The organism is Mesorhizobium sp. B2-8-5 (assembly GCF_006440675.2).
Lineage (GTDB): Bacteria > Pseudomonadota > Alphaproteobacteria > Rhizobiales > Rhizobiaceae > Mesorhizobium.
The window spans coordinates 1-56104 of record NZ_CP083951.1 but is presented as its reverse complement, the minus strand read 5'-3'; the positions used below and the strand labels follow the sequence as shown (position 1 = coordinate 56104).

General features: G+C 64.1%; 56 protein-coding genes and 1 pseudogene (1 of these 57 cut by a window edge). 42 read left to right on the top strand and 15 right to left on the bottom strand.

The features are described from left to right. The 7 genes from FJ430_RS00285 to FJ430_RS00255 all read left to right on the top strand — a co-directional run. Nucleotides 1–685: the 3' portion of a lytic murein transglycosylase gene (locus FJ430_RS00285; RefSeq protein ID WP_140702716.1), read on the top strand. Its footprint begins 593 nt before the window's first position; the window shows 685 of its 1278 coding nt (coding positions 594–1278); its start codon lies beyond the left edge, outside the window; the stop codon is at nt 683–685. Between the two features lie 268 nt (nt 686–953). Next, entirely contained in the window at nt 954–2591 is a 1638-nt protein-coding gene (locus tag FJ430_RS00280) for an ABC transporter substrate-binding protein (RefSeq protein ID WP_140702718.1), read from the top strand. A gap of 18 nt (nt 2592–2609) precedes the next feature. Beyond that, nucleotides 2610–3677 carry an ABC transporter permease gene (locus FJ430_RS00275; protein WP_140645369.1) on the top strand — a complete coding sequence of 356 codons (1068 nt, stop codon included), beginning with the start codon at nt 2610–2612 and terminating at the stop codon, nt 3675–3677. Continuing rightward, nucleotides 3674–4594 (top strand): nickel transporter permease, encoded by a 921-nt coding sequence (gene nikC / locus FJ430_RS00270; protein WP_140645368.1) that lies wholly within the window; start codon nt 3674–3676, stop codon nt 4592–4594. Before FJ430_RS00275 ends, nikC begins: the two co-directional genes overlap by 4 nt. Continuing rightward, on the top strand, nt 4591–5427 hold the full coding sequence (locus FJ430_RS00265) for an ABC transporter ATP-binding protein (RefSeq protein WP_140702720.1): 837 nt from the start codon (nt 4591–4593) through the stop codon (nt 5425–5427). The genes nikC and FJ430_RS00265 overlap by 4 nt, the downstream gene beginning before the upstream one ends. After that, on the top strand, nt 5424–6170 hold the full coding sequence (locus tag FJ430_RS00260; protein ID WP_140702722.1) for an ABC transporter ATP-binding protein: 747 nt from the start codon (nt 5424–5426) through the stop codon (nt 6168–6170). The genes FJ430_RS00265 and FJ430_RS00260 overlap by 4 nt, the downstream gene beginning before the upstream one ends. 176 nt (nt 6171–6346) lie before the next feature. Beyond that, the gene (locus FJ430_RS00255) at nt 6347–7624 is read left to right on the top strand and encodes a 4-aminobutyrate--2-oxoglutarate transaminase (protein WP_140702724.1); all 1278 of its coding nucleotides are present in this window, start codon (nt 6347–6349) and stop codon (nt 7622–7624) included. 23 nt (nt 7625–7647) lie between these two features. Here the strand turns inward: FJ430_RS00255 and FJ430_RS00250 are convergent, their stop codons facing one another. The 3 genes from FJ430_RS00250 to FJ430_RS00240 all read right to left on the bottom strand — a co-directional run bounded on the left by FJ430_RS00250 (nt 7648) and on the right by FJ430_RS00240 (nt 9598). Then, a complete protein-coding gene (locus FJ430_RS00250; RefSeq protein ID WP_140645363.1) occupies nt 7648–7959 on the bottom strand; it encodes a type II toxin-antitoxin system RelE/ParE family toxin in 312 nt (103 codons plus the stop codon). Beyond that, nucleotides 7959–8216: a type II toxin-antitoxin system ParD family antitoxin gene (locus tag FJ430_RS00245; protein ID WP_140645362.1), complete on the bottom strand. Its 258-nt coding sequence runs from the start codon at nt 8214–8216 to the stop codon at nt 7959–7961. The genes FJ430_RS00250 and FJ430_RS00245 overlap by 1 nt, the downstream gene beginning before the upstream one ends. A gap of 128 nt (nt 8217–8344) precedes the next feature. Beyond that, nucleotides 8345–9598 carry an NAD(P)/FAD-dependent oxidoreductase gene (locus FJ430_RS00240; protein WP_140702726.1) on the bottom strand — a complete coding sequence of 418 codons (1254 nt, stop codon included), beginning with the start codon at nt 9596–9598 and terminating at the stop codon, nt 8345–8347. Nucleotides 9599–10019: 421 nt separating this feature from the next. Here FJ430_RS00240 and FJ430_RS00235 point away from each other — a divergent pair, with 421 nt between their 5' ends. From FJ430_RS00235 to FJ430_RS00080, 32 genes and pseudogenes are all read left to right on the top strand, one after another. Beyond that, nucleotides 10020–11309, top strand: a complete 1290-nt coding sequence (locus tag FJ430_RS00235) for an imelysin family protein (RefSeq protein ID WP_140702728.1) — start codon at nt 10020–10022, stop codon at nt 11307–11309. A gap of 172 nt (nt 11310–11481) precedes the next feature. Next, the gene (locus FJ430_RS00230; protein WP_140645359.1) at nt 11482–11793 is read left to right on the top strand and encodes a (2Fe-2S)-binding protein; all 312 of its coding nucleotides are present in this window, start codon (nt 11482–11484) and stop codon (nt 11791–11793) included. Continuing rightward, on the top strand, nt 11759–12244 hold the full coding sequence (gene bfr, locus FJ430_RS00225; protein WP_140673174.1) for a bacterioferritin: 486 nt from the start codon (nt 11759–11761) through the stop codon (nt 12242–12244). Before FJ430_RS00230 ends, bfr begins: the two co-directional genes overlap by 35 nt. 132 nt (nt 12245–12376) lie before the next feature. Then, nucleotides 12377–13861 (top strand): di-heme oxidoredictase family protein, encoded by a 1485-nt coding sequence (locus FJ430_RS00220; protein ID WP_413467889.1) that lies wholly within the window; start codon nt 12377–12379, stop codon nt 13859–13861. Further along, on the top strand, nt 13861–14940 hold the full coding sequence (locus tag FJ430_RS00215; protein ID WP_140702733.1) for an imelysin family protein: 1080 nt from the start codon (nt 13861–13863) through the stop codon (nt 14938–14940). Before FJ430_RS00220 ends, FJ430_RS00215 begins: the two co-directional genes overlap by 1 nt. A 3-nt stretch (nt 14941–14943) precedes the next feature. Beyond that, nucleotides 14944–16056 carry a DUF1513 domain-containing protein gene (locus tag FJ430_RS00210; protein WP_140702735.1) on the top strand — a complete coding sequence of 371 codons (1113 nt, stop codon included), beginning with the start codon at nt 14944–14946 and terminating at the stop codon, nt 16054–16056. A gap of 136 nt (nt 16057–16192) precedes the next feature. Beyond that, nucleotides 16193–16882 (top strand): tRNA (adenosine(37)-N6)-threonylcarbamoyltransferase complex dimerization subunit type 1 TsaB, encoded by a 690-nt coding sequence (gene tsaB, locus FJ430_RS00205; RefSeq protein WP_140702737.1) that lies wholly within the window; start codon nt 16193–16195, stop codon nt 16880–16882. After that, nucleotides 16882–17376, top strand: a complete 495-nt coding sequence (locus FJ430_RS00200; RefSeq protein ID WP_140645353.1) for a GNAT family N-acetyltransferase — start codon at nt 16882–16884, stop codon at nt 17374–17376. Before tsaB ends, FJ430_RS00200 begins: the two co-directional genes overlap by 1 nt. 27 nt (nt 17377–17403) lie before the next feature. Further along, nucleotides 17404–18204, top strand: a complete 801-nt coding sequence (locus FJ430_RS00195) for a lysophospholipid acyltransferase family protein (protein WP_140656196.1) — start codon at nt 17404–17406, stop codon at nt 18202–18204. Nucleotides 18205–18419: 215 nt separating this feature from the next. After that, nucleotides 18420–19721, top strand: coding sequence for a tRNA (N6-isopentenyl adenosine(37)-C2)-methylthiotransferase MiaB (gene miaB, locus FJ430_RS00190; RefSeq protein WP_413467888.1), 1302 nt, complete (start codon nt 18420–18422; stop codon nt 19719–19721). 83 nt (nt 19722–19804) lie between these two features. Then, the gene (locus FJ430_RS00185; RefSeq protein WP_226892268.1) at nt 19805–20797 is read left to right on the top strand and encodes a PhoH family protein; all 993 of its coding nucleotides are present in this window, start codon (nt 19805–19807) and stop codon (nt 20795–20797) included. An 11-nt stretch (nt 20798–20808) separates the two neighbouring features. After that, complete coding sequence (gene ybeY, locus FJ430_RS00180; protein ID WP_140702741.1) at nt 20809–21306, top strand: rRNA maturation RNase YbeY; 498 nt, start codon at nt 20809–20811, stop codon at nt 21304–21306. Nucleotides 21307–21333: 27 nt separating this feature from the next. After that, nucleotides 21334–22410, top strand: a complete 1077-nt coding sequence (locus tag FJ430_RS00175) for a hemolysin family protein (protein ID WP_140702743.1) — start codon at nt 21334–21336, stop codon at nt 22408–22410. Nucleotides 22411–22422: 12 nt separating this feature from the next. Further along, the gene (locus tag FJ430_RS00170; protein ID WP_140702745.1) at nt 22423–22893 is read left to right on the top strand and encodes a VOC family protein; all 471 of its coding nucleotides are present in this window, start codon (nt 22423–22425) and stop codon (nt 22891–22893) included. A 176-nt stretch (nt 22894–23069) separates the two neighbouring features. Beyond that, the gene (gene lnt / locus FJ430_RS00165; RefSeq protein WP_140702747.1) at nt 23070–24659 is read left to right on the top strand and encodes an apolipoprotein N-acyltransferase; all 1590 of its coding nucleotides are present in this window, start codon (nt 23070–23072) and stop codon (nt 24657–24659) included. 140 nt (nt 24660–24799) lie between these two features. Next, complete coding sequence (locus FJ430_RS00160) at nt 24800–25222, top strand: helix-turn-helix domain-containing protein (RefSeq protein WP_140645345.1); 423 nt, start codon at nt 24800–24802, stop codon at nt 25220–25222. A gap of 164 nt (nt 25223–25386) precedes the next feature. Then, nucleotides 25387–26652: a methionine adenosyltransferase gene (metK, locus tag FJ430_RS00155; RefSeq protein ID WP_140645344.1), complete on the top strand. Its 1266-nt coding sequence runs from the start codon at nt 25387–25389 to the stop codon at nt 26650–26652. Further along, nucleotides 26649–27359, top strand: a complete 711-nt coding sequence (trmB, locus tag FJ430_RS00150) for a tRNA (guanine(46)-N(7))-methyltransferase TrmB (protein ID WP_140702749.1) — start codon at nt 26649–26651, stop codon at nt 27357–27359. The genes metK and trmB overlap by 4 nt, the downstream gene beginning before the upstream one ends. A 60-nt stretch (nt 27360–27419) precedes the next feature. Next, complete coding sequence (locus tag FJ430_RS00145; RefSeq protein ID WP_140702751.1) at nt 27420–27719, top strand: DUF1778 domain-containing protein; 300 nt, start codon at nt 27420–27422, stop codon at nt 27717–27719. A gap of 3 nt (nt 27720–27722) precedes the next feature. Next, nucleotides 27723–28246, top strand: a pseudogene (locus FJ430_RS00140) (GNAT family N-acetyltransferase). Between the two features lie 371 nt (nt 28247–28617). Next, nucleotides 28618–28860 carry a CopG family ribbon-helix-helix protein gene (locus tag FJ430_RS00135; protein ID WP_176476948.1) on the top strand — a complete coding sequence of 81 codons (243 nt, stop codon included), beginning with the start codon at nt 28618–28620 and terminating at the stop codon, nt 28858–28860. Next, the gene (locus tag FJ430_RS00130; protein WP_140656224.1) at nt 28857–29144 is read left to right on the top strand and encodes a type II toxin-antitoxin system RelE/ParE family toxin; all 288 of its coding nucleotides are present in this window, start codon (nt 28857–28859) and stop codon (nt 29142–29144) included. The genes FJ430_RS00135 and FJ430_RS00130 overlap by 4 nt, the downstream gene beginning before the upstream one ends. 155 nt (nt 29145–29299) lie before the next feature. Continuing rightward, complete coding sequence (gene rimP / locus FJ430_RS00125; RefSeq protein ID WP_140702753.1) at nt 29300–29932, top strand: ribosome maturation factor RimP; 633 nt, start codon at nt 29300–29302, stop codon at nt 29930–29932. Nucleotides 29933–29978: 46 nt separating this feature from the next. Continuing rightward, nucleotides 29979–31574 (top strand): transcription termination factor NusA, encoded by a 1596-nt coding sequence (gene nusA, locus FJ430_RS00120; protein WP_140645339.1) that lies wholly within the window; start codon nt 29979–29981, stop codon nt 31572–31574. Between the two features lie 38 nt (nt 31575–31612). After that, nucleotides 31613–32263 carry an RNA-binding protein gene (locus FJ430_RS00115; protein ID WP_140702755.1) on the top strand — a complete coding sequence of 217 codons (651 nt, stop codon included), beginning with the start codon at nt 31613–31615 and terminating at the stop codon, nt 32261–32263. Continuing rightward, a complete protein-coding gene (gene infB, locus FJ430_RS00110) occupies nt 32260–34839 on the top strand; it encodes a translation initiation factor IF-2 (RefSeq protein ID WP_140702757.1) in 2580 nt (859 codons plus the stop codon). Before FJ430_RS00115 ends, infB begins: the two co-directional genes overlap by 4 nt. Nucleotides 34840–34963: 124 nt before the next feature. Next, entirely contained in the window at nt 34964–35380 is a 417-nt protein-coding gene (gene rbfA, locus FJ430_RS00105) for a 30S ribosome-binding factor RbfA (protein ID WP_140702759.1), read from the top strand. Then, entirely contained in the window at nt 35381–36340 is a 960-nt protein-coding gene (gene truB, locus FJ430_RS00100) for a tRNA pseudouridine(55) synthase TruB (RefSeq protein WP_140702761.1), read from the top strand. A gap of 212 nt (nt 36341–36552) precedes the next feature. After that, nucleotides 36553–37647: a magnesium/cobalt transporter CorA gene (corA, locus tag FJ430_RS00095; protein ID WP_140702763.1), complete on the top strand. Its 1095-nt coding sequence runs from the start codon at nt 36553–36555 to the stop codon at nt 37645–37647. Between the two features lie 189 nt (nt 37648–37836). Beyond that, nucleotides 37837–38106 (top strand): 30S ribosomal protein S15, encoded by a 270-nt coding sequence (rpsO, locus tag FJ430_RS00090; RefSeq protein ID WP_140702765.1) that lies wholly within the window; start codon nt 37837–37839, stop codon nt 38104–38106. 379 nt (nt 38107–38485) lie between these two features. Continuing rightward, nucleotides 38486–40636 carry a polyribonucleotide nucleotidyltransferase gene (gene pnp / locus FJ430_RS00085; RefSeq protein WP_140702767.1) on the top strand — a complete coding sequence of 717 codons (2151 nt, stop codon included), beginning with the start codon at nt 38486–38488 and terminating at the stop codon, nt 40634–40636. Between the two features lie 132 nt (nt 40637–40768). Further along, nucleotides 40769–41779, top strand: a complete 1011-nt coding sequence (locus FJ430_RS00080) for a class I SAM-dependent methyltransferase (protein ID WP_140702769.1) — start codon at nt 40769–40771, stop codon at nt 41777–41779. A gap of 66 nt (nt 41780–41845) precedes the next feature. Here the strand turns inward: FJ430_RS00080 and FJ430_RS00075 are convergent, their stop codons facing one another. The 4 genes from FJ430_RS00075 to fabA form a co-directional block, all read right to left on the bottom strand. Continuing rightward, nucleotides 41846–43399, bottom strand: coding sequence for a putative bifunctional diguanylate cyclase/phosphodiesterase (locus FJ430_RS00075; RefSeq protein WP_140645330.1), 1554 nt, complete (start codon nt 43397–43399; stop codon nt 41846–41848). Nucleotides 43400–43501: 102 nt separating this feature from the next. Continuing rightward, nucleotides 43502–44314 (bottom strand): enoyl-ACP reductase FabI, encoded by an 813-nt coding sequence (gene fabI / locus FJ430_RS00070; protein ID WP_140702771.1) that lies wholly within the window; start codon nt 44312–44314, stop codon nt 43502–43504. Nucleotides 44315–44345: 31 nt separating this feature from the next. Further along, nucleotides 44346–45566 carry a beta-ketoacyl-ACP synthase I gene (gene fabB / locus FJ430_RS00065; protein WP_140656249.1) on the bottom strand — a complete coding sequence of 407 codons (1221 nt, stop codon included), beginning with the start codon at nt 45564–45566 and terminating at the stop codon, nt 44346–44348. 115 nt (nt 45567–45681) lie between these two features. Then, nucleotides 45682–46197, bottom strand: a complete 516-nt coding sequence (gene fabA / locus FJ430_RS00060; protein ID WP_140645328.1) for a 3-hydroxyacyl-[acyl-carrier-protein] dehydratase FabA — start codon at nt 46195–46197, stop codon at nt 45682–45684. A gap of 246 nt (nt 46198–46443) precedes the next feature. Here fabA and irrA point away from each other — a divergent pair, with 246 nt between their 5' ends. Beyond that, on the top strand, nt 46444–46875 hold the full coding sequence (irrA, locus tag FJ430_RS00055; protein ID WP_140645394.1) for an iron response transcriptional regulator IrrA: 432 nt from the start codon (nt 46444–46446) through the stop codon (nt 46873–46875). Nucleotides 46876–46885: 10 nt separating this feature from the next. Next, a complete protein-coding gene (locus FJ430_RS00050; protein ID WP_140702874.1) occupies nt 46886–47266 on the top strand; it encodes a DUF4260 domain-containing protein in 381 nt (126 codons plus the stop codon). Between the two features lie 51 nt (nt 47267–47317). On the opposite strand, the gene FJ430_RS00045 is transcribed toward FJ430_RS00050, so the two are convergent. Further along, nucleotides 47318–47875, bottom strand: a complete 558-nt coding sequence (locus tag FJ430_RS00045) for an SH3 domain-containing protein (protein ID WP_140702773.1) — start codon at nt 47873–47875, stop codon at nt 47318–47320. A gap of 169 nt (nt 47876–48044) precedes the next feature. On the opposite strand from FJ430_RS00045, the gene FJ430_RS00040 reads away from it, so the two are divergent. Further along, complete coding sequence (locus FJ430_RS00040; RefSeq protein WP_140645325.1) at nt 48045–49046, top strand: 2-hydroxyacid dehydrogenase; 1002 nt, start codon at nt 48045–48047, stop codon at nt 49044–49046. Nucleotides 49047–49052: 6 nt separating this feature from the next. Here FJ430_RS00040 and FJ430_RS00035 read toward each other — a convergent pair whose 3' ends face one another. The 7 genes from FJ430_RS00035 to dnaA all read right to left on the bottom strand — a co-directional run bounded on the left by FJ430_RS00035 (nt 49053) and on the right by dnaA (nt 56032). Further along, a complete protein-coding gene (locus FJ430_RS00035; RefSeq protein ID WP_140702775.1) occupies nt 49053–49463 on the bottom strand; it encodes an aconitase X swivel domain-containing protein in 411 nt (136 codons plus the stop codon). After that, nucleotides 49460–50713 carry an aconitase X gene (locus FJ430_RS00030; RefSeq protein WP_140702777.1) on the bottom strand — a complete coding sequence of 418 codons (1254 nt, stop codon included), beginning with the start codon at nt 50711–50713 and terminating at the stop codon, nt 49460–49462. Before FJ430_RS00030 ends, FJ430_RS00035 begins: the two co-directional genes overlap by 4 nt. After that, on the bottom strand, nt 50710–51198 hold the full coding sequence (locus FJ430_RS00025) for a GNAT family N-acetyltransferase (protein ID WP_140702779.1): 489 nt from the start codon (nt 51196–51198) through the stop codon (nt 50710–50712). The genes FJ430_RS00030 and FJ430_RS00025 overlap by 4 nt, the downstream gene beginning before the upstream one ends. A 2-nt stretch (nt 51199–51200) precedes the next feature. Beyond that, entirely contained in the window at nt 51201–51956 is a 756-nt protein-coding gene (locus FJ430_RS00020; RefSeq protein WP_140702780.1) for a molybdopterin-synthase adenylyltransferase MoeB, read from the bottom strand. Nucleotides 51957–52050: 94 nt separating this feature from the next. Then, nucleotides 52051–53211: a DNA replication/repair protein RecF gene (recF, locus tag FJ430_RS00015; RefSeq protein ID WP_140702782.1), complete on the bottom strand. Its 1161-nt coding sequence runs from the start codon at nt 53209–53211 to the stop codon at nt 52051–52053. Nucleotides 53212–53236: 25 nt separating this feature from the next. Continuing rightward, entirely contained in the window at nt 53237–54355 is a 1119-nt protein-coding gene (dnaN, locus tag FJ430_RS00010; RefSeq protein ID WP_140645319.1) for a DNA polymerase III subunit beta, read from the bottom strand. A 201-nt stretch (nt 54356–54556) separates the two neighbouring features. Next, a complete protein-coding gene (gene dnaA / locus FJ430_RS00005; protein WP_413467818.1) occupies nt 54557–56032 on the bottom strand; it encodes a chromosomal replication initiator protein DnaA in 1476 nt (491 codons plus the stop codon). Nucleotides 56033–56104 lie beyond the last annotated feature (72 nt).

Below are 56104 nucleotides of genomic sequence, written 5' to 3'. Positions count from 1 at the left end.
CAATGCGATGAAGTCCTCCTGGGCCGGCGCGCTCGGCCAGCCGCAATTCATGCCGACATCGTTCTTGAAGCACGCCGTCGACTTCGACGGCGACGGCCGGCCCGACATCTGGAACTCGACGCCCGACGTGCTCGCCTCGATCGCCAACTACCTCGTCCATTATGGCTGGGTGAGGGGGCGCGGCTGGGGGACCGAGGTGACGGTTCCGGCAAATGTCTCTTGCTCGCTCGAAGGACCCGACCAGGGCAAGAAGATCTCCGATTGGGTGGCGATGGGCATCAGGCGCGTCGACGGCAAGGCGTTTCCGGCGAGCGAATTGAAGGCGGAAGGTTTCCTGCTGATGCCGGCCGGGCGCAGTGGCCCGGCCTTCGTCGTCACGCCGAACTTCTATGTGATCAAGCAATACAACAACAGCGATCTCTATGGCCTGTTCATCGGCCATGCCGCCGATCGCATCGCCAAAGGCGACGCCGCCTTTGTCGGCACCTGGGGCGCGGTCGGCGATCTCCATCGCTCCGATATCGCGGCTCTGCAGCGGACGCTGGAGGCCAAGGGCTACGATGTCGGCAGCGCCGACGGCCTGCCCGGTTTCAAGACCCGCCGCTCGATCGGCATCTGGCAGGCAAAGAACGGCAGGCCCGCCACCTGCTTTCCCGATGCCGCAATGGTCGCGCAACTGAAATAGCGGCTGTCTCCCGAAAGCGCGACCCCTGGCAGATTTTTGCGGATCGGCGGCTTCAATCGGCTGGCGCATGGGTCGACTCATGGCGGCTCGTCTGGTCCGATACGGTGTCTCGCACAGGCGCGTTGCCGCTTTGGTGCGCCGTCGAATAGGGAGTTGACCAACTGGACAAAAAACACGACGGTAAGCGGTCAAAGCCGCCGCTGGCCTTGCAAAGAACAATACAGCCCTGAGCCGGGAACTCAGGTCAACAAGACAGGGAACGATCACCATGATGCTGGAAAAGTTTGCTCTCCGCTCTCGCGCCTTGCTTGCGGGCGCCGCGCTGTCCGCGCTGCTCGTCGCGCCCGCCTTCGCGGTCACGCCCGCCGATACGCTGGTCGAGGGCTTTGCCATCGACGACATCATCTCGATGGACCCGGGCGAAGCGTTCGAGTTGTCGACGGCCGAGGTCACCGGCAACACCTATGATCTCCTGGTTCGTCTCGACCTCAGCGACACGTCCAAGGTCAAGGGCGACCTTGCCGAGAGCTGGACCGTTTCCGACGACGGCCTGACCTACACATTCAAGCTCAAGCCCGGCATGAAGTTCGCGTCCGGCAACCCGATAACCGCGACCGATGTCGCCTATTCCTTCGAACGCGCCATCAAGCTCGACAAGAGCCCGGCTTTCATCATCAACCAGTTCGGCATCACCGGCGACAATGTCACCGAAAAAGCCAAGGCCGTCGACGACACCACCTTCCAGTTCGTCGTCGACAAACCCTACGCACCGAGCTTCGTGCTGAACTGCCTGTCGGCCACGGTCGCCTCGGTCGTCGACGCCAAGCTGGTCAAGGAACATGTCGCCGCCGTCACGCCGAGCGCCGACTACAAATGGGACAACGACTTCGGCAATGCCTGGCTGAAGACCGGCTATGCGGGCTCGGGCCAGTACAAGCTGCGTGAGTGGCGCGCCAACGAGGCCGTCGTCATGGAGCGCAACGACAATTACAATGGCGAGAAGGCCAAGCTTGCCCGCATCATCTACCGCAACATGAAGGAAAGCTCGGCGCAGCGCCTAGCGCTCGAGGCCGGCGATATCGACGTCGCCCGCAACCTCGAGCCGAACGATCTCGACGCCATCGCCAAGAACGCCGATCTCACCACCACCAGCGCGCCGAAGGGCACGGTCTATTACATCAGCCTCAACCAGAAGAACCCGACGCTTGCCAAGCCGGAGGTGCGGCAGGCGTTCAAATATCTGGTCGACTACGATGCGCTGGGCTCGACCATCCTCAAGGGCATCGGCGAAATCCACCAGTCCTTCCTGCCCAAGGGCGACCTCGGCGCGATGGATGACAATCCCTTCAAATTCGATGTCGCCAAGGCCAAGGAATTGCTCGCCAAGGCGGGCGTGCCGGATGGCTTCAAGGTGACCATGGACGTGCGCACCGGACAGCCGACCACGGGCATGGCGGAATCGATCCAGCAGACGCTCGGCCAGGGCGGCATCCGACTGGAGATCATTCCCGGAGATGGTAAGCAGACGCTGACCAAATACCGCGCCCGCAACCACGACATCTATATCGGCCAGTGGGGCCAGGACTATTTCGATCCGAACTCCAACGCCCAGACATTCGCCTCGAACCCGGACAATTCCGACGACGCCAAGATCAAGACGCTGGCCTGGCGCAATGCCTGGGACATCCCGGACCTGACCAAGGAAACCGAGGCGGCGCTGCTGGAGAAGGATTCGGGCAAGCGCGCCGATATGTACAAGGACCTGCAGCAGAAGATCCTCGACACCAGCCCGTTCGTCATCATCCATCAGCAGCTGGAAGTGGCCGGGCTGCGCAAGAACCTCAAGGGCTTTGCGCTCGGCCCGAGCTTCGACACCAATTTTGTCGGCGCGGTTTCCAAGGAATAGCGCCGGCGGATCCGCCGCGTGAGCGTAGCTGACAATCAGGTGGCGGCGGGGCGCGGCAGCGCCCGCGCCGTCGCCGTCCTATCGTCGCTCGGCCGCTTCCTGGTCATCGCGGTGACGACCTATCTCGGTCTTCTCGCGGTGACCTTCTTCATCGGCCGCGTCATCCCGATCGATCCGGTTCTGGCCGTCCTCGGCGACCGTGCGCCCACGGCCGTGGTCGAGCGCACGCGCCGCGAAATGGGCCTCGACCTGCCCTGGATCGAACAGTTCTACATCTATGTCAAAAATGCGCTGAGCGGCGACTTCGGCACTTCGGTGCTGACCACCAATCCGGTGATGTCCGATATCCGCCGCGTCTTCCCGGCGACCATCGAGTTGGCGACGCTGGGCACGATCATCGGCGCCGTCATCGGCGTGCCGCTCGGCGTGCTGGCCGCGGTCAAGCGCGGCAGCCTGATCGACCAGGTCGCGCGCGTCGTCGGTCTCATAGGCTATTCGGTACCGATCTTCTGGCTTGGCCTGCTCGGGCTGGTGCTGTTCTACGCCAAGCTGCAATGGATCGCCTTTCCGGCGCGGCTCGACGTCGTCTACGAATACACATTCACGCCGATTACCGGCTTCTACCTGCTCGATGCCGCGATCCAGGGGCAGTGGGACGTCTTCTACGACGCCTGGCGCCACATCGTCCTGCCGGCCGCGCTGCTTGGCTATCTGTCACTCGCCTATATCAGCCGCATGACCCGCTCCTTCATGCTGAACGAGCTGGCGCAGGAATACATCGTCGCGGCGCGCGCCAAGGGCCTGTCGGAAGGTCGCATCATCTGGGGCCACGCGCTGCGCAACGCTGCCGTGCCGATGGTGACGGTGATCGCGCTTTCCTACGCCAACCTGCTCGAGGGTTCGGTGCTGACCGAGACCGTCTTCTCCTGGCCGGGCATCGGCCTCTACATCACCAATTCGCTGCAGAACGCCGACATGAACGCCGTGCTCGGCGGCACCATCGCCATCGGCTCGGTCTTCATCGCCATCAACCTTCTGTCCGATCTGCTCTACCGGCTGCTCGATCCAAGGACGAAGGCCGGATGAGCGCTGAAACCATCCAATCCAGGCGCGCGTGGCTGCTCAGCGACCGGCCGGCCTCGCGCCTGCAGGCAAGGCTCGGCCGCGCCTATGTCGCCTGGCGGCGCTTCTCCGCCAATCGGCTGGCGCTGGTCGGCATGCTGATCATCATCGCGTTGCTGGTGGTCGCCGCCTTTGCCGATGTGCTGGCGCCCTATTCGCCCACCATCGGCGATCTGAAGAACGCCCGCCTGCTGCCGCCCGGCGCCGAGCATTGGTTCGGCACCGACGACCTCGGCCGCGACATCTATTCGCGTATCGTCTATGGCTCGCGCTGGACGCTTTATGTGGTGATCCTCGTCGCCATCATCGCCGCGCCCATCGGCCTGCTGGTCGGCACGATCGCCGGTTATGCCGGCGGCTGGACCGACACGATCCTGATGCGCATCACCGATATTTTCCTGGCCTTTCCGAAGCTGGTGCTGGCGCTCGCCTTCGTCGCGGCGCTCGGACCCGGCATCGAGAACGCGGTAATCGCGATCGCTATCACCTCCTGGCCGCCTTACGCGCGCATTGCCCGTGCGGAAACGCTGACGGTGCGCAACTCCGACTACATCAAGGCGGTGCAGCTGATGGGCGCTTCGCCCTTCCGCATCGTGCTGCGCCACATCATGCCGCTCTGCATCTCCTCGCTGATCATCCGCGTGACGCTCGACATGGCCGGCATCATCCTGACTGCCGCCGGCCTTGGCTTCCTCGGCCTCGGCGCGCAGCCGCCGCTGCCGGAATGGGGCGCGATGATCGCGTCCGGCCGCCGCTTCATCCTCGATCAGTGGTGGGTTGCCGCCGCACCTGGTGCCGCGATCCTTGTCGTCAGCCTCGGCTTCAACCTGCTGGGCGACGGTCTTCGCGACGCGCTCGACCCCCGGAGCGGCGACCAATGAGCGACACGCTTCTCGACGTCGACGACCTGCGCGTCACCTTCCCGACCCGCACCGGCCTCGTGCAGGCCGTGCGTGGCGTCTCGTTCTCGCTCGGCCGCGAGCGGCTGGGCATCGTCGGAGAGAGCGGCTCCGGCAAATCGCAGACCGGCCGCGCCATCATGGGCCTCACCCCGCCGCAGGCCGAGGTTTCGGCGAAGAAGCTCGCCTTCGACGGCATTGATCTGCTCTCCATATCGCCCCGCCAGCGCCGCGCGCTGCGGGGAAACCGCGTCGCCATGATCCTGCAGGATCCCAAATATTCTCTCGATCCGGTGATGACCATCGGGCGCCAGATCGTCGAGACGCTGCGCACGCATGAAAAGGTCTCCAGGGCCGAGGCGCGCGAGCGCGCGCTGGAAATGCTGCGGGCGGTGCAGATTCGCGATCCGGCCCGCGTCTTCGACCTCTATCCGCACGAGGTCTCGGGTGGCATGGGCCAGCGCGCCATGATCGCCATGATGCTGATCGCCGGGCCGGAGCTGATGATCGCCGACGAGCCGACCTCGGCGCTCGACGTCACCGTGCAGCTCGACGTGCTCAAGATCCTCGACAAGCTCGTCGCCGAGCGCGGCATGGGGCTGATCTTCATCTCGCACGATCTGCGCCTGGTCTCCTCCTTTTGCGACCGCGTCGTCGTCATGTATGCCGGCAAGGTGGTCGAGCAGATCAAGGCTTCCGAACTGCGCGACGCCCGGCACCCCTACACGCGCGGCCTGCTCAACTGCATGCCGAGGATCGGCTTCGAGCGCCATCCGCTGCCGGTGCTCGACCGCAAGCCGGAGTGGGCGGCATGACGGCTTCCATCGCTGTCGAAGGGCTGGAAGTGGTCTTCGACCGTTTTCGCGCGCTGAAGGGCGTAAGCCTCGAAGTGAGGGAAGGCGAATCCTACGGTCTCGTCGGGGAGAGCGGTTCCGGCAAGTCGACGCTGCTGAGGGCCATCACCGGCCTGGCGCCGGTCGCGTCGGGCGCCATCTCTGTCAACGGCAAGCCCCTTGGCAAGACCCGCGACAAGGCTTTTTACCGCGATGTGCAGATGGTGTTCCAGGATCCCTATGGCTCGCTGCATCCGCGCCAGACGGTCGACCGCCTGCTGCAGGAGCCCCTCGCGATCCATGGCATTGCCGACGGCGAGAAGCGCATCGAGCGCGCGCTGGACGAGGTCGGCCTCGGCACCGGTTTTCGCTTCCGCTACGCGCACCAGCTCTCCGGCGGCCAGCGCCAGCGCGTCGCCATTGCCCGGGCGCTGATCCTGGAACCCTCGATCCTTTTGCTCGACGAGCCGACCTCGGCGCTCGACGCGTCCGTGCAGGCGGAGGTGCTGAATCTTCTGGAAGAGGTGCGCCGCCGTCGCAAGCTCACCTTCCTGATGGTCAGCCACGACCTCGCCATCATCACCCATATGTGCGAGCGGCTGATGGTGATGCAGAATGGCGAGGCGGTGGAGACCCTGACCGCGAGCCAGCTGATCGGGCATCGCGTCAGTGCGGACTATACGCGCAATCTGCTCAGGGCGAGCGAGGGGTTTGTAAGGGTCTAGCTCTCAATTGCCAAGCCGCGTTCCTGCCCAGGTGTTATCGGGGTCTGGGGCAGGCCCAATCGACTGGGCCATGGTGCCGACTTGAGCAAAACGTGAAATAAGGTCAGAAGAGGCCTGCAGCGGCACCAACAAGAACGGGCCAGTCTCGATGAAGGATGGCCCGATTGAGGGATGAGATGAAGAATTCAGCCATTTCCGAACGCAAGAACCAGTCGATCTCGCGCGGCGTCGGCATGACGACGCAGATCTATGCCGATCGCGCCGAGAATTCGGAAATCTGGGACGTCGAGGGCCGCCGCTACATCGACTTCTCTTCCGGCATCGCCGTGGTCAACACCGGCCATCGCCATCCGAAGGTGATCGAGGCCGTCAAGGCGCAGCTCGACCGCTTCACCCACACCTGCCACCAGGTCGTGCCCTATGAGAGCTACGTGCATCTCGCCGAGCGGCTGAATGGCATGCTGCCCGGCAAGTTCGACAAGAAGACGATCTTCGTCACCACCGGCGCCGAGGCGGTCGAGAACGCCATCAAGATCGCCCGCAGCGCCACCGGCCGTCAGGCGGTCATCGCCTTTTCCGGCGGCTTCCACGGCCGCACCTTCATGGGCATGGCGCTGACCGGCAAGGTCGTGCCCTACAAGGTCGGCTTCGGCGCCATGCCAGCCGATGTCTTCCATGCGCCGTTCCCGGTCGCGCTGCACGGCGTTTCGGTCGCCGATTCGCTCGCCGCGCTCGACAAGCTGTTCAAGGCCGATGTCGATCCAGGCCGCGTCGCGGCCATCATCGTCGAGCCGGTGCAGGGCGAGGGCGGCTTCTACGAAGCGCCGCGCGACTTCATGACGGCGCTGCGCAAGATCTGCGACCAGCATGGCATCCTGCTCGTCGCCGACGAGGTGCAGACCGGCTTTGCCCGCACCGGCAAGATGTTTGCCATGGATCATCATGACGTGGCGCCCGATCTCACCACCATGGCCAAGAGCCTCGCCGGCGGCTTTCCGCTCTCGGCCGTCACCGGCCGCGCCGAGATCATGGACGCGCCCGGCCCCGGCGGGCTCGGCGGCACCTATGGCGGCAGCCCGATCGGCGTCGCCGCCGCGCACGCCGTGCTCGACGTGATCGACGAGGAGAAGCTTTGCGACCGCGCCAATGCCCTCGGCGCCAGGCTGAAGCAGCGGCTGGACTCGATCCGCGACGACGTGCCGGAGATCGTCGACATCCGCGGCCCGGGCTTCATGAACGCCGTCGAATTCAACGACGTGAAGAAGGGCCTGCCCTCGGCGGAGTTCGCCAATGCGGTCAGGCTGAAGGCGCTGGACAAGGGCCTCATCCTGCTCACCTGCGGCGTCTACGCCAACGTCATTCGCTTCCTGTCGCCCATCACCATCCAGGACGGAGTCATGACCGAGGCGCTGGATATCCTGGAAACCTCGATCCGCGACGCACGGGCGGCCTGATCGAAGTTGTCAGAGTGTCGGCTTCAACTATCCTTGGGCATTTTCCTTTCATCGAAAATGCCCTGGATGTCGCGCGAGCCATGCAGGATGCGCTCAACGCGCACATTGTTACGCTCGACGGTATAGAAGATGACATATCTCTGGAACGCGACGGAACGCAGGCCGCGCCAGAGTTCGGAACGGGGAGCGCCACCACGTGGTGCATCCAAGATGGTGTCGCATCGCACTCGAAGTGCCGCTATCAAGCGGCGGGCGGCCGCCGGATTTTCAGCTTGGATGTAATCGCCAATCTCTTCGATGTCCTGCACGGCGGCAGGCGCGAAACTGAGAGCCATTATTTGCGGCTTTCCGCCGCGTATCTTTTCTCCAGCCGATCGAAAACGTCGTCGGCTGTTATAGCTGGTCCGCTCTCTACACCCTTGCGGATGTCTTCACGCAGTGCAGCAAGCTTCGCCTGCCGGTGCTCTTCACGCTCCTCCAGCAGGCGCAGACTATCGCGCACGACTTCGCTTGCACTGGCGTAGCGGCCACTCTCGACAAGCTCGCGCACGAATGCCTCGTAGCGGGAGCCAATGCTGTAGCTTGCAGGCACGGAGCAAATCTTTCGCTTTATCCGAAATTATCAATTTATGATAATTCGGCGATGGCCTTTTGCCAAGGCTTGGTGGGTGCGTCCTTTCGCGCCCCCGAGCGTTGTTATCATCATAGTGGATTGAACAATCAGCCCGCCGCCCTGGTGGGTTCGTCCTGACTGAAGTCCGCGAGCGCCGCCTTCAGCGCATCTGGCCCGCCTGCCACCGTCTGCGGCGCCGGCGAGAAGCCGGCGCCGAGCATCTTGCGGCCAAGCATATGGTCGGCCGGACGGTTGACGGATTCGATGCCGAGCAGCCGGTCGCCGGCATAATGGTAGATCGAGAACTTGTTGTCGGCGAGATCGCCGAGCACAACGTGGCTGTCCCCGCCTTGCGTCAGCCCCACCATCTGCAGCTTCATGTCGCCGATATCCGACCAGAACCACGGCACGGCCGAGAACGGCTCGGCATGGCCGAGGATGGTGCGGGCTGCAAGCCTGGCCTGGTCGGTGGCGTTCTGCACCGATTCCAGCCGCACGTCGCCGCCTGTGAACCAGTGCCTGTAGGAGGCCGCGTCGCCGATGGCGAGGATTTCGGGAACGGAGCTTTGCATATGCTTGTCGACGCGGATGCCGTTGCCGGTAGCCACGCCGGCGGCTTCCGCCAGTTCGACATTGGGCACCACGCCGATTCCGATGATGACCATCTGCGCCGGCAAGCGCTCGCCGCCGGACGTGATCGCGGCCGAGACGCGGCCGCCTTCGCCCTCGAGGCGGGCAATGGTGGTGCCGGTCAGGATGCGCACGCCGATCGCTTCCAGGCGCTGACGCACATGCGCGGCGATGACAGGCGCCACGGCGCGGCCAAGCAGCCGGTCGACGGCCTCGACGACGGTGACGTTGCGGCCGGCGGCCCTTAGCGTCGCCGCGATCTCCAGGCCGATGAAGCCGCCGCCGAGAATGACCACGTCCTCGCTTTGCGCGCTGAGCTCGCGGATCGCCCGCGCATCGGCCAGCGAGCGTAGCGAGATCACGCCGGCAAGGCCGGCGCCGTCGAGCTTGAGCAGGCGCGGCCGCGAGCCGGTGGCAAGCACCAGCCGGTCGAAGGCGAGCGTTCCACCGCCTGCAACATTCAGCTGGCCCGCGCGGGCATAGATGCTCTCGATGCGCACGCCCGGCCGGTAATCGATGTTGTTGCCGGTGTAGAACGCTTCGCCGCGCAGGGGCTGCGGCTTGGCCTCGGCGTCCTTGATGAAGGTCTTGGACAGCGGCGGCTTGTGATAGGGCAGTTCCTTCTCGTCGCCGATCAGGATGACAGGCCCTTCATAGCCCTCATCGCGCAGGCTGGCTGCGGCCTGCACGCCGGCATGGCCGGCACCGACAATCACAACCCCGTTCGTCATCGCAATCCTTTTGTCTTGGAACTCTAGGCTCTTGCGCCAAGTGGCGATTGTCTGCCGCCGCCGCAAGGGCAGGCGTCCGGGTCGCACCCAGAACGGCTGCCTGTCAATCCGGTCTCCCGGTCGGGCGATCGTCTTAAAGTTGATAATCCTAGTTTAGAATAATTCTAAAGTATTGTTTCAATTGAATTTTTTCTGCCGCGCCGGTTGACTCCAGGCCTCTCCATCGCTTTATGGAGAGCTGCGCGCGAAGCGCATCCCTTTGATGGCTGGGCCTTGAACCCTTTCGATTGGAGGCAAGTGGGTGTCTTTTTATCGCGAACCGCGCATCGGCGCGGCCACCATTTTTCCCGGCATGCTCATGCCTCGGCGCGGGTGGACACATGCGCCTATTGTTGAATTTCCAAGGAACTGGAGAAGGATAATGACGGCACGTAATGGCGGCAGGCTGGCTGCGATCTGCGCCACGGCTGCACTGACGGCGGCGGTTTTCGTGTTGCCGGCGAAAGCCGAGACCGACGCGAAGGCGGTGATCAAGACCTATGCCGACATCGCACTGGCCAAATACGAGGATTCGCTGACCACGGCGCAGGCGCTGGACAAGGCGGTGGACGCACTCATCGCCAGCCCCTCGGCCGACACGTTGAACGCCGCGCGCGAAGCCTGGAAGGCCGCGCGCATTCCCTACCAGCAGACCGAGGTCTACCGCTTCGGCAACAAGATCGTCGACGACTGGGAAGGCAAGGTGAATTCGTGGCCGCTGGATGAGGGCCTGATCGACTATGTCGCCAAGAGCTATGGCAGCGAGTCGGACGAAAACGCGCTCTATACGGCCAACGTCATCGCCAACAAGGAAATCGAGATCAACGGCAAGAAGGTCGACGCCTCGAAGCTGACGCCGGAGTTCCTTTCGGGCACGCTGCAGGAGGCCGGCGGCGTCGAAGCCAATGTCGCGACCGGCTATCACGCCATCGAATTCCTGCTCTGGGGCCAGGACCTGCACGGCACAGGCCCGGGCGCCGGCGAGCGGCCCTTTACCGACTACGACCTCAAGAATTGCAGCAATGGCAATTGCGACCGTCGCGCCGAATATCTGAAATCGGCGAGCGATCTTCTGGTGTCCGACCTGCAGGAAATGGTCGGCAACTGGAAGGAGGACGGCGCCGCGCGCAAGACCCTCACCGACGGCGATGCGAATGCCGGCATCTCCACCATCTTCACCGGCATGGGCTCGCTCTCCTATGGCGAGCTGGCCGGCGAGCGCATGAAGCTCGGCCTTTTGCTGCACGATCCGGAAGAGGAGCACGACTGCTTCTCCGACAACACCTACATCTCGCATCTCTATGACGCGGTCGGCATCCGCGACGCCTACCATGCCAGCTACAAGCGGCTCGACGGCTCCGTGGTTTCGGGTCCGTCGGTGGCCGACATGGTGAAGGCCGCCGATCCGGCGATCGACAAGGAACTGTCGGGCAAGCTCGACACCACCATCGCCAAGATGGAGGCCATCCAGGCGCGCGCGCTGGCCGGCGAGGCCTATGACCAGCAGATCGCCGAAGGCAACACCGAAGGCAACGCTACCGTCCAGGCGGCAATCGACGCCTTGATCGACCAGACCAAGTCGATCGAGCGCGCCGTCGGCTCGCTCAAGCTGAACCAGATCGCCTTCGAGGGCTCCGACAGCCTGGACGCTCCCGACAAGGTGTTCAAGTAAGGTCCAGGGCATGATCCCAAAAAGTGGATACCGGTTTTTTGGACGAGATCATGCCCGACTAGGAAACAGGCATGATCCCAAAAAGTGGATACCGGTTTTTGGACAAGATCATGCCCGACTAACAAATAATCCAAGCGGCGCCGTGGCCGGCGCCGTCAGCCAGAGCAAGTGAATGCTGATCTGCCATTGCAACATCATCACCGAGAAGGAGATCGAGCAGACGATCGTCGGCCTGCTGGATGAGGATCCCTGGCAGCTGATCGTGCCCGCGAAGGTCTATCATGCGATGCGCAAGCGCGGTCGCTGTTGCGGCTGTTTCCCAAATGTGGTGGAAACGATCATTCGGGTCACCGAGAACTACCACGCCCGCTCAGAGGTGGGCGGCGTGGACATCGTTTCACACCTGGACCGCGTGAGAGGCTTGCGCGTCCAATACGGGAGCAGACCCCATGAAAGGCGAACCGCAGGTCATCGAGCGGCTTAATGAAGCTCTGTTTCTGGAGCTTGGAGCCGTCAACCAGTACTGGGTGCATTATCGTCTGCTCGAGGATTGGGGCTACACCAAGCTGGCAAAGAAGGAGCGGGCGGAATCGATCGAGGAAATGCATCACGCCGACAGGCTGATCGCGCGCATCATCTTCCTCGAAGGCCATCCCAATCTGCAGTCCGTCGCGCCGTTGCGCATCGGCCAGAACGTCAAGGAAGTGCTCGAATCCGATCTGGCCGGCGAATATGACGCGCGCACCGCTTACAAACGCTCGCGCGAGATCTGCCACGAGGAAGGCGATTTCGTCTCGATGAAGCTGTTCGAGGACCTTTTGACCGACGAGGAAGGACATATCGACTTCCTGGAAACTCAGCTCGACCTGCTTGCCTCGATCGGCGAGGAAAAGTACGGCCAGCTCAACGCCGACTCGGCCAACGAGGCGGAGTAAGGACATGCGGGAATGCGGCGCCCCGTAGATCATTTTTCGCGCCGCGCGCTGCGGGCCGCGATCGACGGCCTGCCGCTTCAGAAGATCCCGCGATACCGGATCGGCAGCGGGGCGTCGCTTTTGCTGGCGGTCATGCTTTCCGCGCCCGCCATGGCCGGTGAGCCAGCCGCTCTCCCGACGAGCCGCACCGACCTGACGCCGAAGGATCAGGCGCGGGTTCTGGCAGTCACCAGGCCAACGACCGACTTTACCAGGCCCGAACCGTTCGAGCTGATGCAGGGCGGCGCCGGCACGTCGCGGAAGGACGTCAACCGCGATGCCTTTTCGCAATCCTCCGCCAACATCACCTTTGAGGAAGAGGGCAGCTTCAAGCTCGGCAACGCGCTGTTCCGCAAGAACTGGGTGTCGTCGCCATCCTCGACCCAGGCTTCGGACGGGCTCGGCCCGCTGTTCAACGAGCGCGCCTGCCAGAATTGCCATCTGAAGGACGGGCGCGGCCGTCCGCCGGAAGGCGATGCCGGATCGACGTCTATGTTCCTGCGGCTGGCGCGCGACGCCGCCAGCGCCGAGGAAAAGGCCGCGCTTGCCGACCACAAGGTGCTGAACTTTCCCGACTCCATCTATGGCGCGCAACTGCAGGATCTTGCGGTTCCGGGCCTCAAAGGCGAAGGCCGGATGCGCGTCGATTACCAGGAGCAAAAAGTGACGCTCGGCGACGGCGCTGTTGTTGCGCTGCGCAAGCCAAGCTATTCGGTCGAAAATCTCGGTTACGGCCCACTCGATCCGCGCACCACGCTCTCGCCTCGGCTGACGCCGCCGATGATCGGGCTGGGCCTGATCGAGCAGATCGCGCCGGCCGATATTCTCGCCCATGCCGATGCGGATGACCGCGACGGCGACGGCATTTCGGGCCGGCCGAACATCGTGCGCGACGAACTGAGCGGCGCGGTGACCATGGGCCGCTTCGGCTGGAAGGCGCAGACCGCCTCGATCCGCCAGCAGGCGGCCGATGCCTTTGCCGGCGATATCGGCATCTCCACGCCGGAAATGCCGAAGCATTGGGGCGATTGCACCAAGGCGCAGACGGATTGCCTTGCCATGCCGAGCGGCGTGCAGCAACGCCTCGGCACGGCCGAGGCGCCGCCCCCTGTCATGGACCTCGTCACCTTCTATTCGCAGAATCTGGCCGTGCCGGCGCGGCGCGATCTCGACAAACCTGACGTGCTCGCCGGCAAGAAGCAGTTCTACGAAATGGGCTGCATCTCCTGCCACGCGCCGAAATTCGTCACCATGCGCGGCACACCCAACAAGGCGCAGGCCTTCCAACTGATCTGGCCTTATTCCGACTTCCTGCTGCACGACATGGGCGAGGGCCTTGCCGACGGGCAACGGGTCGGCGAAGCGAGCGGCAGCGAGTGGCGCACCCCGCCGCTCTGGGGTATTGGGCTCACCGCGACAGTCAACGGCAATGCTTTTTATCTGCATGACGGCCGCGCCCGCTCGCTTGCCGAGGCGATCCTGTGGCATGGCGGCGAAGGCCAGAAGGCGCGCGATCGCTTTGCCGGGGCCGCCGCGGCCGATCGTGACGCGCTGATTAAATTCCTGGAGTCGCTTTGATGTCGAAACGCCTGGCCGCCACCCTTGCCCTTCCGCTTTTTCTGGCGATCTCCCTGCCGGCATCGGCCGCGGTGAAGGCCTCCGATGTCATCGGCCGCGCGATCGATGGTTTCGTCCGCCCGGCCTATGCCAGCCTCGACGAGCATGCGGCGGGCCTGACCAAGGCGATGCACCAGCTCTGCGAAGCGCCGTCCGAAAAGAATCTCGAAGCGGCGCGCGCGGCGTTTTCCGGCACGGTGGAGGCCTGGTCGGTGGCCGAGATCATCGCCTTCGGGCCGATCAAGGAGAACAACCGGCTGGAGCGAATGCTCTATTGGCCGGACCGCAAGAGCATCGGCCTGAGGCAAGTGCAGTCCACGCTGGCATCCAAGGATCCGTCAGCCACCGATCCAGCGCAACTGGCGCAAAAGAGCGTCGCCATGCAGGGCCTCGGCGGGCTCGAATATGTGCTTTACGGCGACGGCGCCGAAACGCTCGCCAGGAAGGACGATCCCTATCGCTGCGCTTATGGCTCGGCTGTCGCCGGCAACGTCGAAACGATGGCCGGCGAGGTGCGTGACGCCTGGCAAAAGCCCGACGGCTTTGCGTCGCTCTGGGCCAATCCGGGGCCGAAGAACCCGCTCTACCGTGACGGCAACGAAGCGGTGACGGAACTGGTCGGTGTCTTCATCAACGAGCTGGACATGATCCGCGATGTGCGGCTGAAAGGTTTTCTCGGCGCCAGGCCCGATGCCGACAAGCCGAAGCAGGCGATCTACTGGCGCTCGCAGAACACGACGGCTTCGCTGGCCGCAAACCTGTCCGGCATCGACCAACTGTTCCAGGCTTCCAAGCTCGGCGATGCGCTGCCCGCCGATGCGCAATGGATGGCCGAATCCATCCACATCCAGCTCACTAACGGCGTGGCGACGGCGAAGTCGATCACCGGTCCGATCGACAAGGCGCTCGCGGACCCAGCGCTGCGCGACAAGCTCGAGCATTTCGCGCTGATCACGTCGAGCCTGTCGACCTTGATCGGCACCAGGATGACCGCCGAGTTCGGCCTGACCGCCGGCTTCTCGTCGCTGGACGGAGATTGATCGATGGCGTGGAGTACAAAGCTCATCGATCGCCGCGATTTCCTGCGCGCCGCGGGCGCCGGCTTTGCCGCCGCCATGGCGCCGCGTGCCTGGGCCGACACGCTTGCCGCGGACGCGGTGTTTGCCACGGCCTTCGTCAAGCGTGACGGCAGCTTCGGCGCCGCCGTGCTCTCCGAGGCGGGAAAAATCCTGCATACGGTCGATCTGCCCGATCGCGGCCATGACGTCGCCTTCGATCCGGTGTCGAAGCGTTCGGTGGTCTTCGCCCGTCAGCCCGGCACCTTCGCCGTCGTCTTCGACCAAGCCGGCCGCGACAAGCCCTTGACCATCGCCAGCATCGCCGGCCGGCATTTCTTCGGCCATGGCGTGTTCTCGCCCGACGGCGCCTTGCTCTATGCGACCGAGAACGATTTCGACAATGCGGCAGGTGTCGTCGGTGTCTACGATGCGCGGGAGAAATTCAATCGCATCGGCGAATTCCCGACCTATGGCATGGGGCCGCATGAGCTGCTCCTGCTCGGCGATGGCCGCACTTTAGCCATCGCCAATGGCGGCATCGAAACCCATCCCGACTATGGCCGGGCCGAGCTCAACATCGCGACGATGAAGCCGTCCTATACGCTCGTAGACCGCGTCACCGGCGACCTGATCGAAAAGCACGAATTGCCGCCGGCGCTGCATCAGCTGTCGATCCGCCACATGGATCGCGACCAGGCGGGCACCGTCTGGTTCGGCTGCCAATATCGCGGGCCGGCGACCGACCGCCCCGCGCTGGTCGGCCGCGCCGCGCGCGGCAAGGAGCTCGAGCTCTTGGAGATGCCGCAGGATGTGCTCTCCGGCTTCCGCAATTATATCGGCTCGGTCGCCGCCAATGCCGCCACAGGTACGGTCGCCATCACTTCGCCGGAAGGCAATTCGCTGGCCGTCCTCGACGCCGCCAGCGGACGCGTGGTCGCGACCAGATCGCTGGTCGAGGTCTGCGGCCTCGCGCCCGACGGCGCTGGCTTCATGGCAACGACCGGCGCCGGCGAGATCGTCGGCGGCGCCGGCTCGACCCGTTCCGAGCCGGACTATGTCTGGGACAACCACATGCTGCGCATCGCGGCCTCTGCCTGACAACAAGGTCCTGGCGCTGCAGGGAAGCAAAGCCGCTTAACATTTCTCCGCCTTGGCTCTTGCGGCGGCGGCCTATGCCGGGCAGAGGGAATTGTGTTTCGATCCAGTTCATTAATGGCCATATGAAGTTGCCTATATGAAGCTGCTCGCCATCGACTGCGCCGCCAGTCTCTGCGCTGCCTGCGTCTATGATGCAGGCGCGGGGAAGGAGCTTGGCCGTGAGGTGCGCGACCTCGGCAAGGGGCATGCGGAGCATCTGATGGCCGTCATCGAGACGGCCCTGCAAGCCGGCGGGATCGGCTACCCGAACCTCAACGCTGTTGCCGTCTCGATCGGACCCGGCTCCTTCACCGGCCTGCGCGTCGGCGTCTCGACCGCGCGCGGCCTGGCGCTGGCGCTGAAAATCCCGGCGATCGGCGTGACGACGCTGGAAGCCCTGGCGGCGGAGGCTGCGAATGCCTTTCCCGGGCGCGCGGTGCTTGCCGCGCTCGATGCCGGCCGCGAGGAAATTCATGCGGCGCTCTATGATAAAGCGTTAGCCGAGACTTACGGACCTTCCGTAGCTGCGCTTTCCGAGGCAGTGACCATGGCCATCGGCGCCGACGCGGTCCTGGTCGGGACCGCCGCGCCGCAGATTGCCAAGGCGGCGGGTCGTGCCTTCGAAACTGGTCCCGTTGCCGCCACAGCCGACATCGCGACCTATGCCAGGCTGGCCTCGGCCAGGGAACCGGGCGAAAAGCCCAAACCGCTTTATCTGCGCGGCGCCGACGCCAAGCCGCAGGCGGGTTTCATTCTGCCAAGGCAGGACAGGGGAAACGATTCCTGATGCGCATACCGTTCTTTCAGCCGCGCCGCAGGGACTATGCGCTGGAACCGTTGACGGTCGCCGACAGCGCCGCTGTTTCGGTGCTGCATCGCGAGGATTTCGTGCGGCCCTGGACCGACGGCGAATTCGCAGCACTTCTCGAGCAGGACACGGTCTTCGGCTATGCCGCGCGTGAGACCGGCCAAGGCTCCAAGCCGCCGGTCGGCTTCGTGCTCGCGCGGCTGGCGGCCGGCGAGGGCGAGATCCTGACCTTGGCCGTCGCCCGCACGCATCGCCGCCAGGGGCTCGGCTGGCAATTGATGGACGCGGTGCTGCGCGAATTGCATACGCAGCGCGCCGCGGCGCTCTTCCTCGAGGTCGACGAGACCAACACGCCGGCGATCGGGCTTTACCGCAGGCTCGGCTTCCGCCAGGTCGGCCATCGGCCGAACTATTATCGCTCGACCGAGCACGGCCCGACCGGCGCGCTTGTCATGCGCCGCGATCTTCGCTAGCCAGTCCGCGCGATAGGGCCGGAGCGAATGATCAAGAAATTGCGGATTTTCCTGGCGCTCGCCTATGTCGTCGTCTGTTCGCTGGTGCTGGTGCCGCTGCAGATGCTGTCGATGAAGACGGGGCTGTGGCCCGAAACCTTCATTCTCAAAATCTGGCACAGCATGATCCTGCGGGCGCTCGGCATGCGGGTGCATGTTAAGGGCGCGCTGGCCAGGGAACGTCCGCTGCTTGTCGCGGCCAACCACATTTCCTGGACCGACATCATGGTGCTCGGCTCCTTCGTCGATGTGAAATTCATCGCCCGGGCCGACATGAAGGGCTGGCCGCTGATCGGCATGCTGTCCAAGCTGCAGCGCACCGTCTACATCGAGCGCGAGCGCAAGCGCACTTCCGGCGACCAAGCAAGCCAGATTGCCAGGCGCATGGCCAAGGGCGATGCCATGGTGCTGTTCGCCGAAGGCTCGACCGGCGACGGCAACCTCGTGCTGCCGTTCAAGAGCACGCTGTTCGGCGCGGCCTCCATGGCGATTTCGGAAGGGGCGGCCGAACAGGTCTTCATCCAGCCCGTGGCGATCGCCTACACGCGACTGCACGGCATGCCCATGGGGCGCCGCCATCGGCCCATGACCGCCTGGATCGGCGACCAGGATCTGATGCCGCACCTGAAAACCTTGCTTGCCGAAGGGGCGATCGATGCCGAGGTGCATTTCGGCGAGCCGGTGCCGTTCTCCAAGGGTTCGAACCGCAAGGAGACGGCAAGGTTGATGGAAGCCAAGGTGCGCGAGATGATGCAGGCCATCCTCGCCGACCCGGCAAAGAGCCGCTGATTGGTATGTCGCCCAAGGGCCTGTAGCGATTTTGGAACAAGGCGGCGCGACGCGCCGCGGGCAGAATCGTCTGTTTTTTGTCACGGAAAGGCGCTAGAAGCCGCCCGATGGAATTGAACACGATTGAAAGCCACGGCATCGGCACTGCGGCCGAGCGCTCGGCCGGCACTGACCGCGCGGCGAAAAAGGTCTTCGTCAAGACCTATGGCTGCCAGATGAATGTCTACGATTCCCAGCGCATGACCGATGCGCTGGTCGCCGACGGCTATGTCGCCACCGACGTCGTCGAAGACGCCGATCTGGTGCTGCTCAACACATGCCATATCCGCGAAAAGGCGGCGGAAAAGGTCTATTCCGAGCTTGGCCGCATCCGCGACATGAAAGCCGAACGCGCCGTGGTCGGCCGCGAGCTCTTGATCGGCGTCGCCGGCTGCGTGGCGCAGGCCGAAGGCGCCGAGATCATCCGCCGCGCCCCGGCGGTCGATTTGGTCATCGGCCCGCAGACCTATCACCGGCTGCCCGACGTGCTGGCGCGGGTCCGCGGCGGCGAAAAGATCGTCGAGACCGAATACGCCATCGAGGACAAGTTCGAGCATCTGCCGCAGCCCAGGCGCGCCGAATTGGCAAAGCGCGGCGTCACCGCCTTCCTGACGGTGCAGGAGGGGTGCGACAAGTTCTGTACCTTCTGCGTCGTGCCTTATACGCGCGGCTCCGAGGTTTCGCGCCCGGTGGCGCAGATCGTCGCAGAGGCCGAGCGCCTGGCCGAGGCCGGCGTGCGCGAGGTGACGCTGCTCGGCCAGAACGTCAACGCCTGGCATGGTGTCGGCGAAAATGGCGAGGAATGGGGGCTCGGCCGCCTGCTGTTCCGCCTGGCGGAAATCCCCGGCCTGGCGCGGCTGCGCTACACCACCAGCCATCCGCGCGACATGGACGACGAACTGATCGCCGCGCATCGCGATCTGCCGGCGCTGATGCCCTATCTGCATCTGCCAGTGCAGTCCGGCTCGGATCGCATTCTCAAGGCGATGAACCGTAGGCATACGGCGCGCGACTATCTCGCGCTTATCGAGCGCATCCGCGCCGCCCGAACCGACATCGCCATGTCCGGCGACTTCATCGTCGGTTTCCCCGGCGAGACCGATGCTGACTTCGAAGCGACGCTGCAGTTGGTGCGCGAAGTGAACTATGCCTCGGCTTTCTCGTTCAAATATTCGCCTCGCCCCGGCACGCCGGGCGCTGAGATGAGCGACCACGTGGCCGAGGCGGTCAAGGACGAGCGGCTACAGCGGCTGCAGGCCCTACTTTTGAAGCAGCAGCAGGATTTCGGCTTGAGCCTGGTCGGCAAGACCATCGGCACGCTGATCGAGAAGCCTGGCCGACAGGCCGGCCAGAAAGTAGGCCGTTCACCGTGGCTGCAGCCGGTTATTGTTGACGACAAGGCCGGCGGAATCGGTGACATTATCGACGTACGAATCACAAGGACGGGCTACAACAGCCTGTTCGCCGAATTGGTCTGACGACCTCGGCAGATGAGGAGAGACGGTTGAGCGCTGCTGAACTGAAGAATCCGCCCCAGAACCAGGCGTCCGGGGCCTCCGACATGGCGCACATCGTACTGACCTTCGACAACAACAAGCTAGCCAGCGCCCTTTACGGCCAGTTTGATGAGAACCTCGCCCGGCTCGAGCAGAAGCTCGGCGTCGACATCCGCTCGCGCGGCAATCAGCTGACGATCAAGGGCTCCGCCGCCGCCGCCGAACAGGCGCGCCGCGCGCTGGACACCCTCTACGGCATCCTGCAGAAGGGCGTCGACATTGGCCAGTCGGATGTCGACGGCGCCGTACGCATGGCGATTGCCGCCGACGACCAGCTGACCCTGCCGACGATGGAGCGCAAGGGCAAGGTTTCGGCCGCCCAGATCGCGACGCGCAAGAAGACGATCTATGCCCGCTCGCTCAACCAGGATGCCTATATGCGGGCGCTGGAACGCTCCGAAATGGTGTTCGGCATCGGTCCCGCCGGCACCGGCAAGACCTATCTGGCGGTGGCGCATGCGGCGATGCTGCTGGAACGCGGCATGGTCGAGCGCATCATCCTGTCGCGTCCGGCCGTCGAGGCCGGCGAGCGGCTGGGCTTCCTGCCCGGCGACATGAAGGAGAAGGTGGACCCGTATCTCAGGCCTCTCTACGACGCGCTCTACGACATGATGCCGGCCGACAAGGTCGAGCGGGCGATCGCCGCCGAAGTGATCGAGATCGCGCCCTTGGCCTTCATGCGCGGCCGCACGCTGGCGCATGCGGCGGTGATCCTCGACGAGGCGCAGAACACCACGCCGATGCAGATGAAGATGTTCCTGACCCGTCTCGGCGAGAACTCCCGCATGATCGTCACCGGCGATCCGACCCAGATCGACCTTCCGCCCAACACCAAGTCTGGTCTGGTCGAGGCGCTGCGCGTCCTCGACGGGGTGCCCGGCATCGTCACGGTCCGCTTCAACGAAGGCGATGTGGTGCGCCACCCGCTGGTTGCCGAGATCGTCAAGGCCTATGACCGCGACGGCAAGCTGGCGCGAGGCTTGGGCGCCGAAAGCTGACTATAGGCCCTATGGCTCAAAATCCGGAATTTGGCGGCGAAGCGCCGGTCGATATCGATATTTTCGTCGAGGCAGGCGCTTGGCCCGCGGAAGCCGAATTGACACGCCTCGTCGATCGCGCCGTTGCGGCCGCTTTTGCCGAAACCGGCGCGGGCGGCGCCTCCGAGCTCAGCGTCGTCTTTTCCGACGATGCCCATATCCGGACGCTCAATGCCGAGTGGCGCGGCAAGGACAAGCCCACCAACGTCTTGTCTTTCCCGGCTTTTTCCTTTCCGAAAGGCGGCAAGCTGCCGCCGATGCTGGGCGATATCGTGCTGGCTTCCGAGACGGTGGCGCGCGAGGCCGCTCTGGAAGACAAGCCGATTGAAAACCATATCACCCATCTCGTTATCCATGGTCTGCTGCATCTTTTGGGCCATGATCACGAGACCGACGCTGAGGCGGAGGAGATGGAAGCGATCGAGCGCGCGGCGCTTGCGAGGCTTGCCATTCCCGATCCCTACGCGTAACAAAAAAGCTCAATTGACCCGATGGCGATGAACGACACACCAGAAACTGCCGCCCGTCCGGACGCCGGCAGTGCTGCCAAGCCTTCCGAAAAGACGGAAGAGGGCTCCAGTCCGAGTATTCCCGCCGGCAGCGCGGCCGCGGAGTCGTCGCATGCCGGTCCTTCGCTCTTCGACCGCGTGCTCGGCCTGTTCCGGCACCGCAACGGCACCAGCCTGCGCGAGGAGATTGCCGGCGCGCTCGCCGAAACGGCGACCGACGCCGGCGCCTTCTCGCCCGGCGAACGCGCCATGCTCAACAACATCCTTCGCCTGCGCGAAGTCCGGGTCGAGGATGTCATGGTGCCGCGCGCCGATATCGAGGCGGTCGAGATCAACACGACGCTTGGCGATCTGCTCGGCCTTTTCGAGCAATCCGGCCATTCGCGCATGCCGGTCTATTCCGAGACGCTGGACGATCCGCGCGGCATGGTCCACATCCGCGACGTGCTCGCCCACATCACCAAGCTCGCCCGCGTCAAGAAGGGCCGCAGCAGAGCGAAGACGCCGGCGTCGACCGCGCTCGACCTTGCCCAGGTCGACCTTGCGCGTACCATCGGCGATCTCAGCCTGATCCGCCCGGTGCTGTTCGTGCCACCCTCGATGCTTGCCTCCGACCTGATGGGGCGCATGCAGACGAACCGCACGCAGATGGCGCTGGTCATCGACGAGTATGGCGGCACCGACGGTCTCGCCTCGCTGGAGGATATCGTCGAGATGGTGGTCGGCGACATCGAGGACGAGCATGACGATGACGAGCCGATGGTCACGCAGACCGGCGACGGCGTCTTCGTCGTCGACGGCAAGGCCGAGATCGACGAGGTCGCCAAGATGATCGGCGAGGATTTCGCCGCCGGCGAGCATGGCGAATATGTCGACACCATCGGCGGCATGATCTTCAACACGCTCGGCCGCGTCCCCGCTCGCGGCGAAGTGGTGCAGGCCATTCCCGGTTTCGAGTTCCACGTGCTCGACGCCGACCCGCGCCGCGTCAAGCGCGTGCGCATCGTGCAGAGCCAGAAGGGCGAGCGCCAGCGCCGCCGCGCGGCCCGCACCGAACAGGCCTGATATCGCCGTCCGATGGCGATAGACGATCCGTTCAAGCACGCGGTTCTGGGTTCGGGTGTTTTCTACAAGGATCCACGCGCGGCATTGATCTGGCTGCAGGCGGCCTTCGGCTTCCAGCCGAGCATGCTGGTGAGCGATGCCGACGGTCGGCTGGTGCATGCCGAAATGCGTTTTGGCGACGGCTATATCATCGTCGATTCCGAATGGGATGAGCATATCGCCAGCCCGGCCTCCGTCGGCGGCAAGAACACGCAGGCCGTCTATGTGCGTCTGCAACAAGATATCGACGCGCATTGCGAGCAAGCGCGCGCGGCGGGCGCGCAGATCGTCGAGGAGCCCGCCGACCATTTCTACGGCGAGCGCCAATACCGCGCTCGTGACCTCGAAGGCCATGTCTGGACATTCACCCGCACCGTGCGCGTTGTCCCCAAGGACGAGGCTGAGCGACTGAGTGGCCTGCGCATCCAGGGCTGGCACCGCTGAGCTTTTGCAACCAAGCGGAACCGCTTGGCGTTGCAGAAATGCGGCTAAACAAAGAGCTATGGCAGGATTCCCGCGATAGCGCGACCGTGTGTCAGGCCGCGCTTATCTGGGTTTGGAACACCGGGCCCAGCCTGTTAAACCTCTAGCTCCCTGATTCGCGCGACTTGGGAAGCTGGATGCAGCGCTTTGCCGGCCGGATAATTCTGCTGTGGGGGTGGCGGCGGGCGTTGGTGGCGTTTGCCGCCGGAGCGCTGGCGGTGCTTGCCCAGGCGCCTTACGATTTCTTCGCCGTCTGCTTCGTTTCGTTCCCGGTCCTCGTCTGGCTGCTCGACGGCGCCACCGGTGAGGCTTCCGATGGCTGGTTCCGGCGCCTGCGGCCGGCTTTCGCAACAGGCTGGTGGTTCGGCTTCGGCTACTTCCTCGCCGGTCTCTGGTGGATCGGCCAGGCCTTGCTGGTCGAGGCCGACAATTTCGCCTGGGCCTTGCCCTTCGCCGTCGTCGGCATCCCCTTCGCGCTGGCCTTCTTCTATGGCTTTGCCACCGTGGTGGCGCGGCTGTTCTGGAGCAGCGATATCGGCCGCATCGCCGCCCTTGCCTTCGGGTTCGGCCTTGCCGAATGGTTGCGCGACTTCCTCTTCACCGGCTTTCCCTGGAATGCCGTCGGCTACGCGGCGATGCCGGTGCCGCTTCTGATGCAGAGCGTTTCGGTGACCGGCATGATCGGCATGAACGCGCTTGCGGTCTTCCTGTTTTCGCTGCCGGCGCTGGTCGCGGCGCGCCGGCATCTGAGGCTGGGCGTTGCCCTGTTCGTCGTCCTCGCCGCCGCCCATGTCGGCTTCGGCTATTTCAGGCTCGCCATGCCCGCCGAGCCGGCGACACGATCCATCGACGTCCGCATCGTCCAGCCCGCGGTCGACCTCAGCGAAAAGTGGGACGCCTCGGTGCGCGACCGCATCTTCGCGACTTTGCTGGGGATATCGGGGAAAGCACCCGAAGAAAGTCACGCCAAGCCCCAGCTCATTCTGTGGCCGGAGACATCGGTGCCGTTTCTCTTCACCGAGCGTCCGGACGCGCTGACGGCACTGGGGGACATGCTGGCCGACGGCCAGATGCTGATTGCCGGCGTCGTGCGCGAGGAGGGCGGTTCGGCGAATGCCGGCAGCCGTTATTACAATTCCGTGGTGGCGATCAACGACAAGGGCGAGATCGTCGATGCCGTCGACAAGGTGCATCTGGTGCCCTTCGGCGAATATCTGCCCTTCGCCGACCTGTTCGAACGCTTCGGCATAGGCCAGCTCGTCGCCGGACCGATGAATTTCGCCGCCGGCAACGAGCGCCATCCGATCGCCGTGCCGGGCGGCCTGCGTGCCGCGCCGTTCATCTGCTACGAGGTTATCTTTCCCGATCTCGTCGCCGCCGACTCTGCGTCATCTGACGTAATCGTGAACGTCACCAACGACGCATGGTTTGGCGACACGCCAGGCCCGTATCAGCACTTCAGGCAGGCGCAGATTCGGGCAGTGGAGAATGGATTGCCGCTGCTGCGCGCGGCCAACAATGGCATCTCCGCAGTCGTCGATTCGCGCGGGCGCATTATCGACGCGCTTGCCGTCGACGCGCGCGGCGCCATCGACGCGCATGTGCCGGTTTCTGGGCGCGCCCTCATGTCAGCGAAACAGCGGCGCATTAACGGATTGCTGATCATGTTGCTGTTAGCGCTGATTGCCCTCACATTGAATGTAAGGCAGCGGCTACGGGTGAATTGACAGTCGGCACATTAGAAACTCATACTGTAACGCCTAAAATTTTCTCGAAGTCGGTTGGAGGGTTCTGTTGGGGCAGGTGGCTCCGGCTTCATATGGGCGGAACAAAATAGAAAAAGCCGGAAAAATTCGGCGAGGAAAAAATGACAGAAGAGAACAAGAAGAAGCCGAATCCGATCGACATCCATGTCGGGAGTCGCATCCGGCTGCGTCGCAATATGCTTGGAATGAGCCAGGAAAAGCTGGGTGAAAATCTCGGCATCACCTTTCAGCAGATCCAGAAGTACGAAAAGGGCACGAACAGGGTTGGCGCCAGCCGTCTGCAGGCGATCGCCTCCATCCTGAGCGTTCCTGTCGCCTTCTTCTTCGAGGATGCCCCGGGCGAGGAGGCCGGCGGCGGCAATCGAGGATTTGCGGAAGACTCCTCGATGGCGTTCGCCATCGAATTCTGCGGCAGTCCCGAGGGGCTTCAGCTCAACCGGGCTTTCGTCAAGATCGGCGACGTCAAGGTGCGCCGCAGGATCATCGATCTGGTCAAGGCGCTTTCCGCGGAAGACGCCGATTGATTTTACCGATGCCACCGGCGGCGCTCTGCCGCCGGTGGCATAGCCGGCCTTACCTACATTCATGCCAGATCCGTCGCGCCGCTTGACGAGCGGCGCCCGGCACCGCTAACACGTGGCGCGCCAAAATCGGCAGCCTGCCGATCTTTTTTCAAGAGGGGACACCCGTGACGCGGCAGAATTATCTCTTCACCTCGGAATCCGTCTCCGAGGGTCATCCCGACAAAGTTTGTGACCGCATCTCGGACGAGATCGTCGATCTGGTCTATCGCGAAGCCAAGAAGACGGGCATGGATCCGTGGAAGGTGCGCGTCGCCTGCGAGACACTGGCCACCACCAACCGCGTCGTCATCGCCGGCGAGGTCCGCGTCCCCGACACGCTTTTGAAGAAGGACAAGGCGGGCAACGTCCTCAAGGATGCGTCCGGCCACCCTGTGGTCAACCCGGCCAAGTTCAAGTCGGTTGCCCGCAAGGCGATCCGCGAGATCGGCTACGAGCAGTCCGGCTTCCACTGGAAGACCGCCAAGATCGACGTGCTGCTGCATGGCCAGTCGCCCGACATCGGCCAGGGCGTCGACAATGCCGCCGACCGCCAGGGCGAGGAAGGCGCGGGCGACCAGGGCATCATGTTCGGCTACGCCTGCCGCGAGACGCCCGACCTCATGCCGGCGCCGATCTATTACAGCCACAAGATTCTCGAATTGCTGGCGGCCGCGCGCCATGAAGGCAATGGCGAGGCCGGCAAGCTCGGCCCGGACGCCAAGAGCCAGGTCACCGTGCGCTATGCCGACGGCAAGGCGGCGGAAGTCACGCAGATCGTGCTCTCCACCCAGCATCTCGATACGAGCTGGGATTCCAAGAAGGTCCGCAAGGTGGTCGAGCCCTATATCCGCGAGGCGCTTGGCGACCTGAAGATCGCCGAGGACTGCAACTGGTACATCAACCCGACCGGCAAGTTCGTCATCGGCGGGCCTGACGGCGATGCCGGCCTCACCGGCCGCAAGATCATCGTCGACACCTATGGTGGCGCGGCGCCGCATGGCGGCGGCGCCTTCTCGGGCAAGGACACCACCAAGGTCGACCGCTCGGCCGCCTATGCGGCGCGCTACCTTGCCAAGAACGTGGTGGCGGCCAAGCTTGCCGACCGCTGCACCATCCAGCTCTCCTACGCCATCGGCGTCGCCCAGCCGCTGTCGGTCTATGTCGACCTGCACGGCACCGGAAAGGTGGACGAATCGAAGCTCGAGGATGCGCTGCGCAAGGTCATGGACCTGTCGCCGTCGGGCATCCGCCGTCATCTGGACCTCAACAAGCCGATCTATGCAAAAACCTCGTCCTACGGCCATTTCGGCCGCAAGGCCGGTCGCGACGGCTCCTTCTCCTGGGAAAAGACCGATCTCGCCAAGGCGCTCAAGGACGCCGTCGCCGCCTGACGCCAGCGGACGCAAAGGACAGGCCAAGCCGGGCGACCGAAGGCTTCTTCGGTCGCCGGCACGGCAAGACTATACGCCCTCTGCAGGCGATCGCCCTCGAAGGCGGCCTGCGCGAATACCGGGTCGACCTGACGGCGCAAGCGCCGGCTGATCTCAGGATCTTGTTCAAGACACAGGTTTCGGCGCTCCAGCTGGAAATCGGCTTCGGCGGCGGTGAGCATCTGTTGCATCGCGCCGCGGAAGCGCCGGCAACCGGCTTCATCGGCGTCGAACCCTTCGTCAACGGCATGGCCAAGATGATGACGGCGCTTGGCAAGACGCCGCTTGCCAATCTGAGAGTCTATGACGACGACGCCACGCGCCTGCTCGACTGGCTGCCGGAAGCCTCGCTCGATGGCATCGATCTGCTCTATCCCGATCCATGGCCCAAGAAGAAGCATTGGAAGCGACGCTTCGTCGGCGCCGCCAATCTCGGCCGCTTCGCCCGGGTGCTGAAATCCGGCGGCTGGTTCCGCTTCGCCTCCGACATCGACAGCTATGTGAACTGGACGCTGCTTGCCTGCCGCGCCAGTGGCATCTTTGAATGGCAGGTGCGGGATGCCGCCGATTGGCACCGGCCCTATGAAGGTTGGCCCGGCACGCGCTATGAGGCCAAGGCCATCCGCGAGGGGCGGCGGCCCGCCTATCTGACGTTCATCCGGAAGTAATCGGGCGATCTGTATTGCATATAGAGCTACAGATCGCTGCATTGCAGGCTGGAGACAGCTATGGCCGCCTCGGTTGAATGCAGGGAATACCCGATCTCGATGCGCCTGCCGGAAGCGGACGTGGCGATGATCGATCTTGCCGCCACTCTGCGCGGCCGGTCCCGCACGGATTTCGTGCGCGATGCCGCCGTGCGCGCGGCCGAGGATGTGCTGATGGATAACCGTCCTGTCCGCATGAGCCCGGAAGGGTTCGCGGAGTTCATGGAGGTTCTGTCGGCCCCGGCCGCGCCGGTCCCCGACATGGTGGAATTGGCAAAGCGGTCAGCGCCTTGGGAAGCTGGTTATACGACGAAGCGCTGACTGGTGGTCTTATCGGCGCCCGAACCGCTTACGGCAGCTCACGGCGTGTCCGGATTCTCCTGTGGGAAGCCTGCGCTTGATCACTGGCTGAAAACCCGCGCGCTTTCCAATCAGGAGAAGGGCTTCACAGCCGTTCTCGTCGTCCACGAAGCCGGCCGCGTGATTGGATATTACGGTTTGGCGCCGACGGCCGTCGTGCCTTCGATCCTGCCCCGGTCAGTCCGCACGGGCAACCGCCCGACCCGGTGCCGTGCCTGCTCCTCGGCCAGCCTGCGACCGATACCGGTTGGGCTGGGCGCGGCATCGGCACCGGCTTGGTAAAGCATGCCCTTCAGCGCTGCGTTCAGGCGGCGGAACTGATCGGAGGGCGTGCGCTGATGATCAATGCAGTCGATGCGGAAGCGGCGCAATTCTGGCAACGCGGGGGATTTCTCCCGACGAGAGACGATCCGCTCATCTTATTTCGTTCGATCGCGGCAATCGCCGCGTCGCTGGTGGACGCCCATCGCCATTCAGCGAGATGTTGACGGTCGGGCTTCCGTTTATGAGGCTGGAAGTGGCCTATCCGATCGAAAGCGGCCGGATCGATGCCGAGCTTCTTCAGGGCGCTGCGGCGCGGCTTGCGCCCGGCCTCGACGGCTCGCGCCGCCGTTGCCGCGCTGCCGAATGTGTTGAAGAAATCGCCGATGACGAAAAACAATCCACGGTCCATATGATCAGCTTCACGCGCCACCGCGCGCGTCCTTTCTTTTGCACTGCAACCTCGATGGTGACGACAGTCGGTTCACAAAGGGCTGCATCGCCGCCATGCGCGGCGCGCAACGCAGGCAGTCCAGGCGGGTTCTTGACGAACCACTTTGGTTCCATCACATTCAGAGTGAACCAGAATGGAGACAGGATGATGAGTGCCTTTACCGTTCGGCTTCCTGATGAGACCGTGGCCAAGCTCGACCAATTGGCCGAAAAGGTGGATCGCTCCCGTTCCTACGTCGCTGCTCAAGCGATCGAAGACTATGTCGCCAGGGAAGAATGGCAGCTTGCCGAGATCGAGGCCGGCCTTGATGAAGCCGATCGAGGAGAATTTGCAAGTGAGAAGGATTTGGCCGGCGTCATAGCGAAATACGTCAAGTCCGAACGATGAAGCGGATCCGCTGGACCCAGCGCGCCGTGCGCCGTCTCGACCAGATTGGCGCTTTCATCGAAAAGGACAATCCAACAGCCGCGGCGAGGGTTGTTGCCCGCATCGTTTCCTCCGCGGACAATCTCGCCGAGCAACCCGCCATGGGGCGGGTCGGGCGGGTGAAAGGGACACGAGAGCTGGTCCTGGCTGACATGCCATACATAATTCCCTACCGCGTGGTCGGCGGCGAGATCGAGATACTCACCGTGATGCATGCGGCCCAGCGATGGCCGCGCCAGTTGTAGAGACGGCCGCCAGCCTTTGCCTGCAGGCTTGAAACGCAATTCGGGATCGTCTATATCAACCTCAAATTCTTGGTCGGTATGACGAAGAGTGGGTCCACCCGGTCCCGCTCTTTTTTATTACCTGCCGGCCGGAAGTGAAAAGCGACAGGGATCTGATGACTGCAGCGGCAAGCGAGGCCGACGACCGTATCATCCGCGAAAGCGGCATCGATGCGCGCATTGCGCTGATCGTGCAGCCGGTGCTCAAGGCCATCGGCTTCCGGCTCGTGCGGGTGCAACTGACCGGCCAGAACGGGCTGACGCTGCAGATCATGGCCGAACGCGAAGACGGCACCATGACAGTCGAGGATTGCGAAGAGGTCAGCCGCGCCGTGTCGCCGGCGCTCGATGTCGATGATCCGATCGAAAAAGCGTATCATCTCGAAGTTTCGTCGCCAGGCATCGACCGGCCGCTGGTGCGCAAGTCGGATTTCACCGCCTGGACCGGCCATCTGGTCAAGCTGGAGACATCGGTTCTTGTCAGCGATCGCAAGCGCTTCAAGGGCAAGATCGCCGAGGCGGATGCCGACGGCATCCTGATCGAGCGCGACAAGGCGGCCTATGGCGAAGAGCCGACGGTGCGCGTGCCTTACGACGCGATCGCAGAGGCCCGGCTGGTGCTGACCGACGATCTCATCCGCGATGCCCTGTCGAAGGACAACCGGGCGCGCAAGGAAGCCAGGAAGCGCCGCGGCGAAGCGGAAGACGCCGCCGCCGGCGAGGAAAATGAAACCGAACAGGAAAGTTGATTGAGTAGCCGGGCTGCATGCCCGGCGCGAAATCGGGAGAAAGACAATGGTTGTAAGCGCCAACAGGCTTGAACTGCTGCAGATCGCCGATGCGGTCGCGCGTGAAAAGTCGATCGACAAGCAGATCGTCATCGCCGCCATGGCCGATGCGATCCAGAAGGCGGCGCGCTCTCGTTACGGCCAGGAGACCAACATCCGCGCCGACATCAACCCGAACACCGGCGAGATGAAGCTGCAGCGACTGATGGAGGTGGTCGAGGCGGTCGAGGACTACGCGACGCAGATCGCGCTTTCCACGGCCCGCGAGCGCAATCCCGATGCCCAGGTCGGCGACTTCATCGCCGAGCAGCTGCCGCCGATGGATTTCGGCCGCATAGCCGCCCAGTCGGCCAAGCAGGTCATCGTGCAGAAGGTGCGTGAGGCCGAGCGCGATCGCCAGTATGACGAATACAAGGATCGCATCGGCGAGATCGTCAACGGCACCGTCAAGCGCGTCGAGTACGGCAATGTCATCGTCGATCTCGGCCGGGGCGAGGCGATCATCCGCCGCGACGAGCTGATCCCGCGCGAGAACTACAAATATGGCGACCGCGTGCGCGCCTATGTCTATGACGTGCGCCGCGAGCAGCGCGGGCCGCAGATCTTCCTGTCGCGCACGCATCCGCAGTTCATGGCCAAGCTCTTCACCATGGAAGTGCCGGAAATCTACGACGGCATCATCGAGATCAAGTCGGTCGCCCGCGATCCGGGCTCGCGCGCCAAAATCGCCGTCATCTCGCGCGACAGCTCGATCGATCCGGTCGGCGCCTGCGTCGGTATGCGCGGCAGCCGCGTCCAGGCGGTGGTCGGCGAATTGCAGGGCGAGAAGATCGACATCATTCCGTGGTCGCCATCGGCCGCGTCCTTCATCGTCAACGCGCTGCAGCCGGCCGAGGTCGCCAAGGTGGTGCTCGACGAGGATGCCGAGCGCATCGAGGTGGTGGTGCCGGACGATCAATTGTCGCTGGCCATCGGCCGTCGCGGCCAGAACGTGCGGCTTGCCTCGCAACTGACCGGCTGGGATATCGACATCCTGACCGAGCAGGAAGAGAGCGAGCGTCGCCAGAAGGAATTCGTCGAGCGTTCCGCACTCTTCATGGAAGCTCTCGACGTCGACGAGATGGTCGGCCAGGTGCTCGCCTCCGAAGGTTTCACCAGCGTCGAGGAAGTCGCTTATGTCGACTCGGGCGAAATCGCCTCGATCGACGGCTTCGACGAGGACACCGCTTCGGAAATCCAGACCCGCGCCCGCGAATATCTGGAGAAGATCGAGGCCGAGCACGACGAAAAGCGCAAGGCGCTGGGCGTCCAGGACGAGTTGCGCGAGATCCCCGGCGTGACCACCGCCATGATGGTGACGCTCGGCGAGGACGGCGTGAAGACGATCGAGGACTTCGCCGGCTATGCCGCCGACGACCTGACCGGCTGGAAAGAGCGCAAGGACGGCGAGACCAAGGTCTATCCGGGCGTGCTCGCCAGCCACGGCGTCTCGCGCGCCGATGCCGAGCAGATGGTGCTCGCCGCCCGCAAGCAGGCCGGCTGGATCACCGAAGACGAGCTTGCAGCCGAACAAGTCGCGGCTGACGAAGCCGTTGGTGCGTGAGGTGAACCCGCATCGCACACAACCCGCCCCAGGACGAGATGAACGATCGCACTTGCATCGTTACGCGCAGGCAGGCCGAACCGGATGAACTGATCCGTTTCGTCGTCGGCCCGGATTCGGCCGTCGTTCCGGATATCAAGAGAAACCTGCCCGGCCGTGGTTGTTGGGTGAGCGCTGACCGCCTACATATCGAGAAGGCAGCGGCGAAGAACCTGTTTGCCCGCGCCTTCAAGGCGCAGGTGATCGTGCCGACCGATCTTGGCGGCATGGTTGACGGGCTGCTCTCCAGATCCGCTCTGGGTATGCTTGGCCTTGCCCGCAAGGCTGGCGCCGTCGTTCTTGGCGCCGCCAAGGTCGAGGGTGCGGTGCGCGACGGCCAAGCGCTTCTGGTGCTGCATGCGACCGAGGCTTCGGACGACGGTGTCCGCAAGATCAGTCAGGCACGGCGGGCAACCGTCCATCTCGGCGGCCCGGCCATCCTTGCCTACAAACTTTTCCCTGAAGCCGAGTTGAGCTTGGCATTGGGGGGTACAAATGTGATACATGCTGCCGTCCTCGCGCAGGACGCGGGACAGGCGGTTGAGAAGCGCGTTGTTGCGCTCGACCGATATCGGGGCGGTACCCCGAACGATCTGGCAATGCTTGCGGCCGTTGCTGACGAAGATGATGCCGCAGAGGATATGGAATGAACGATACGAAATCGGGCGACGACAAGACGTTGAGCGTTACGCCGAAGAAGACCTTGACGCTGAAGCGCCCCGGCCTCGAGCAGGGCACCGTGCGCCAGAATTTCTCGCATGGCCGCACCAAGTCGGTCGTGGTCGAGACCAAGAAGCGCAAGTTCTCGCTGCCCGGCGACAAGCCGGAGCCGGTGGCCGCGTCCGTCTTCACGCCGAAGCCCGCCCCTGCCCCTGTTGCCGCCGCCCCTGTCGTGCAGGAAGCACCGAAGGCGCCGCCTCCGCCGCCGGAGCGTTCCGGCATGGTTCTGAACGAACTCTCGCGCGGCGAGATGGAAGCGCGTCGCAAGGCGCTGGAAGGTTCCAAGGTCCGCGAGGCCGAGGATCGCCAGCGCGCTCAGGAAGATGCCAAGCGCCGCACCGAGGAAGAAGAACGCCGCAAGCGCGAGCGTGACGAATCCGCGCGCCGTCAGGCCGAGGAGGAAGCACGCCTGCAGACTGAGGCCGAGGCCCGCCGGCGCGCCGAGGAAGAGGCTCGCCGCCGTGCGCCGCTGGCGGCGGATGTCGTCACGGCTGACGACGAGGAAGAGGCCAAGCCGAGGCGTACCGGCGCCGGCGCCGGGGCGAGTGCGCCGCCGCGCCGTCTTGCGACGCCGGAAGTGGCGCGGCCGGCCAAGCCGACCAAGGGCGAGGAAGATCGCCGCCGTGGCAAGCTGACGCTGAACTCGGCGCTGTCGGATGACGACGCGCGCGCCCGCTCGCTGTCGTCGATGCGTCGCCGCCAGGAAAAATTCAAACGCGCGATGCATAACGAGCCGCGCGAGAAAGTCATGCGCGAAGTGATCCTGCCCGAAACCATTACCATCCAGGAATTGGCGCAGCGCATGTCCGAGCGCGCCGTGGACGTGGTCAAGTTCTTCATGAAGCAGGGCCAGATCCTCAAGCCGGGCGACGTCATCGACGCCGACACGGCCGAGCTGGTCGCGTCCGAATTCGGCCACACGGTCCGCCGCGTCGCCGAGTCCGACATCGAGGAAGGCCTGTTCAACATCGCCGACCGCCCGGAAGACCTTGTGTCGCGTCCGCCGGTCGTGACCATCATGGGCCATGTCGACCACGGCAAGACCTCGCTGCTCGACGCCATCCGCAACGCCAACGTCGTCTCCGGCGAGGCCGGCGGCATCACCCAGCATATCGGTGCCTACCAGATCGAGAAGAACGGTCAGAAGATCACCTTCATCGACACGCCCGGCCACGCCGCCTTTACAGCGATGCGCGCCCGCGGCGCGCAGGTCACCGACATCGCCGTGCTGGTGGTGGCGGCCGACGACAGCGTGATGCCGCAGACGATCGAATCGATCAATCACGCCAAGGCGGCCGGTGTGCCGATCATCGTGGCGATCAACAAGATCGACAAGCATGACGCCGACCCGCAGAAGGTGCGGACCGAACTGCTGCGTCACGAAGTGTTCGTGGAATCGATGGGCGGCGAGGTGTTGGACGTGGAGGTTTCGGCGACCAAGGGCACCAATCTCGATAAGCTGCTGGAAGCGATCCTGCTCCAGGCCGAAGTGCTCGACCTCAAGGCCAATCCGGACCGCACCGCCGAAGGCGCGGTCATCGAGGCGCAGCTGGACAAGGGACGCGGGCCTGTCGCCACCGTGCTGGTGCAGACCGGCACGCTGATGCCGGGCGACATCATCGTCGCCGGCAACGAGTGGGGCCGTGTGCGCGCGCTCGTCAACGATCGCGGCGAGCACGTTCCGGAAGCGCCGCCGGCAATGCCGGTCGAGGTGCTTGGCCTCCAGGGCACGCCGCAGGCGGGCGACCGCTTCGCCGTCGTCAACAACGAGGCGCGCGCCCGTGAGATCACCGAATACCGCCAGCGCCTGGCGCGCGACAAGGCGGTGGCCAGGCATGCCGGCCAGCGCGGCTCGCTCGAGCAGATGATGTCGCAGCTGCAGACGAGCGGATTGAAGGAATTCCCGCTGGTCATCAAGGGCGACGTGCAGGGTTCGATCGAGGCGATCAATGCCGCACTTGAAAAGCTCGGCAATGACGAGGTGCGCGCGCGCATCGTCCATGCCGGTGCCGGCGGCATCACCGAAAGCGACGTCTCGCTCGCCGAGACGTCCGGAGCGGCGATCATCGGCTTCAACGTCCGCGCCAATGCGCAGGCGCGTGCTGCCGCGGTCGCGGCCGGCATCGAGATCCGCTACTACTCGATCATCTACAACCTCGTCGATGACGTGAAGGCAGCGCTTTCCGGTATGCTTTCGCCGGAGCGGCGCGAGACCTTCATCGGCAATGCCGAGATCCTCGAGATCTTCGACATCTCCAAGGTCGGCAAGATCGCCGGCTGCCGTGTCACCGAAGGCAAGGTCGAGCGTGGCGCGGGTGTTCGCCTGATCCGCGACAACGTCGTGATCCACGAAGGCACGCTGAAGACGCTGAAGCGCTTCAAGGACGAGGTTTCGGAAGTGCCGGGCGGCCAGGAGTGCGGCATGGCCTTCCAGAACTACGAGGACATGCGTGTCGGCGACGTCATCGAGTGCTTCCGCATCGAGATGGTAACCAGAACGCTCTAATTCAGGTATACTTGCCGAATAATAAGGGGCGGCGGCCGAAAGGCTGCCGCCCAGACCCCTTGTGCATGTTGAGACATGTGGCGCGGTCCCATCCCGCGCCTCACGATTTCAGGACCAGAGAAAAATGCCCCGTTCGACACCGTCAGGCCCCTCCCAGCGCATGCTGCGCGTCGGCGAGCAGGTGCGCCATGCCCTTTCCGAGACCTTGCAGCGCGGTGAAATCATCGATCCGGTGATCGAGAGCAGCGTCGTCTCGGTCTCCGAGGTGCGCATGTCGCCCGATCTCAAGATCGCCACCGCCTTCGTCTCGCCGCTTGGCGCGGGCGACGACGGCGCCGTGATCGAGGCGCTCAACAGGCACGCGAAGTTCATCCGCGGCCGTGTCTCCGGCTCGCTCAGGCAGATGAAGTACATGCCGGAGTTTCGTTTCAGGCTCGACACTTCCTTCGACAATTTCGCGAAGATCAATGAGCTGCTGAAATCGCCCGAAGTGGCGCGCGATCTCGGTGACGGCAAGAACAACGACAAGGACGAGGAATAGGTGGCGCGTCGCGGCAAGAAGAAGGGGCGGCCGGTCTCCGGCTGGGTGGTGCTGGACAAGCCGGTCGGCATGGGTTCGACCGAAGCGGTCTCCAAGATCAAATGGCTGTTCCAGGCCGAGAAGGCCGGCCATGCCGGCACGCTCGATCCGCTGGCCTCCGGCATGCTGCCGATCGCCCTGGGCGAGGCGACCAAGACCGTTCCTTACGTGCAGGACGGCGCCAAGGTCTACCGCTTCACCGTCGCTTGGGGGCAGGAGCGCTCGACCGACGACCTCGAAGGCCCGGTGACCAACAGTTCCGACCGTCGGCCGGACGAGGCGGAGGTGAGGGCGCTGCTGCCGAAATACACCGGCGTCATCATGCAGACACCGCCGCAATTCTCGGCCATCAAGATCGCCGGCGAACGCGCCTATGACCTTGCCCGTGAAGGCGAGACGGTCGACATCCCGGCGCGCGAGATCGAGATCGGCCGCCTCGACATCGTCGAGCATGATGCCGGCAAGACCGTCTTCGAGGTCGAGTGCGGCAAGGGCACCTATGTGCGCTCGCTGGCCCGCGACATGGGCCGCGACCTCGGCTGCTTCGGCCATATCGCCGAATTGCGCCGCGTCGAGGTCGAGCCGTTCACGCCGGATGATTTCGTCACGGTCGCCGAGCTGGAAGCGGCCCGCTTTGGCGAAAGGAATGACGACAAATCGGACGAAATGGACGTCCCGATCGATTTCAGCGCTATCGATGCGCTGCTTGTCGAAACGGCGGTGGCGCTCGACTGCCTGCCGCAGGTCGCGGTCAGCGACGATGCGGCGACGAAGATCCGCCTCGGCAATCCCGTCATCATTCGCGGCCGCGACGCACCGGTCGAGGCCGAGGAGGCCTGCGCCACAGCGCGCGGCAAGCTCGTCGCCATCGGCGCCATCGAGCAGGGCATGTTCAAGCCCAAGCGGGTCTTTGTCGGGTGAATCCGGTCTAAAGCGCGACGCGCTGAAACGGATTCAGGCGACGCGCTTTAAGTCTTTGTTTTGATGCATGTCGTTGTCCCAGAACCGCTGCGCACTTCTGGGCGACATGCACTAAGTGTTTGTTATTTACGCAATTCCGGACAGAAAACCGCTGCGCAGTTTTCCTGGAATTGCTCTAATCTCGGCCGAATGCTGAGTCCCGAGGATATCTCATGGCCAAGGCTGATGAAGGCAAGAAGCGGGCATCGCTGAAAACCCGCCGGCCACCGGTCGGGGCGTCGCCCGGCACGCTTATCGCCGATCCGGCGGCGCGGCGCAGCGAGCTTCGGCTGACGCTGATCTCGCCGGAAAAGTACAAAACCATCGACAATGCCTCGATCGACGATCTCAACGCCCATTGCGGGAAATGGCCCGTCGTCTGGCTGGATTGCACCGGACTTGCCAATATCCCGCTGATCGAGGAGATCGGCCGCATCTTCAATTTGCACCCGCTGGCGCTGGAAGATGTCGTCAACACCGGACAGCGGCCCAAGGTGGATTTCTTCGAGGACCACGCCTTCGTCGTCATGCGCATGATCGACGATGTCACCTCGCATCGTTACGAGCAGATGTCGCTGTTCTTCGGCGGGAATTTCGTCGTCACCTTCCAGGAGCGCGAGGGCGACCCGTTCGATCCGGTGCGCAAGCGCATTGCGGGCGCGATGCCCAACCGCCTGCGCTCGCGCGGCGCCGACTATCTCGCCTATGCGCTGATCGATGCTATCGTCGACAGCTATTTTCCTCCGATAGAGGCGGCGAGCGAAGCGGTCGACGGCATCGAGGACGAGATGCTGAACAAGCCGCACAAGCACCAGATGCAGCAGCTGCATGAACTCAGGCGCGACGCCAACGTGCTCAAAGGAGTGCTGTGGCCGATGCGCGATGCGCTGGCGACGCTGATCCGCAACGACGTGGCCTTCGTGAAGGCGGAGACCAAGATATTCTTCAACGACACGCTCGACCATTCGCTGCGGCTGATCGAACTGGTCGAGAACCAGCGCGACATGCTCACCGGCCTGATCGAGATGCATGTGTCGCTGACCCAGGCCCGCACCAACGACGTCATCTCCTATCTGACGATCGTCTCGGTGATCTTCATGCCGCTGACCTTCCTGGTCGGCGTCTGGGGAATGAATTTCGATCCGGAAAGCTCGCCCTGGAACATGCCGGAACTGAAAACCTATTACGGTTATCCGGCGGCAATTCTGTTCATGGCGCTTGTCGCTGCCGGACTGATCTTCTTCTTCAAATGGAAGAAGTGGCTATAGCCGCTGAACCCTTTGTTTTCATGGAAAGACCTGCGACAAGCCGGCTTGATATTTGGGCTGGTGTTTTTTCCGGAATTGCACTATATGCGCCGCAGCTTCGCGCCCTGACGCGTCGCTTGCACTGGCCCCTGCTGGACGACATCCCGGCTGTGGGCGTCCCGTTTCCTCCAACAGATAAGGAAAAGCACGATGTCGATTACTGCCGACCGCAAGAACGAATTGATGACCGAATTCGCAACCACCAAGGGCGACACCGGATCTCCGGAAGTCCAGGTTGCCATTCTTTCCGAGCGCATCAAGAACCTGACCGAGCACTTCAAGGACCACAAGAAGGATAACCATTCCCGCCGTGGCCTGCTTGCTCTGGTCTCCCAGCGCCGCAGCCTGCTTGACTACCTCAAGCGCAAGGATGACGCGCGCTATCAGACGCTGATCGACAAGCTCGGTCTCCGTCGCTGACGAATTGACCGGCGGGCCCTCCTCGGAGGGCTCGCCGGTCGCGCATTGGCGCATCGGTCGATCCGGTGCGATAATGCCGGAGCGCGACGCGCTCTTGAAATTCGCATTCGCGCAGGGCGCGTTCCGGAAACAGCGGTTTCCGGCGTCATGCGCAAGCCGGCCGATCGGTCGGCCAAACACGGTTCCGGACGCGCAGAGGGCCATTCGGAACCGCCCCATGGACGGTCATGGGGCAGGATTGCAGGATGCTCGCTCGGCTTATGAGCCGAACCTACGAGCCTCCCGTTGTCTTGCCCGTGGCTGCCCGAAGGAAGCCAGGAAAGGGAGAACCCGTGACCGTTAGGACGGCGCGGCCCTTTCCGCACATGAAGGACAAGACATGTTCAATCAACACAAAGTGGAAATCGAATGGGGCGGCCGTCCGCTCATCCTGGAAACCGGCAAGATCGCACGCCAGGCTGACGGCGCGGTGCTCGCCACCTATGGCGAGACGGTCGTTCTCGCCACCGTCGTTTCGATGAAGGAGCCGAAGCCCGGCCTCGATTTCTTCCCGCTTACCGTCAACTACCAGGAAAAGACCTATGCCGCCGGCAAGATCCCGGGCGGCTACTTCAAGCGTGAGGGCCGTCCGAGCGAAAAGGAAACGCTGGTTTCCCGCCTGATCGACCGTCCGATCCGCCCGCTTTTCGCCGACGGCTACAAGAACGACACCCAGATCGTCGTCACCGTCGTCCAGCATGATCTCGAGAACGATCCGGACATCCTGTCGATCGTCGCCACCTCCGCCGCGCTGACGCTTTCCGGCGTGCCCTTCATGGGCCCGATCGGCGGCGCCCGCGTCGGCTACATCAACGGCGAATATGTGCTCAACCCGCATATCGACGAAATGCAGGAATCCAAGCTCGACCTCGTCGTTGCCGGCACCGGCGACGCTGTGCTTATGGTCGAATCCGAGGCCAAGGAACTCTCCGAGGACCTGATGCTCGGCGCCGTCGTGTTCGGCCACAAGGGCTTCCAGCCTGTGATCGACGCGATCATCAAGCTGGCCGAGGTCGCCGCCAAGGAGCCGCGCGACTTCACCGCGCCGGATCATTCCGCGCTCGAAGCCGAGATGCTGAAGATCGTCGGCGACGAGCTTCGCGAAGCCTACAAGATCACCGACAAGCAGAAGCGCTATGCCGCCGTCGACGGCGTCAAGGCGAAGGTCAAGGCCGCGTTTGCGCCGGCCGAAGGCGAAGAGGCCAAACACACCTCAGAGCAGATCGGCTCGGTGTTCAAGGAGCTTCAGGCCAAGGTCGTCCGCTGGAACATCCTCGACACCGGCTCGCGCATTGACGGCCGTGATCTCAAGACCGTTCGCAAGATCGTTTCGGAAGTCGGCGTCCTGGCGCGCACCCATGGTTCGGCGCTGTTCACGCGCGGCGAGACCCAGGCGCTGGTCGTTGCCACGCTCGGCACCGGCGAGGACGAGCAGTATGTCGATTCGCTGACCGGCATGTACAAGGAGAAGTTCCTCCTTCACTACAACTTCCCGCCCTATTCCGTCGGCGAGACCGGCCGCATGGGTTCGCCGGGCCGCCGCGAAATCGGCCACGGCAAGCTCGCCTGGCGCGCCATCCGCCCGATGCTGCCGAGCGCGGACCAGTTCCCCTACACGCTGCGCGTCGTTTCGGAGATCACCGAGTCCAACGGCTCGTCCTCGATGGCGACCGTGTGCGGCACCTCGCTGGCTCTGATGGATGCCGGCGTGCCGCTGGCAAAGCCGGTCGCCGGCATCGCCATGGGCCTGATCAAGGAAGGCGAGCGCTTTGCCGTGCTCTCCGACATCCTGGGCGATGAGGACCACCTCGGCGACATGGACTTCAAGGTCGCCGGCACCGCCAATGGCGTCACCTCGCTGCAGATGGACATCAAGATCGATGGCATCACCGAGGAGATCATGGGCATCGCCCTGGCCCAGGCCAAGGATGGCCGCCTGCATATCCTCGGCGAGATGGCGCATGCGCTGTCCGGCGCCCGCGCCGAGCTCGGCGAATTCGCGCCGCGCATCGAGGTCATGCATATCCCGACCGACAAGATCCGCGACGTCATCGGCTCCGGCGGCAAGGTGATCCGCGAGATCGTCGAGAAGACCGGCGCCAAGATCAACATCGAGGACGACGGCACGGTCAAGATCGCTTCGGCGAACGCCAAGGAGATCGAGGCGGCGAAGAAGTGGATCCACACCATTGTCGCCGAGCCGGAAGTCGGCGAGATCTACGAAGGCACCGTCGTCAAGACGGCCGACTTCGGCGCGTTCGTCAACTTCTTCGGCCCGCGCGACGGCCTCGTCCACATCTCGCAGCTCGCCAATGAGCGCGTCGCCAAGACCTCCGACGTCGTCAAGGAAGGCGACAAGGTCTGGGTCAAGCTGATGGGCTTCGACGAGCGCGGCAAGGTCCGCCTGTCGATGAAGGTCGTCGACCAGGCGACCGGCAAGGAAATCGTCCAGGAAAAGAAGAAGTCGGACGGCGAGGAAGACGCCGCCTGATCGGTTTGGCTGGATAGTTTGAGACGGGCGCGCCGCAAGGTCGCGCCCGTTTTTATTTCAGGGCAATTCCACGTAAAGCGGGAACCGGTTTTCCGTCCGGAATTGCGTCGAAGAGTCCTACGGAGCAGGTGAATGGCCGCGGAGCCGCTGAAGACGCTGTTCTACCCGTTCGAGGCCGAGGCGCTGCCTCTGCCGCGAAAGGATGCCCGCGTCCTGTTTCTCGGCGCCGAGCCCGGCTTTCGCTTGCCCGCCGGCTTCGAGGCGGCGCTGCATCTCGTGCAAGGCTTTCGGCCACATTTTCGAACGCTGCACGCGTCTGGCTATCCGGTCACGCCGCGCGCCGAGGGTACCGGCTTCGAGCTGGCGCTGGTGCTTGCGGGCCGTCATCGTGGGCAAAATGAGTTGCGCATCGCCGACGCCATCGAACGCACCGTGCCGGGCGGGCTGATCGCGGTCGCGGGTGGCAAGGAGGACGGCATTGACAGCCTGCGCAAGCGGATCAACGCGCTGGCGTCGCTGGAAGGCCATCTGCCGAAGCACCACGGCGTCGCTTTCTGGTTCAGGCGAACCGGTACGGAGGCGGCCGCGACGCTGCGCGCCGGCAACCCCGATCTTGTCGTCGACGGCGGCTTCAAGACCAAGCCTGGCATGTTCTCTTTCGACCGTGTCGATGCGGGATCGAAATTGCTGGCCGCGCACCTGCCTGGCGATCTCAAGGGCAATGTCGCCGATTTCTGCGCCGGCTGGGGTTATTTGGCGGCCGAGGTGACAGAACGTTCGCCTGGCATCTCTGGTCTGGATCTCTATGAGGCGGACTTCGAGGCCCTGGAGGCTGCCAGGCTCAATGTTCATGCGGCAGCGGTCGAGCCCCGTTTCTTCTGGACCGATCTGCTCACCGAGACGGTCGAGCGGCGCTACGACGCGATCGTCATGAACCCGCCCTTCCACAGTGGGCGTGCGGCTGAATCCGGCATCGGCGCCGGCATGATCCGCGCCGCGTCGAAAGCCTTGAGGCCGGGCGGGCGCCTGTTCATGGTCGCCAACCGCCAGCTTCCTTACGAGCAGGTGCTTTCGGCGGCCTTTGCCAGCCATGCCGAGATTGCCCGCGACGGGATGTTCAAGGTGTTTTCGGCGCGCCGCTGAAGCAATTCCAGGGAAAGTGTGGAGCGGTTTTCCGTCCGGAATTGCGTCAGGAAAAGAGCTAGGTGCTTATTGCACGCTGACGATGCGGGCGGGTTCGTGCGTGCCGAAGGCGGGCCGCGCTTCGCCAAGCTCGACCTTGAGCGGCGCCGGCCGGCCGAACAGATAGCCCTGCACGACCTCGCAGCCGGCCGCTCGGAGCAGGGTGGCCTGGTTCTCGGTCTCCACGCCTTCTGCGATGATGCCGACGCCCAGCGCCCGCGACAGGCCGACAATGGTCGACACGATCGCGCCGGAGCTGGAGTCGGTGTCGATGCGGCTGACGAACGAGCGGTCGATCTTCAGCTTGCCGAAGGAGAAATCGATCAGGTAGCTCAAATTGGAATAGCCGGTGCCGAAATCGTCGACGGCCACGGAGATGCCCATCTCGGCAAGCTGCTCCAGGATCGCCGCGGCGCGGTCGCGGTCCTGCATCATCGCGGTCTCGGTGACCTCGAGCTCCAGCCGCGACGGCTTGATGCCGGTCGATTCCATCACTTCCCGCACGATGCCGACGAAATCCCTGGTCATGAACTGGGCCGGCGAGATGTTGACGGCGACGAAGCAGTCCTCCGGCAGGTAGCGGGCGTCGCTGCAGGCCTTGCGCAGCACCCACTCGCCGATCGGATTGATCATGCCGGTTTCCTCGGCGATCGGAATGAATTCCATCGGCGGGATCATGCCGCGCTCCGGATGCTTCCAGCGGATCAGCGCCTCATAGCCGACGATGCGGCCGCTCGGCAGGTTGAGCTGCGGCTGATAGTGAAGGCTGAAGTCGCCGCGGTCGAAGGCGGTCTTCAACTCCGACTCGATCCACTGCCGGTAGTCCGCCACCCGGCCCATGTCGGCGTGGAAGACAGACCAGTTGCCGACGCCGCTGGCGCGCGCGTTCTGCAGCGCCAGGTTCGAGCGGCGCAGGATGAGCACTGGGTCGACGCCGTCCTTCGGCATCGCCACGATGCCGACCGACAGGCTGACCGACTGCAGATGGCTCTGCAGCTGGTAGGGCTCCATCATCTCGTTGATGAGCTTCTCGATGAGCCGCTCGATCGAACCCCTGATGTCGCGATCCGGCAGCAGCACGCCGAATTCGCCGGCGCCGAGGCGCCCGATCACCGCGTTCTTCGGCATGTTGTCCTTCAGCCTGCTGGTGAAGGCGCGGATCAGTTCGTCACCCTGGCTGTAGCCGATGGCGTCATTGATCTGCTTGAAGCGGTCGATATCGATGTCGATGAGGAACACCGGCTCGCCTGTTCGGATCGTCCCGGAGGCGGCCTCGGCTATCTTGCCGACCATGGCCTGGCGCGACAAAAGGCCGGTCAGCTTGTCGAAATGGGTTTCCTTGAAGACATAGGCCGCCGATTCATCGACGCCCGCGAAGAACGACAGCGCGGCACCGCCGGCGGCCAAAGCGCAGAGCGCGGCGATGACGCCGGCCATCGTTTCGGCCGGCATGCCGGCCATGCCGTCGCCGAAGCCGAACCGCAGGCCCCATAGTCCAAGGATGAAACTGCCCATGCCCGAACTGGCGATGGTGATCAGCCGGAACAGCGGAGTCCGTTTCGGATTGCTGACTGCAGGCATGCATTGTCCCTAGATTAGGGGACCTTATAGCGGATATCTCCTTAAAATGAGTTTCCGCCAATGCATCCAATTTTACTGGAACGCTACTGTCGCGACTGCAAACTATTCGCGCGTGCCGTCGTTCTGCTTCAGTTCCTCCAGTGCCGGCATCGAAACGATGTGATAGCCGGAATCGACATAGTGGATTTCACCGGTGACGCCCGACGACAGGTCGGAGAGCAGGTAGAGCGCCGAGCCGCCGACTTCGTCGATGGTCACGGTGCGCCGCAAAGGCGAGTTGCGCTGCTGGTAGGAGAACATGTGGCGGGCATCGGACACGCCAGAGCCGGCCAGCGTCCGCACTGGCCCGGCCGAGATGCCGTTCACCCTGATACCGCGTGGGCCGTAGTCGTTGGCAAGGTAGCGCACGCTGGCTTCCAGCCCGGCCTTGGCGACGCCCATGACATTGTAGTTCGGCATCACCCTGACCGAGCCGGCATAGGTGAGCGTGATCATCGAGCCGCCATTGCTCATCAGCGCGGCGGCGTTGCGGGCGATCTCGGTGAAGGAATAGCAGGAGATCACCATTGTGCGCACGAAATTGTCGCGGCTGGTGTCGGCGTAAAGGCCCTTCAGCTCGTTCTTGTCGGAAAAACCGATGGCGTGCACCACGAAATCCAGCCCGCCCCAGGCCTTGCCGAGGGTCTCGAAGGTCGCGGTGACCGAGGCGCTGTCCTCGACATCGCAAGGCACGATCAGCGAAGCCCCTACCTTCTCGGCGAGCGGCTTGACCCGCCGCCCGAAGGCGTCGCCCTGGTAGGTGAAAGCGAGTTCCGCCCCGTGTTCCGACAGCTTCTTGGCGATGCCCCAGGCAATCGAATGGTCGTTGGCGACACCCATGACAAGCCCGCGCTTGCCCTTCATCAACCCTTCCATGCCTTGGCAATCCTTATGAAAAACGCTGGTCTTACGCGGAATAGCGCTGGAAAATCAACGTTGCGTTGGTGCCGCCGAAACCGAATGAGTTGGACAGGACGGTGTCGATCCTCGCGTCGTCGATACGCTTGCGCACGATCGGCATGCCCTCGAATTCCGGATCGAGCTCCTCGATATGGGCGCTCTCGCCGATGAAACCGCCCTGCATCATCAGGATCGAATAGATCGATTCCTGCACGCCGGCCGCCCCCAGCGAATGGCCGGTGAGCGACTTGGTCGAGGTGATGTAAGGCATCTTGTCGCCGAACACCTCGCGAATGGCGCCCATTTCCTTGGAATCGCCGACCGGCGTCGAGGTGCCGTGGGTGTTGATGTAGTCGACCGGCGAAGACACCGTGGCAAGCGCCTGGCGCATGCAGCGCATGGCGCCTTCCCCCGAAGGGGCAACCATGTCGTAGCCGTCGGAAGTCGCGCCATAGCCGACGATCTCGGCGTAGATCTTGGCACCGCGCGCCCTGGCATGTTCCAGCTCTTCCAGCACCAGCACGCCGGCGCCGCCGGCAATGACGAAGCCGTCGCGGTTGACGTCATAGGCGCGGGAAGCGGTCGATGCGTTGTCGTTGAACTTCGACGACATGGCGCCCATGGCGTCGAACAGGTCCGACATGGTCCAATCGAGATCCTCATGGCCGCCGGCGAACATCACGTCCTGCTTGCCCCACTGTATCAGCTCATACGCATTGCCGATGCAGTGCGCCGAGGTCGAGCAGGCCGACGAGATCGAATAGTTGACGCCGTGGATCTTGAACCATGTGGCCAGGGTGGCCGACGCCGTCGACGACATGGCCTTCGGCACGGCGAACGGGCCGATGCGCTTGGGGCTGTTGTTCTTGAGCGTGGTTTCGGCCGCTTCGACGATGGTGCGGGTCGACGGCCCGCCGGAACCCATCACGATGCCGGTCCGCTCATTCGTGACGTCGCCTTCGCTTAAGCCGGCATCAGCGATCGCCTGGTCCATGGCGACGTGGTTCCAGGCAGCGCCTTGGCTCAGGAAGCGCATGGCGCGGCGGTCGATCATCGGAGTGGGATCGAGCGTCGGCGCGCCCCAGACCTGGCAGCGGAAGCCGTGTTCGGCGAAGGAATTGGAAAAGCTGATGCCTGATTTGGCATCGTAAAGCGAGCTCTGCACCTCGTTGGCATTGTTGCCGATCGACGACACAATGCCGAGCCCTGTCACTACGACCCGTCTCATTCGCAACTCCTTCCCGCGTATTCGGGCGAAAGACCTAGCCGGTTTTCCCCTTGATCATACGCAAATAAACTGACGTGGCGTCCATTGGCTATGCGGGCGCCGTGGCGGAAAACGGTCAGGCGGCCGACTGCTTGGACAGGCCGACCTTCAGATCCGTAGCCGCATATATGGGTTCGCCATCCGCCTTGAGCCAGCCATCGGCTATGCCAAGCACCAAACGGCCGCGCATCACGCGCTTGAAGTCGATGCCGTATTCGACCTTCTTCACCGATGGCGTCACCATGCCCTTGAACTTCACCTCGCCGGTCGACAGCGCCATGCCCTTGCCGGGTTCGCCCAGCCAGCCGAGATAGAAACCGGTCAGCTGCCACATGGCGTCGAGGCCGAGGCAGCCCGGCATGATCGGGTTGCCGATGAAGTGGCAGGCGAAGAACCATAGGTCCGGCTTGATATCGAATTCGGCGCGGATGAAGCCCTTGTCGAAAGCGCCGCCGGTCTCGCTGATCTCGGTGATGCGGTCGAACATCAGCATTGGTGGGTAGGGCAGCTGGGCATTGCCCGGCCCGAACAGGTCGCCGCGGGCGCAGGCGAGCAGTTCCTCGTAATCGTAGCTGGACTTTTGACCCGCCATCAAATTTCTGTCCCCGTGTTCTTCGCGGGCGGCAGGGCGCCCTTGTCGTTGGTTTCCTAACACACTCTGTTTGCGGCCGGAAACCGGCGTTTGCGCTTAACCCGTGCGCCTGCCCGGGTCAATGCGCGCTATTGATCGCATTCGGACTACAGAATATATGTCGGCTGATGTCCGGTTTTGGCTTTTGACGTCTTTTTGCCATGCTGGACCTGTTGATGGGCTGGGCAACAAAGCTTCGACGTGAAGATGGATTCGGGCTATCGGAAGGAAAATGTCGCTGTGGACAAGCGGGTTCGCGAAGCCGGCCTGAGGCCGACGCGTCAGCGCATTGCGCTGGCCGACCTGCTGTTTGCCAAGGGCGACCGCCACCTTTCCGCCGAGGAACTGCACGAAGAGGCGATTGCCGCCGGCGTGCCGGTTTCGCTGGCGACGGTGTACAACGCGCTCCACCAATTCACCCAGGCCGGCCTGTTGCGCATCCTGGCGGTCGAAGGCTCGAAAACCTATTTCGACACCAACACCTCTGACCATCATCACTTCTACGTCGAGGGCGAGAACCGGATTTTCGACATCGAGAGCGGACCGGTCACCGTCTCCAACCTGCCGGCGCCGCCGGAAGGCATGGAGATCGCCAATGTCGACATCGTGGTGAGACTGCGTCCCAAACGCTGCGATTGATCCCGTGGCGATGCGGCCCGTCGACCTGATTGTCCGGTTTGAATGGGTCGCCGTCGCCGCGTTGGCTATCGTTTGCTACGCAATGTCCGGCTTTTCCTGGTGGCTGTTTGCGCTGCTCATCCTTGCGCCGGACCTGTCGATGCTGGGCTACCTCGCCGGGCCAAGCGTCGGCGCCGTCATCTACAACGCCTTGCATATCCTGATTGCCCCGCTCGTGCTTCTGCTTTTGGGCGCGTTGCTCGCCGGCCCGATCACAACCGCCGTGGCGCTCATCTGGATCGCGCACATCGCCATCGACCGTGCCCTCGGCTACGGCCTCAAGCTGCCTACCGGTTTTCAGGATACGCATCTCGGCCGCATCGGGCGCGAGCGCCCTGGCGCGGCCCAATAGGGGAGTGCCGAGATTCAGGTCAGGCCGGCATCACCTGAATCTCGGCACGCCCTAGTTCTTGACCTTCTCGCCCGGATAAGCGCCCCACACCTGCGACTGGGCCATCCAGCCGGTATGGCCGTCAAAGGTCATCTCGCACCATTGGCCGTCGCATTTCTTGATCGAGCCGATCACGCCCGGCTCGATGATGGCGACGACACCGGCGTCCTTGTCGGGCTCGTTGAGCAGGTTGATTCGCCCGCCCTTGCCGCGCTGCCAGGGCGCGACGATGGCGGTGCGGCGGCCCGAGAGCAGCGACTGGTTGATCCAGCCTTCCGAACCGTCGGCATCGCGCACGCGGCGCCATGTGTCGAACTCCTGGATGACTTCCATCGGCAGGCCGGCCTTCAGATACATCCAGTTGACGGAATAATTGGCGCCGGGGCCGACGCGTGAGTTGACCCGAGCCGGCTTCAGGCTGACGAAGCGCGGCAGCGGCAGGCCGCTTGGGCCGAGCGTTATGGTCTGCGCGGGAGCGGCGGCACTCTGGGCGAACGCCTGCGGCGCGCAAAGCAGGACGCCAAGAACGGCTGCGCTGAAGGCCAGGCGAAGCGACGCGAAACCAGACACTTTCGTTCCTTTCGGCGCCGGCCCGTCGGGACGGGCGCCCCTTTTTCTTTGTCTTCGGCGGCACCGCTTGTTACAGGAGTGGGCTGGTGCCGCGATTGGCTGCAAGTTTCGCCGGTCTTGGTTAAAGAGGTCTCAACGAGATCGGTTTCGAGGAAGCTTCGGGGATAAAATGGCAGGCAAAAAACGGCCCCTCGTCGTCATCACGCGCAAGCTGCCCGACCCGGTCGAAACGCGCATGCGCGAGCTGTTCGACGCGCGCCTGAATGTCGAGGACCGGCCGATGACGCAGCCGGAGCTGGTCGCGGCGGTCAAGGAAGCCGATGTGCTGGTCCCTACCATCACCGACCATATCGATGCCGCGCTGATCGCCCAGGCCGGCGAAAACCTCAAGCTGATCGCGAATTTCGGCAATGGCGTCGACAAGATCGACGTCGCGGCGGCGGCCAAGAAAGGCATCACCGTCACCAACACGCCGAACGTGCTGACCGAAGACACCGCCGACATGACCATGGCCCTGATGCTCGCCGTGCCGCGCAGGCTGGCCGAGGGCGCCAACGTGCTGACGGGCGAGAAGAAATGGGCCGGCTGGTCGCCGACCTGGATGCTCGGCCGGCGCATCTGGGGCAAACGTCTCGGCATCGTCGGCATGGGCCGCATCGGTACGGCCGTCGCCAGGCGCGCCAAGGCCTTCGGCCTCTCGATCCACTACCACAACCGGCACCGCGTGCTGCCGGCGGTCGAGGAGGAACTGGAGGCGACCTACTGGGAAAGCCTCGACCAGATGCTGGCCCGCATGGACATCATCTCCGTCAACTGCCCGTCGACGCCGGCGACGTTCCACTTGCTGTCGGGTCGTCGCCTCGCGCTGATGCAGCCTTCGGCCTACCTCGTCAACACCGCGCGCGGCGATATCATCGACGAGGAATCGCTGGTCAAGCTCATCCATGACGGCAAGATCGCCGGCGCCGGCCTCGACGTCTACGAGCACGAGCCGGCGCTCAACACCAAGCTGATGAAGCTTGCCGCCAAGGGCAAGGTGGTGCTTTTGCCGCACATGGGCTCGGCCACGCTCGAGGGCCGCATCGACATGGGCGAGAAGGTGATCATCAACATCCGCGCCTTCTTCGACGGCCACCGTCCGCCGGATCGTGTCCTGCCGCTGAGGACCTGAAAAGGTTTAAACGGCGGTCACTGCGCCGTCCGAAGCGACCGTGAGGGTGGCTCCGCGGTAGCTGTCGAACGCGCCGCGTTCGAGCCGCACCGCCATCGGCGTTGCCCAGCCCATTTCCCGGGCGACGATCAGGCCGAGCAGCAGGATGGCGTCCGGCTCGTGCAGCACCAGGGCGGCCGGCGCGCGGCCGTTGTGGACGAGCTCCATCAGCACCGCCGAAGCGGATGACGAGCCGATCGTGCCCGGCAGGAACAGCACCCGGCCGGCAATGACTTCGCCATGCTGCGGGTGGCGGACATCGGCGATGCGGCCTGTCTTCGGATCGACGCCGCCCCAGAAGCTGATCGGCGCCGTCAGCACCAGCGCGTCGCCTTCGCCCGCCTTGCCCGGTACGAGGATTTCGGCTGCTGTGCTCATGCGGCGATCTCCGTGAAGACCGGCTTGCCCAGGACCGCGCTTTCGACGCAGTCGGCAAGCGAGGCGTAGAGCACCGCGTAGCCGGTGTTGCCCGGCGCGTAATGCGCGAACTTGCCCGAATTGGTCATCAAAACGCCGTTGCCGAGCTCCGGCATGATCGGCGTCACCACCACGCAGGTGTCGGCGACGATGACGACGCCGCTGGCTTCGAGCTGCTTCCGCCGGCCGTTCTGCTCCAGCAGGACAAGCGCATGGCGGCCGGTGCAGGCATAGATCGGCACGGCAAGCTTGCGTCCTGCGATCAGCCGTTCCAGGCTGTCGAACTCGGCGTGCGACAGATGCGGGCTGCCGATCGCAACCGCGTCGATGGTTTTTGGCGCTGCCGCGGTCGACAGGCCGGCGCGCGCCTTCGCCACCATGTCGGGCGTCACGCGGATCACCGCTTCCGGCTCCTGCCCGGCCAGGATGGTTTCGACGTCGGGTGCCTCGGGCGTCACGCCGGCAATGTGGAACAGGCCGACCGCGCCGGACGACGCGGCCGCCGCGCCGAAGGCCTTCAACGCGTCCTCGCCGGGATGACCGGTCACGCCTCTGACGACACCGATCGTATTGCCCACCTCGCGGCCATAGAGGCTGCCCAACACCGGCCATGCGATCTCCGAAGCGAGGAAGGATGGCGACAGGCTCGAGACATCGAAGACAAGCCGCGCCCGGCGGTTATCAGGCCGGTGCAGGCCATAGTCCGGCGCGCGGCCGACAATCGCGCAGGCGATATCCAGAAAGTCGCCGTAGCGGTTGGTGCGCGCGCCCAGCACCGAGTTGCAGAAGACGACCGCGTTGGACTCACCCCAGGCGACGTCGCTGCCGAGCGCGGGCCTGTGTCCGGCCTGGTAGGGGGCGCAGGTCCAGCTCTGCTCGCAGCCGAGCTTGCGATAGGCCTCCATCATCCGCCGCGCCATGCCGCGCCGCGGCTCTTCGAGGCGGATGCGCGAGCAACCCATCAGGTCGAGCGCCCCGACATTGAGCGTCGAGCGTACCGCGACCTTCGCGCCGCCTTCGACCAGCCGCTCGGCGAACAAGGTCCCGGAATCGCCGTGGTAAAGCGCTCCGTCGATATGGGTGGAAGCGATCGGGATGAGCCGCGGCGCGCCGAGCAGGCGAGCACTTTCGGCGACGATGCGCATCGCAATTGCCGCGCCATCCTGGCCGGCGGCGATCGCCTGTTCTTGCGGGCTAAGTGCGAGGCTCAAGACAGCACCTTGCGCATGGTGACGGACGTTGGCCTGTCATAGCCCGCATGCGCCGTGCGCGCGGTCTCGTGAAAGCCGAGCCGGGCGAAGGCCGCATGGTTTGCGGTCAGTTCGATACGGGTCTGAAGCTCGATCTCGTCCTTGCCGCGTTTGTGGGCAAGATCCTCGACCGCCCGCATCAGCCGGGTTCCGATGCCTTGGCCCTGAAGCCGTGGCTCGACGGCGAGCTTGCCGACATAGAAATCTTGCGACCGTTCCAGCGCGAAGACGCAGCCGACGATGCGGCCGTTCTCGACGGCCAGAAACCCCGTCTCCCGCTTCGCCTTCTCGCCAAGCGCCTTGGCGGTCAAAAGATACGCCGATGACGGCGGGTCGATGACGCCGTCCATATAGGCAAATGCGCGCCGGATCAGCGCGAGCAAGTCGCCCCATTGGTCGAAATCCGCGGCAAGGCGAATTATGGAGATGCCGACGATCTGGTCCATGCTTACACGGCCTTGTAGCGGATGGTGTCGAAGCGGGCCGTGAGGCCGTCATAGAGCAGCAGCCGGCCGATGAGCGGCTCGCCTATGCCGGTGATCAGCTTGATCGCCTCCATCGCCTCCAGCGTGCCGATGACGCCCGTCAGCGCGCCGACGATGCCGGCGACGGCGCAGGACGGCACCAGCCCTTCGGGCGGCGCTTCCGGGAACAGGTCGCGATAGCTCGGATTGCGCTTGCCGTCGGCGCCGGCCTCGAACGGCTTCAGCACCGTCACCGAGCCGTCGAAGCGGCCGACGGCCGCGGTGACGAGGGGCTTCTTCTCGCCGGCGCAGGCATCGGCGACCGCGTAGCGCGTTTCGAAATTGTCGGAGCCGTCGACGACGACATCGTAGTGGGCGACGAGGGCAGGGGCATTCTCCTCCGTCAGCCTCAGGCGATGCGATTCCACCGTGACGTTGGGGTTGATGCGCATGATCGCTTCCCGCGCGCTGTCGGTCTTGGCCATGCCGACCGTGTCGCTTCCATGGATCACCTGCCGTTGCAGGTTGGACAAGGAGACCGTGTCGTCATCGACGATGCCGAGCGTGCCGACACCGGCGGCGGCAAGATATTCGAGCACCGGCGCGCCGAGCCCGCCGGCGCCGATCACCAGCACCCGGGCCCGTTTCAGCTTCTGCTGGCCGGGGCCGCCGATCTCGGGCAGCACGATGTGGCGGGCGTAGCGTTCGAGCTCTTCGTCGGTCAGCGCGGCATTGGTCATGGCTAGACCTTATAGCCGGCGCAGAGCCTTGTCATGTACGGGCAAGGCGAAGCCTTGTCCCGCAGCGCAAGCCGAAGCCGGGTTCTTCAACAGATCACCCGGTCACGCCGACGCTGCCGTGATCGACCGTCAGGAACTGCGCTCTGCCCTCAAGGCTGGAAAACAGAGCGGCATCCGTGCCTGTCATGAAGGCCTGGCAATTCAACTCCTCGAGGATGGAGAACAGCGCCGCGCGCCGGCCCGCGTCGAGATGCGCGGCGATCTCGTCCAGGAGAAGGATTGGCGTCAAGCCCGACATCTCGCCGGTCAGCCTGGCATGCGACAGCACGATGCCGACCAGCAGCGCCTTCTGCTCGCCGGTCGAACAGAGCTCCGCCGGCATCGACTTCGGCCGATGCCGGACCACGAGATCGGAACGATGCGGGCCGTCCAGCGTGCGGCCGGCGGCGCGGTCGCGCTCGCGGCCATTGGCAAGCGCGCGGCGGAAGTGCTCCTCGACATCGACGGCCGGCGCGACGGCGACCTCGCTCTCCAGATCACCGGCAAGGCTGATGTCGGCCTGTGGAAACGGCCCGCCGCCAGGCAACCTGTCGATCATGGCGGCAAGCAGACGCACCAGCTCGGCCCGCGCCGCGGCGATCGCCACCCCCGTCTCGGCCATCTGCGTCTCGATCGCGTCGAACCAGGCGCTGTCGCGGGAGCCTTCGGTAAGCAAGCGGTTACGGCTGCGCATGGCTTTCTCATAGTCGAGCGCGCGCTGGCCGTGGCCGGGGTCGATCGCCAGCACCAGCCGGTCGAGGAAGCGGCGGCGGTCCGCCGCCGGTCCAGGGAACAGCCCGTCCATCGCCGGTGTCAGCCACACGACCCGCAGCCATTCCAGCATATCCTCGGCCGATCGCGCCGGCGCGCCGTTGATCCGCACCTTCCTGCCGCCTTCACCGGCGGCGTCGCCGCCGGAAATTCCGGTGCCGATCTCCACCTGTCCCTCGGGTCCCTCGATGCGAGCATGCAAGGCGAAGCCGCCGTCGCCGCCTTCGCGCGCCACATCGCCATAGGGCGCGCGGCGCAGGCCACGGCCCGGCGTCAGGAACGAGATCGCTTCCAGGAGATTGGTCTTGCCGGCGCCATTGTCGCCCGACAGCACCACCGCGCCGGGCGCAAGTTCAAGCGAGAGCGCCGCGTAGTTACGGAAATTTGTAAGTGTTAGCTTACTTAAATGGCTCTGTTGCCGAAGCTGTTTCGCATCCGCGGTCACGACGACATATATGTCCGTGCCGAACCTAGACCCGCATCGGCATCAGCACGTAGAGCGCCGTTTCGTCGGCCATGTCGTGGATCAGCGTCGGCGAACCGGCATCGGCCAGCATGAACTTGGCTTCCGAGCCGGTGAGCTGGGCCGCGACGTCGAGCAGGTATTTGGCGTTGAAGCCGATCTCGATCGGGTCCGACGAATAGTCGGCCGCCAGTTCCTCGGTGGCGCTGCCCGAATCCGGATTGTTGACCGCGAGCGTTACCTGGCCCTCATTGATCGAAAGCTTCACCGCCCGGCCGCGTTCGGAGGAAATGGTCGAAACGCGGTCTACCGCCGCGGCGAAGCTCTGCCGGTCGATGATCAGCTTCTTGTCGTTGCCGGTCGGAATGACGCGCTGATAGTCGGGGAAGGTGCCGTCGATCAGCTTCGAGGTCAAAACGACGCTGCCGATGGTGAAGCGGATCTTGGTGTCCGACAGCTCCGTGGTCACAGCCACGTCGGGGTCGTCGACCAGCTTCTGCAGCTCGCTCACCGTCTTGCGCGGAATGATGATGCCGGGCATGCCTTCGGAGCCTGCCGGCGCGTCGATCTCGGCCCGCGCCAGGCGATGCCCGTCGGTCGCCACCGAGCGCAGTTTCAATTTGCCGCCCACCTCATGCGTGTGCAGGAAGATGCCGTTGAGATAATAGCGTGTCTCTTCGGTGGAGATGGCGAATTGGGTCTTGTCGATCAGGCCCTTGAGCGCCGCCGATTCCAGCCGGAAGATATGCGAGAATGAACCGGCCGAAAGCTCCGGGAAATCGGATTGCGGCAGGCACTGCAGACGGAAGCTCGAACGACCGGAGGTGACGGTCATCGCGTTGCCGTCCTCGTCCGTCTTCAGCATCACCTCGGCGCCGTCGGAAAGCTTGCGCACGATGTCGTAGAGCAGATGCGCCGGCACCGTCGTTGCGCCGCCGCGCTCGACCTTGGCGGGCGTCGCTTCCGTCACCTCAAGGTCGAGGTCGGTGGCCTTCATCTCGAGGCTGGCGCCCTCGGCGCTGAGCAGCACGTTGGACAGGATCGGTATGGTGTTGCGCCGCTCGACCACGCGGTGGACGTGGTTGAGGGACTTCAAGAGATTTGACCGTTCCAGGATAACACGCATGACGAAACAGGCTCGCTTCAATGAATGAACGGGTCACCGGCAGGCGGTATCCCGCGAAAGCCCTGAAAGGCTTTCAGAATCTGTGTAAGCTGACAGTAAAAAGCCTGCGAACGCAAGCCCGCGGCACCGGTTCCGGCCGGTAGCGCGGGCTTTCTGGGGATAAAGCCGGCGAAGCGCGTCGCCGATTATTTCTGCGCCCCTTCAGGCCTGGTCGTTGATCAGCCTTCTGAGCAGTTCGAGTTCCTGCGCCAACGTGTTGTCCCCGCCCGAAAGGTCCTCGATCTTGCGCACGGCATGCAGCACGGTCGTGTGGTCGCGGCCCCCGAAGCGGCGCCCGATCTCCGGCAATGAACGCGGCGTCATCACTTTCGACAGATACATCGCCACCTGCCTCGGCTTGACGATGGTGCGCGTGCGCCGGTTGGACAGAAGCTCCGTCTTCGACACGTTGTAGTGGCGCGCCACGATGCGCTGGATGTCCTCGATGCGCACCCGCTTCGGCTCGCCGGAGCGGTAGATGTGGCCGAGGATCTCGTCGATGCGGTCGATGGTGATCTGCGGCTCGAAGGACTGGCGGAACAGAAGCTGGTTGAAGGCGCCTTCGAGCTCGCGCCCGCTGCCGGTCACCGTGCGCGCGACATGCTCCAGGATCTCGTCCGAGATGTCGAGCGAGGTGTCGTCGGTCTTGGTGGTGGCGCGGCGCAGTTTCAGCATGCCGAGCCGCATCGCGAAATCCGGCGCCGACATTTCCAGCGCCACGCCGCCATTGAGGCGCGAACGCACGCGCGGCTCCAGCGATTCCAGTTCCGAGGGCGGCCGGTCGGCCGCGACCACCACCTGCTTGGCGCTGTCGAGCAGCATGTTGATGAGGTGGCAGAACTCGTGCTGGATCGACTTGCCCTGCAGGAACTGCATGTCGTCGATAATCAAGAGATCGATGTCGCGCAGTTGCTCCTTCAGAGTCAGCGCGTTGTTGTCGCGGATCGCGGTGGCGAAGCGCCACATGAAATATTCCGCCGTCAGATAGACGACGCGCGACTTCGGGTTGTGCCGTAGCGATTCAGCGGCGATCGCTTGCAGGAGGTGCGTCTTGCCGAGCCCGACGGTCGCATGCAGGAAAAGCGGGTTGAAGCGCACCGCGCTCGACTGCGATTCCGCCACCGCTCTGGCCGCGGCGAAGGCCACCCTGTTCGACGGCCCTTCGATGAAGGAGGCGAATGTGTAACGCGGGTCAAGCGGCGATCCCAGCACATTGTGGCGGAACTCCGGTTCCGCGGACGCGCCCTGGCGGGGCGCCGGCGCCCGTTGTTCCACGCGCCCGGCGCTCGCTGTGCCGTTGGCGAGCGCGGTATGCGTTTGCTTGGTCATCTTGCGCGCCGGCGCGATTTCCGGCTCGACAGGGTTGCGCCCCTGCCGCGTCGCGGTGCGCACGACGATCTCGATCTTGAGGATGTCCGGATCCTCATGCCGCCACAGCTCCGCGATAAGCTCGAGATAATGGCCGTTGATCCAGGACCTCAGGAAGGCCGTAGGCACCGAGATGCGGATAATGCCGCGGGAGGCCTCGGCGACCTTCATGCGACCGAACCAGCTCGAATAGACCTCGGCCCCAAGACGCGCCTTCAGCTGGGTCTTGACCCGTTCGAACTTCTGTTCCGCGTCGCTGGATGCCGCCACGTCGCCCCCTCCGACAAAAGTTGCTGGAAATGGAAGCTCGCCCGCTAGCTCCCTCTCGATGCCGCTTTGCAT

What these genes read in the sequence shown, in the direction of transcription:
- FJ430_RS00280 (WP_140702718.1), top strand. Translation starts at nt 954, where the DNA reads ATGATGCTGGAAAAGTTTGCTCTCCGCTCTCGCGCCTTGCTTGCGGGC.
- nikC (WP_140645368.1), top strand. Translation starts at nt 3,674, where the DNA reads ATGAGCGCTGAAACCATCCAATCCAGGCGCGCGTGGCTGCTCAGCGAC.
- FJ430_RS00265 (WP_140702720.1), top strand. Translation starts at nt 4,591, where the DNA reads ATGAGCGACACGCTTCTCGACGTCGACGACCTGCGCGTCACCTTCCCG.
- FJ430_RS00260 (WP_140702722.1), top strand. Translation starts at nt 5,424, where the DNA reads ATGACGGCTTCCATCGCTGTCGAAGGGCTGGAAGTGGTCTTCGACCGT.
- FJ430_RS00255 (WP_140702724.1), top strand. Translation starts at nt 6,347, where the DNA reads ATGAAGAATTCAGCCATTTCCGAACGCAAGAACCAGTCGATCTCGCGC.
- FJ430_RS00250 (WP_140645363.1), bottom strand. Translation starts at nt 7,959, where the DNA reads ATGGCTCTCAGTTTCGCGCCTGCCGCCGTGCAGGACATCGAAGAGATT.
- FJ430_RS00240 (WP_140702726.1), bottom strand. Translation starts at nt 9,598, where the DNA reads ATGACGAACGGGGTTGTGATTGTCGGTGCCGGCCATGCCGGCGTGCAG.
- FJ430_RS00235 (WP_140702728.1), top strand. Translation starts at nt 10,020, where the DNA reads ATGACGGCACGTAATGGCGGCAGGCTGGCTGCGATCTGCGCCACGGCT.
- FJ430_RS00230 (WP_140645359.1), top strand. Translation starts at nt 11,482, where the DNA reads ATGCTGATCTGCCATTGCAACATCATCACCGAGAAGGAGATCGAGCAG.
- bfr (WP_140673174.1), top strand. Translation starts at nt 11,759, where the DNA reads ATGAAAGGCGAACCGCAGGTCATCGAGCGGCTTAATGAAGCTCTGTTT.
- FJ430_RS00220 (WP_413467889.1), top strand. Translation starts at nt 12,377, where the DNA reads ATGCTTTCCGCGCCCGCCATGGCCGGTGAGCCAGCCGCTCTCCCGACG.
- FJ430_RS00215 (WP_140702733.1), top strand. Translation starts at nt 13,861, where the DNA reads ATGTCGAAACGCCTGGCCGCCACCCTTGCCCTTCCGCTTTTTCTGGCG.
- FJ430_RS00210 (WP_140702735.1), top strand. Translation starts at nt 14,944, where the DNA reads ATGGCGTGGAGTACAAAGCTCATCGATCGCCGCGATTTCCTGCGCGCC.
- tsaB (WP_140702737.1), top strand. Translation starts at nt 16,193, where the DNA reads ATGAAGCTGCTCGCCATCGACTGCGCCGCCAGTCTCTGCGCTGCCTGC.
- FJ430_RS00200 (WP_140645353.1), top strand. Translation starts at nt 16,882, where the DNA reads ATGCGCATACCGTTCTTTCAGCCGCGCCGCAGGGACTATGCGCTGGAA.
- FJ430_RS00195 (WP_140656196.1), top strand. Translation starts at nt 17,404, where the DNA reads ATGATCAAGAAATTGCGGATTTTCCTGGCGCTCGCCTATGTCGTCGTC.
- miaB (WP_413467888.1), top strand. Translation starts at nt 18,420, where the DNA reads ATGAATGTCTACGATTCCCAGCGCATGACCGATGCGCTGGTCGCCGAC.
- FJ430_RS00185 (WP_226892268.1), top strand. Translation starts at nt 19,805, where the DNA reads ATGGCGCACATCGTACTGACCTTCGACAACAACAAGCTAGCCAGCGCC.
- ybeY (WP_140702741.1), top strand. Translation starts at nt 20,809, where the DNA reads ATGGCTCAAAATCCGGAATTTGGCGGCGAAGCGCCGGTCGATATCGAT.
- FJ430_RS00175 (WP_140702743.1), top strand. Translation starts at nt 21,334, where the DNA reads ATGAACGACACACCAGAAACTGCCGCCCGTCCGGACGCCGGCAGTGCT.
- FJ430_RS00170 (WP_140702745.1), top strand. Translation starts at nt 22,423, where the DNA reads ATGGCGATAGACGATCCGTTCAAGCACGCGGTTCTGGGTTCGGGTGTT.
- lnt (WP_140702747.1), top strand. Translation starts at nt 23,070, where the DNA reads ATGCAGCGCTTTGCCGGCCGGATAATTCTGCTGTGGGGGTGGCGGCGG.
- FJ430_RS00160 (WP_140645345.1), top strand. Translation starts at nt 24,800, where the DNA reads ATGACAGAAGAGAACAAGAAGAAGCCGAATCCGATCGACATCCATGTC.
- FJ430_RS00145 (WP_140702751.1), top strand. Translation starts at nt 27,420, where the DNA reads ATGGCCGCCTCGGTTGAATGCAGGGAATACCCGATCTCGATGCGCCTG.
- FJ430_RS00135 (WP_176476948.1), top strand. Translation starts at nt 28,618, where the DNA reads ATGATGAGTGCCTTTACCGTTCGGCTTCCTGATGAGACCGTGGCCAAG.
- FJ430_RS00130 (WP_140656224.1), top strand. Translation starts at nt 28,857, where the DNA reads ATGAAGCGGATCCGCTGGACCCAGCGCGCCGTGCGCCGTCTCGACCAG.
- rimP (WP_140702753.1), top strand. Translation starts at nt 29,300, where the DNA reads ATGACTGCAGCGGCAAGCGAGGCCGACGACCGTATCATCCGCGAAAGC.
- nusA (WP_140645339.1), top strand. Translation starts at nt 29,979, where the DNA reads ATGGTTGTAAGCGCCAACAGGCTTGAACTGCTGCAGATCGCCGATGCG.
- FJ430_RS00115 (WP_140702755.1), top strand. Translation starts at nt 31,613, where the DNA reads ATGAACGATCGCACTTGCATCGTTACGCGCAGGCAGGCCGAACCGGAT.
- infB (WP_140702757.1), top strand. Translation starts at nt 32,260, where the DNA reads ATGAACGATACGAAATCGGGCGACGACAAGACGTTGAGCGTTACGCCG.
- rbfA (WP_140702759.1), top strand. Translation starts at nt 34,964, where the DNA reads ATGCCCCGTTCGACACCGTCAGGCCCCTCCCAGCGCATGCTGCGCGTC.
- corA (WP_140702763.1), top strand. Translation starts at nt 36,553, where the DNA reads ATGGCCAAGGCTGATGAAGGCAAGAAGCGGGCATCGCTGAAAACCCGC.
- rpsO (WP_140702765.1), top strand. Translation starts at nt 37,837, where the DNA reads ATGTCGATTACTGCCGACCGCAAGAACGAATTGATGACCGAATTCGCA.
- pnp (WP_140702767.1), top strand. Translation starts at nt 38,486, where the DNA reads ATGTTCAATCAACACAAAGTGGAAATCGAATGGGGCGGCCGTCCGCTC.
- FJ430_RS00080 (WP_140702769.1), top strand. Translation starts at nt 40,769, where the DNA reads ATGGCCGCGGAGCCGCTGAAGACGCTGTTCTACCCGTTCGAGGCCGAG.
- FJ430_RS00075 (WP_140645330.1), bottom strand. Translation starts at nt 43,399, where the DNA reads ATGCCTGCAGTCAGCAATCCGAAACGGACTCCGCTGTTCCGGCTGATC.
- fabI (WP_140702771.1), bottom strand. Translation starts at nt 44,314, where the DNA reads ATGGAAGGGTTGATGAAGGGCAAGCGCGGGCTTGTCATGGGTGTCGCC.
- fabB (WP_140656249.1), bottom strand. Translation starts at nt 45,566, where the DNA reads ATGAGACGGGTCGTAGTGACAGGGCTCGGCATTGTGTCGTCGATCGGC.
- fabA (WP_140645328.1), bottom strand. Translation starts at nt 46,197, where the DNA reads ATGGCGGGTCAAAAGTCCAGCTACGATTACGAGGAACTGCTCGCCTGC.
- irrA (WP_140645394.1), top strand. Translation starts at nt 46,444, where the DNA reads ATGGATTCGGGCTATCGGAAGGAAAATGTCGCTGTGGACAAGCGGGTT.
- FJ430_RS00050 (WP_140702874.1), top strand. Translation starts at nt 46,886, where the DNA reads ATGCGGCCCGTCGACCTGATTGTCCGGTTTGAATGGGTCGCCGTCGCC.
- FJ430_RS00040 (WP_140645325.1), top strand. Translation starts at nt 48,045, where the DNA reads ATGGCAGGCAAAAAACGGCCCCTCGTCGTCATCACGCGCAAGCTGCCC.
- FJ430_RS00035 (WP_140702775.1), bottom strand. Translation starts at nt 49,463, where the DNA reads ATGAGCACAGCAGCCGAAATCCTCGTACCGGGCAAGGCGGGCGAAGGC.
- FJ430_RS00025 (WP_140702779.1), bottom strand. Translation starts at nt 51,198, where the DNA reads ATGGACCAGATCGTCGGCATCTCCATAATTCGCCTTGCCGCGGATTTC.
- FJ430_RS00020 (WP_140702780.1), bottom strand. Translation starts at nt 51,956, where the DNA reads ATGACCAATGCCGCGCTGACCGACGAAGAGCTCGAACGCTACGCCCGC.
- dnaN (WP_140645319.1), bottom strand. Translation starts at nt 54,355, where the DNA reads ATGCGTGTTATCCTGGAACGGTCAAATCTCTTGAAGTCCCTCAACCAC.